59 protein-coding genes (1 of these 59 running past the window's edge) are annotated in these 57671 nt (G+C 40.3%); 35 read left to right on the forward strand and 24 right to left on the reverse strand.

The window, feature by feature from the left end; all coding sequences use genetic code 11:
- Positions 1–187 precede the first annotated feature (187 nt).
- The 5 genes from H5201_RS04395 to H5201_RS04415 all read left to right on the forward strand — a co-directional run bounded on the left by H5201_RS04395 (position 188) and on the right by H5201_RS04415 (position 4181).
- Complete coding sequence (locus H5201_RS04395; protein ID WP_182783785.1) at positions 188–709, forward strand: hypothetical protein; 522 nt, start codon at positions 188–190, stop codon at positions 707–709.
- Positions 710–1021: 312 nt separating this feature from the next.
- On the forward strand, positions 1022–1996 hold the full coding sequence (locus tag H5201_RS04400) for a transposase (protein ID WP_182783787.1): 975 nt from the start codon (positions 1022–1024) through the stop codon (positions 1994–1996).
- Between the two features lie 129 nt (positions 1997–2125).
- The gene (locus H5201_RS04405; protein WP_145237698.1) at positions 2126–2974 is read left to right on the forward strand and encodes a LytTR family DNA-binding domain-containing protein; all 849 of its coding nucleotides are present in this window, start codon (positions 2126–2128) and stop codon (positions 2972–2974) included.
- 120 nt (positions 2975–3094) lie between these two features.
- The gene (locus tag H5201_RS04410) at positions 3095–3922 is read left to right on the forward strand and encodes a CPBP family intramembrane glutamic endopeptidase (protein ID WP_182783789.1); all 828 of its coding nucleotides are present in this window, start codon (positions 3095–3097) and stop codon (positions 3920–3922) included.
- Positions 3923–3932: 10 nt separating this feature from the next.
- Positions 3933–4181 (forward strand): hypothetical protein, encoded by a 249-nt coding sequence (locus H5201_RS04415; RefSeq protein ID WP_145237690.1) that lies wholly within the window; start codon positions 3933–3935, stop codon positions 4179–4181.
- A 723-nt stretch (positions 4182–4904) separates the two neighbouring features.
- Here the strand turns inward: H5201_RS04415 and H5201_RS04420 are convergent.
- Positions 4905–5798 carry a LysR family transcriptional regulator gene (locus tag H5201_RS04420; protein WP_182783791.1) on the reverse strand — a complete coding sequence of 298 codons (894 nt, stop codon included), beginning with the start codon at positions 5796–5798 and terminating at the stop codon, positions 4905–4907.
- 148 nt (positions 5799–5946) lie between these two features.
- Here H5201_RS04420 and H5201_RS04425 point away from each other — a divergent pair, with 148 nt between their 5' ends.
- Positions 5947–6702, forward strand: coding sequence for an SDR family NAD(P)-dependent oxidoreductase (locus H5201_RS04425; protein ID WP_220497141.1), 756 nt, complete (start codon positions 5947–5949; stop codon positions 6700–6702).
- 263 nt (positions 6703–6965) lie between these two features.
- On the opposite strand, the gene H5201_RS04430 is transcribed toward H5201_RS04425, so the two are convergent.
- The 5 genes from H5201_RS04430 to H5201_RS04450 all read right to left on the reverse strand — a co-directional run bounded on the left by H5201_RS04430 (position 6966) and on the right by H5201_RS04450 (position 9750).
- Positions 6966–7532 carry a DUF2799 domain-containing protein gene (locus H5201_RS04430; RefSeq protein ID WP_149980925.1) on the reverse strand — a complete coding sequence of 189 codons (567 nt, stop codon included), beginning with the start codon at positions 7530–7532 and terminating at the stop codon, positions 6966–6968.
- Positions 7533–7678: 146 nt separating this feature from the next.
- Positions 7679–8059 carry a hypothetical protein gene (locus H5201_RS04435; protein WP_149980924.1) on the reverse strand — a complete coding sequence of 127 codons (381 nt, stop codon included), beginning with the start codon at positions 8057–8059 and terminating at the stop codon, positions 7679–7681.
- Positions 8056–8424 carry a hypothetical protein gene (locus H5201_RS04440; RefSeq protein ID WP_179959150.1) on the reverse strand — a complete coding sequence of 123 codons (369 nt, stop codon included), beginning with the start codon at positions 8422–8424 and terminating at the stop codon, positions 8056–8058. The genes H5201_RS04435 and H5201_RS04440 overlap by 4 nt, the downstream gene beginning before the upstream one ends.
- 132 nt (positions 8425–8556) lie before the next feature.
- Positions 8557–9447, reverse strand: a complete 891-nt coding sequence (locus H5201_RS04445; RefSeq protein WP_149980923.1) for a dienelactone hydrolase family protein — start codon at positions 9445–9447, stop codon at positions 8557–8559.
- Between the two features lie 84 nt (positions 9448–9531).
- Positions 9532–9750, reverse strand: coding sequence for a hypothetical protein (locus tag H5201_RS04450; RefSeq protein ID WP_145237669.1), 219 nt, complete (start codon positions 9748–9750; stop codon positions 9532–9534).
- 211 nt (positions 9751–9961) lie between these two features.
- Between H5201_RS04450 and H5201_RS04455 the strand changes: the two genes are divergently transcribed.
- The 4 genes from H5201_RS04455 (at position 9962) to H5201_RS04470 (ending at position 13115) form a co-directional block, all read left to right on the forward strand.
- Complete coding sequence (locus H5201_RS04455) at positions 9962–10825, forward strand: PA4780 family RIO1-like protein kinase (protein WP_145237666.1); 864 nt, start codon at positions 9962–9964, stop codon at positions 10823–10825.
- 118 nt (positions 10826–10943) lie between these two features.
- Positions 10944–11276, forward strand: coding sequence for a PBPRA1643 family SWIM/SEC-C metal-binding motif protein (locus H5201_RS04460; RefSeq protein ID WP_145237663.1), 333 nt, complete (start codon positions 10944–10946; stop codon positions 11274–11276).
- A 161-nt stretch (positions 11277–11437) separates the two neighbouring features.
- A complete protein-coding gene (locus H5201_RS23070; RefSeq protein WP_259399654.1) occupies positions 11438–12331 on the forward strand; it encodes a GGDEF domain-containing protein in 894 nt (297 codons plus the stop codon).
- 199 nt (positions 12332–12530) lie between these two features.
- Positions 12531–13115, forward strand: coding sequence for a YqaA family protein (locus H5201_RS04470; RefSeq protein WP_145237660.1), 585 nt, complete (start codon positions 12531–12533; stop codon positions 13113–13115).
- 44 nt (positions 13116–13159) lie between these two features.
- On the opposite strand, the gene H5201_RS04475 is transcribed toward H5201_RS04470, so the two are convergent.
- Entirely contained in the window at positions 13160–15136 is a 1977-nt protein-coding gene (locus H5201_RS04475) for a phytase (RefSeq protein ID WP_182783795.1), read from the reverse strand.
- A gap of 240 nt (positions 15137–15376) precedes the next feature.
- On the reverse strand, positions 15377–16543 hold the full coding sequence (locus tag H5201_RS04480; RefSeq protein ID WP_182783797.1) for a hypothetical protein: 1167 nt from the start codon (positions 16541–16543) through the stop codon (positions 15377–15379).
- 131 nt (positions 16544–16674) lie between these two features.
- Between H5201_RS04480 and H5201_RS04485 the strand changes: the two genes are divergently transcribed.
- Positions 16675–17139: a MarR family winged helix-turn-helix transcriptional regulator gene (locus tag H5201_RS04485; RefSeq protein ID WP_149980919.1), complete on the forward strand. Its 465-nt coding sequence runs from the start codon at positions 16675–16677 to the stop codon at positions 17137–17139.
- 87 nt (positions 17140–17226) lie between these two features.
- Positions 17227–17964: an RIO1 family regulatory kinase/ATPase gene (locus tag H5201_RS04490; protein WP_182761660.1), complete on the forward strand. Its 738-nt coding sequence runs from the start codon at positions 17227–17229 to the stop codon at positions 17962–17964.
- A gap of 44 nt (positions 17965–18008) precedes the next feature.
- Here H5201_RS04490 and H5201_RS04495 read toward each other — a convergent pair whose 3' ends face one another.
- The 3 genes from H5201_RS04495 to H5201_RS04505 all read right to left on the reverse strand — a co-directional run bounded on the left by H5201_RS04495 (position 18009) and on the right by H5201_RS04505 (position 21233).
- Complete coding sequence (locus H5201_RS04495) at positions 18009–19421, reverse strand: family 43 glycosylhydrolase (RefSeq protein ID WP_182716993.1); 1413 nt, start codon at positions 19419–19421, stop codon at positions 18009–18011.
- Positions 19422–19623: 202 nt separating this feature from the next.
- Entirely contained in the window at positions 19624–20091 is a 468-nt protein-coding gene (locus H5201_RS04500; protein WP_149980916.1) for a hypothetical protein, read from the reverse strand.
- The gene (locus H5201_RS04505) at positions 20091–21233 is read right to left on the reverse strand and encodes a PepSY domain-containing protein (protein WP_182716994.1); all 1143 of its coding nucleotides are present in this window, start codon (positions 21231–21233) and stop codon (positions 20091–20093) included. The genes H5201_RS04500 and H5201_RS04505 overlap by 1 nt, the downstream gene beginning before the upstream one ends.
- A gap of 101 nt (positions 21234–21334) precedes the next feature.
- Here H5201_RS04505 and H5201_RS04510 point away from each other — a divergent pair, with 101 nt between their 5' ends.
- Positions 21335–23497: a TonB-dependent siderophore receptor gene (locus H5201_RS04510; protein WP_182783799.1), complete on the forward strand. Its 2163-nt coding sequence runs from the start codon at positions 21335–21337 to the stop codon at positions 23495–23497.
- 63 nt (positions 23498–23560) lie between these two features.
- On the opposite strand, the gene H5201_RS04515 is transcribed toward H5201_RS04510, so the two are convergent.
- The 4 genes from H5201_RS04515 to H5201_RS04530 form a co-directional block, all read right to left on the reverse strand.
- A complete protein-coding gene (locus tag H5201_RS04515) occupies positions 23561–24397 on the reverse strand; it encodes a mechanosensitive ion channel family protein (RefSeq protein WP_182783801.1) in 837 nt (278 codons plus the stop codon).
- A gap of 35 nt (positions 24398–24432) precedes the next feature.
- Positions 24433–25140 (reverse strand): LrgB family protein, encoded by a 708-nt coding sequence (locus H5201_RS04520; protein WP_182731870.1) that lies wholly within the window; start codon positions 25138–25140, stop codon positions 24433–24435.
- The gene (locus H5201_RS04525; RefSeq protein ID WP_182716996.1) at positions 25133–25516 is read right to left on the reverse strand and encodes a CidA/LrgA family protein; all 384 of its coding nucleotides are present in this window, start codon (positions 25514–25516) and stop codon (positions 25133–25135) included. The genes H5201_RS04520 and H5201_RS04525 overlap by 8 nt, the downstream gene beginning before the upstream one ends.
- Before the next feature lie 97 nt (positions 25517–25613).
- On the reverse strand, positions 25614–26405 hold the full coding sequence (locus H5201_RS04530) for a crotonase/enoyl-CoA hydratase family protein (protein WP_182716997.1): 792 nt from the start codon (positions 26403–26405) through the stop codon (positions 25614–25616).
- A gap of 303 nt (positions 26406–26708) precedes the next feature.
- On the opposite strand from H5201_RS04530, the gene H5201_RS04535 reads away from it, so the two are divergent.
- The 5 genes from H5201_RS04535 (at position 26709) to H5201_RS04555 (ending at position 32770) form a co-directional block, all read left to right on the forward strand.
- Positions 26709–27875, forward strand: a complete 1167-nt coding sequence (locus H5201_RS04535) for an efflux RND transporter periplasmic adaptor subunit (RefSeq protein WP_182783803.1) — start codon at positions 26709–26711, stop codon at positions 27873–27875.
- A gap of 11 nt (positions 27876–27886) precedes the next feature.
- A complete protein-coding gene (locus H5201_RS04540) occupies positions 27887–31003 on the forward strand; it encodes an efflux RND transporter permease subunit (protein ID WP_182716999.1) in 3117 nt (1038 codons plus the stop codon).
- 107 nt (positions 31004–31110) lie between these two features.
- Entirely contained in the window at positions 31111–31431 is a 321-nt protein-coding gene (locus tag H5201_RS04545; protein ID WP_145237630.1) for an HI1450 family dsDNA-mimic protein, read from the forward strand.
- A 61-nt stretch (positions 31432–31492) separates the two neighbouring features.
- Positions 31493–32308: a DUF481 domain-containing protein gene (locus H5201_RS04550; protein WP_149980906.1), complete on the forward strand. Its 816-nt coding sequence runs from the start codon at positions 31493–31495 to the stop codon at positions 32306–32308.
- Positions 32309–32317: 9 nt separating this feature from the next.
- Complete coding sequence (locus H5201_RS04555; RefSeq protein ID WP_149980905.1) at positions 32318–32770, forward strand: hypothetical protein; 453 nt, start codon at positions 32318–32320, stop codon at positions 32768–32770.
- Positions 32771–32839: 69 nt separating this feature from the next.
- Here H5201_RS04555 and H5201_RS04560 read toward each other — a convergent pair whose 3' ends face one another.
- Together H5201_RS04560 and ygfZ are read right to left on the reverse strand one after the other, a co-directional pair.
- Positions 32840–33325 (reverse strand): peptidylprolyl isomerase, encoded by a 486-nt coding sequence (locus H5201_RS04560; RefSeq protein ID WP_182717001.1) that lies wholly within the window; start codon positions 33323–33325, stop codon positions 32840–32842.
- A gap of 12 nt (positions 33326–33337) precedes the next feature.
- Positions 33338–34249 (reverse strand): tRNA-modifying protein YgfZ, encoded by a 912-nt coding sequence (gene ygfZ, locus H5201_RS04565; protein ID WP_182783805.1) that lies wholly within the window; start codon positions 34247–34249, stop codon positions 33338–33340.
- Positions 34250–34379: 130 nt separating this feature from the next.
- Here ygfZ and H5201_RS04570 point away from each other — a divergent pair, with 130 nt between their 5' ends.
- Together H5201_RS04570 and H5201_RS04575 are read left to right on the forward strand one after the other, a co-directional pair.
- Positions 34380–34631 (forward strand): succinate dehydrogenase assembly factor 2, encoded by a 252-nt coding sequence (locus H5201_RS04570; protein WP_054205400.1) that lies wholly within the window; start codon positions 34380–34382, stop codon positions 34629–34631.
- 40 nt (positions 34632–34671) lie between these two features.
- A complete protein-coding gene (locus tag H5201_RS04575; protein WP_310736225.1) occupies positions 34672–35043 on the forward strand; it encodes a hypothetical protein in 372 nt (123 codons plus the stop codon).
- Here H5201_RS04575 and nadB read toward each other — a convergent pair.
- Positions 35003–36628, reverse strand: coding sequence for an L-aspartate oxidase (gene nadB, locus H5201_RS04580; protein ID WP_182717003.1), 1626 nt, complete (start codon positions 36626–36628; stop codon positions 35003–35005). The two genes, H5201_RS04575 and nadB, sit on opposite strands and share 41 nt — an antisense overlap.
- 263 nt (positions 36629–36891) lie before the next feature.
- On the opposite strand from nadB, the gene rpoE reads away from it, so the two are divergent.
- The 10 genes from rpoE (at position 36892) to pdxJ (ending at position 45444) form a co-directional block, all read left to right on the forward strand.
- On the forward strand, positions 36892–37473 hold the full coding sequence (gene rpoE, locus H5201_RS04585; RefSeq protein ID WP_064666393.1) for an RNA polymerase sigma factor RpoE: 582 nt from the start codon (positions 36892–36894) through the stop codon (positions 37471–37473).
- A 1-nt stretch (position 37474) separates the two neighbouring features.
- Positions 37475–38086: a sigma-E factor negative regulatory protein gene (locus tag H5201_RS04590; RefSeq protein ID WP_149980901.1), complete on the forward strand. Its 612-nt coding sequence runs from the start codon at positions 37475–37477 to the stop codon at positions 38084–38086.
- A 4-nt stretch (positions 38087–38090) separates the two neighbouring features.
- The gene (locus H5201_RS04595; RefSeq protein WP_149980900.1) at positions 38091–39047 is read left to right on the forward strand and encodes a MucB/RseB C-terminal domain-containing protein; all 957 of its coding nucleotides are present in this window, start codon (positions 38091–38093) and stop codon (positions 39045–39047) included.
- 12 nt (positions 39048–39059) lie between these two features.
- On the forward strand, positions 39060–39509 hold the full coding sequence (locus tag H5201_RS04600) for a SoxR reducing system RseC family protein (protein ID WP_149980899.1): 450 nt from the start codon (positions 39060–39062) through the stop codon (positions 39507–39509).
- A 69-nt stretch (positions 39510–39578) separates the two neighbouring features.
- The gene (gene lepA / locus H5201_RS04605) at positions 39579–41366 is read left to right on the forward strand and encodes a translation elongation factor 4 (RefSeq protein ID WP_182717004.1); all 1788 of its coding nucleotides are present in this window, start codon (positions 39579–39581) and stop codon (positions 41364–41366) included.
- 39 nt (positions 41367–41405) lie between these two features.
- Complete coding sequence (lepB, locus tag H5201_RS04610; RefSeq protein ID WP_149980897.1) at positions 41406–42341, forward strand: signal peptidase I; 936 nt, start codon at positions 41406–41408, stop codon at positions 42339–42341.
- A 2-nt stretch (positions 42342–42343) separates the two neighbouring features.
- A complete protein-coding gene (rnc, locus tag H5201_RS04615; protein WP_145237595.1) occupies positions 42344–43021 on the forward strand; it encodes a ribonuclease III in 678 nt (225 codons plus the stop codon).
- Positions 43011–43943, forward strand: coding sequence for a GTPase Era (gene era / locus H5201_RS04620; RefSeq protein WP_145237593.1), 933 nt, complete (start codon positions 43011–43013; stop codon positions 43941–43943). The genes rnc and era overlap by 11 nt, the downstream gene beginning before the upstream one ends.
- Positions 43944–43960: 17 nt before the next feature.
- Entirely contained in the window at positions 43961–44650 is a 690-nt protein-coding gene (gene recO / locus H5201_RS04625) for a DNA repair protein RecO (RefSeq protein ID WP_145237591.1), read from the forward strand.
- A 62-nt stretch (positions 44651–44712) separates the two neighbouring features.
- On the forward strand, positions 44713–45444 hold the full coding sequence (gene pdxJ / locus H5201_RS04630; protein WP_149980896.1) for a pyridoxine 5'-phosphate synthase: 732 nt from the start codon (positions 44713–44715) through the stop codon (positions 45442–45444).
- Between the two features lie 70 nt (positions 45445–45514).
- Here the strand turns inward: pdxJ and H5201_RS04635 are convergent, their stop codons facing one another.
- The 3 genes from H5201_RS04635 to H5201_RS04645 all read right to left on the reverse strand — a co-directional run bounded on the left by H5201_RS04635 (position 45515) and on the right by H5201_RS04645 (position 49155).
- Complete coding sequence (locus H5201_RS04635) at positions 45515–48478, reverse strand: TonB-dependent receptor domain-containing protein (RefSeq protein WP_182717006.1); 2964 nt, start codon at positions 48476–48478, stop codon at positions 45515–45517.
- A 257-nt stretch (positions 48479–48735) separates the two neighbouring features.
- Positions 48736–48927, reverse strand: coding sequence for a hypothetical protein (locus tag H5201_RS04640; RefSeq protein WP_149980895.1), 192 nt, complete (start codon positions 48925–48927; stop codon positions 48736–48738).
- Between the two features lie 54 nt (positions 48928–48981).
- Positions 48982–49155 carry a DUF1328 family protein gene (locus H5201_RS04645; protein ID WP_145237585.1) on the reverse strand — a complete coding sequence of 58 codons (174 nt, stop codon included), beginning with the start codon at positions 49153–49155 and terminating at the stop codon, positions 48982–48984.
- A gap of 518 nt (positions 49156–49673) precedes the next feature.
- On the opposite strand from H5201_RS04645, the gene H5201_RS04650 reads away from it, so the two are divergent.
- The 4 genes from H5201_RS04650 (at position 49674) to H5201_RS04665 (ending at position 53437) form a co-directional block, all read left to right on the forward strand.
- Positions 49674–49922 (forward strand): OadG family protein, encoded by a 249-nt coding sequence (locus H5201_RS04650; RefSeq protein ID WP_182717007.1) that lies wholly within the window; start codon positions 49674–49676, stop codon positions 49920–49922.
- A 10-nt stretch (positions 49923–49932) separates the two neighbouring features.
- Positions 49933–51717, forward strand: a complete 1785-nt coding sequence (gene oadA, locus H5201_RS04655) for a sodium-extruding oxaloacetate decarboxylase subunit alpha (RefSeq protein WP_182717008.1) — start codon at positions 49933–49935, stop codon at positions 51715–51717.
- 11 nt (positions 51718–51728) lie between these two features.
- Entirely contained in the window at positions 51729–52859 is a 1131-nt protein-coding gene (locus tag H5201_RS04660) for a sodium ion-translocating decarboxylase subunit beta (RefSeq protein ID WP_145237582.1), read from the forward strand.
- 401 nt (positions 52860–53260) lie between these two features.
- Positions 53261–53437 carry a hypothetical protein gene (locus H5201_RS04665; RefSeq protein WP_167542971.1) on the forward strand — a complete coding sequence of 59 codons (177 nt, stop codon included), beginning with the start codon at positions 53261–53263 and terminating at the stop codon, positions 53435–53437.
- 271 nt (positions 53438–53708) lie between these two features.
- Here the strand turns inward: H5201_RS04665 and H5201_RS04670 are convergent, their stop codons facing one another.
- Complete coding sequence (locus H5201_RS04670; RefSeq protein ID WP_182717009.1) at positions 53709–54203, reverse strand: tetratricopeptide repeat protein; 495 nt, start codon at positions 54201–54203, stop codon at positions 53709–53711.
- 208 nt (positions 54204–54411) lie between these two features.
- Positions 54412–55725: a peptidoglycan DD-metalloendopeptidase family protein gene (locus H5201_RS04675; protein WP_149980890.1), complete on the reverse strand. Its 1314-nt coding sequence runs from the start codon at positions 55723–55725 to the stop codon at positions 54412–54414.
- 150 nt (positions 55726–55875) lie between these two features.
- Between H5201_RS04675 and tyrS the strand changes: the two genes are divergently transcribed.
- Positions 55876–57075, forward strand: a complete 1200-nt coding sequence (gene tyrS, locus H5201_RS04680; RefSeq protein WP_145237578.1) for a tyrosine--tRNA ligase — start codon at positions 55876–55878, stop codon at positions 57073–57075.
- A gap of 62 nt (positions 57076–57137) precedes the next feature.
- Here the strand turns inward: tyrS and H5201_RS04685 are convergent, their stop codons facing one another.
- A protein-coding gene (locus H5201_RS04685; protein WP_182783807.1) for a cobalamin biosynthesis protein crosses the window boundary here: on the reverse strand, positions 57138–57671 show its 3' portion. The gene runs 414 nt beyond the window's last position; 534 of the gene's 948 nt are visible here — the last part of the coding sequence; its start codon lies off the right edge, out of view — the gene reads right to left on this strand; it ends in the stop codon at positions 57138–57140.

The raw sequence follows: 57671 nt of genomic DNA on the forward strand, positions 1-57671 counted from the left end.
GGTATCTTTCTTCTTGTGTCAGCTGTTTATATTTCATTAAAGCAATTTCCTTTGGCGAGAAAATGGCCGAATTATAACAGCTGGCCATCTAATCTGAGAAATTGCACTTATTATCCGAATTTAGGATCAATTAAAATAAATTTAAACGAGTTAATCTACAGGCTCGTTAGCCTTTATGAGAAAAATCATGAAATGGTCTCAACTAAAGAAACGGATTGAAGAAAATTTTGCTGAATCAGTCAGCGGCAGAATTGAAGTATTTACTACCGCTTACAGACGCCAGGACGAAATAGCCAGAAGCTGGGTTGTTATAGATGGGAAACAGAAAGTTAGCCTGACAGATGTTCATGCAATTTGGGAACATGGCGCTTATTTTCATGAGCTTACTCCTACAGATTGCCTAACTCACCCAGAGATAGATGATGCAAAGCGAACAGAGAACAATCTTCATGAAGTAGGTGAGTTCAGCAGTTATGACTTTAAAACAATGTGCTTTGAGTCATTAAGTATCTCTGCATATGATTGCATAAAAGCAAAACATCCTTTACTTAGGGTAATTGGCGTTCTTCATCGAAAATTGGGAGTCGCCAAAGCGAAAGAATTACAAAACGATCCTCACCCAATGGTCGCATATTTTGCTAAATTCCGTGTGCAGTCAGAGTTGGCTAACAAACAAAGGCAGCCGACGCGTACCGCGCAGCTGCTTTGAGCGTTATACGCAAACTATATGAAGTTTAGTGCTGACGATTACAACATTTTAAGTTACGTCCTTAAAAAGAACTTAATGTCTTAAAATAAAAGGGGTCAAATCTTGACTTCAGACATCAAAGGTCTAGATTTATAGTTTACTATTCATTGAGTGAATTACTATGTCTAGGCCGCTGCGAATAGAGTATGAAAATGCGTTTTATCATGTAATGAATCGAGGGAGAGGGCGCGAAAAAAAATAAAAGGGGTCAAATCTTGACTTCAGACATCAAAGGTCTAGATTTATAGTTTACTATTCATTGAGTGAATTACTATGTCTAGGCCGCTGCGAATAGAGTATGAAAATGCGTTTTATCATGTAATGAATCGAGGGAGAGGGCGCGAAAATATCTTTTTAAGTGATAACGACTTTAAGTATTTTTTACATTGCATTGAGCAAGCAAGTATTCGCTTTAATATTGAAGTGCATTCATATTGTTTAATGACCAATCATTACCACCTGCTAATCAAAACCCCTGATGCAAATTTAGGCCGAGCCATGAAGCATATTAATGGCCTTTACACCCAATACTTTAATAGAGTACATAACACCGATGGTGCGCTGTTTAGAGGGCGCTACAAAGCGGTGCTGGTGGATGCTGATAACTATTTATTGCATGTCAGTCGGTATATTCATCGTAACCCAATTGAAACGAAAATACCGTTGGTAGAAGAGCTTGCTAAGTATAAATGGTCTAGTTATCCAGCTTTCATTAAAAGGGGAGCGACGCCTAAATGGCTAGTGCGAGGCTTTATATTTTCGCTGCAAGGCAAAAAGCGTAAATATGCTGCTTATAAGCAATTTGTTGAATATGAAAACAATAAAGAAATAAGCGCTTTTTATAGTGCTAAAAAGTTATTGTCGGTTTTGGGTTGTGAGGACTTTATTGAAAACATAAAAGACTATATTGCTAAATCAGATAGCGAAAGAAAGCTTGTTAGTAAAAAACGCTCAGCAGATGATGTTATAGCTTACTTAGCTAAACACTTTAATGTTGAAGTTGATGAGATTATAACGGTTAAAAAGGGGCGAAAAGAGAAAAATTTACCACGCTGGTTTGCTATAAAATTATGCCAAGATTTAACGGGATTAAATTTGCAGGCATTAGCAGATGTTTTTAATGTTAAACACTATTCGGCGATATCAAAAACTGTCGGTAGATTAAATGCATTAATGATTGAAGATAAGAAGGTTGAATTGCAATTAGAAAAACTTCGAGATTGTTTGATGTCTGAAGTCAAGATTTGACCCCTTTTGGTTTTTTGGCATCTTTTAGATAAGGTCGAATGTCTGTAAATTGTTTATTTATCTAAACCTTAAAAGCATAGTAGAACTGTGGTATTTTAACGGTCGAAAATTTCAGAAGGTGTATAAATAGTGAAGTTGTGGCTTAAGGATGATTTGGACTCAAAAAAAACGCTTATTCAAAGAGCGATGCTATTTTCTGTGGTCACCTTAGTAATATTATTCTTGTTTCAACCTTTTGGCACGCACAGCGATACTATTTCCTATAAATATCTGCGTCTGTCTGGTTATGGTTTAGTGACTTTTTGTGCTTTATTGCTGGCTGGGTTCATAGAGATATTATTAAGCCGTAGACGGTTAAATAGCCACATTAGAAAAGGCCTTATTGCTACTTTGTATATTGGCTTTGTAGCGGTATTTAATCACAGTTATTTTGTGGTGGCCATATTAGGTGTTTGGCATTGGCAGAATCAATTGTTGTTTGTTTTTTATATTTTAGCCATTGGTTTGTTTCCGATTATTTTTATGTTTTTAGTTAATCGACATTCAGTTGCTATTACTCAGTCTCAGCCAATTGCCCTTGAGTCAAGCCAAGCGAAAAACGCTACGCTAACCTTAGAAAAACAAATAACCTTAAGAGGTGACAATAAAGATGACATTGTACAAGTCAGTTTGTCGCAGATTTTATTTATCAAATCTGCGGATAATTATTGTGAGCTTGGTATGCTCGAAGATGAAAATTGCAGTCGTAAGTTATTGCGCGGCTCGTTAACCAAATTGTTAAAACAGCTTCCAGCTGACGCTCAGGTGGTACGTTGTCATAGATCTTATGCAGTAAATCTTGGTTTAGTTAAGTTATGGCAAGGTAACGCCGGTGGTTTGCAATTGACTATGCAGGCTGGCGATTTGGTAGTGCCCGTCTCTAGAACCTATGTAGAAGCAACAAAAAAGGCCTTGTCATTCGCCCCTAAGGCTTGTTAATCACCGCAAATTTTTGTCACTAAACCCTAAATAATCAGCTTTAGCCCTAACTCATCGCCATGATGAATTGGGCTTGGCATGCTTAGCTCGAATTTTGAATTTCTTACTAAGCAGGTAACTATGAATCACACAATCAAATCACTAATATTATTAACCACCTTTATGTTCTGTCACTATTTTATGCGTGATTTTTGGGGCGAGAGTTGGAGCGAAGTATTACTTAACCTAGATCAACAAACTTATCTTTTACACACCTTGGCGAAATATCTATTTATCTACGGGCCACTTGTCTTAGTGGCGGTCTTATTATTTAAACAACACCCTTGGTATGACGTAATAGGTGTAAACGTGTCTGGCAGTCAGCACTACTTATTGGCAGCTGTAGCTTGTTGTTTGCCTATGACCTTAGGGTATGCATTCTTAAGTACCGAATTAGACCTCTCACTGCCTGGCATTATTACCGGCTCAGTATATGCTGGGTTGTTTGAAGAAATTATCTTTAGGGCAGCGTTATTTGGGGTGTTATTTCACTTTTGTCGTTGGGGATTTATTCCTGCCGCATTAATTAGCTCGGTTATTTTTGGTCTAGGGCATATTTACCAAGGGCATGATGTTATGTCTGTTGTTATGGCGCTAACCATCACAACTATCGCTGGAACATGGTTTGCGTGGTTATATTGTGAATGTGGATACCGCATTTGGTTTCCTATGTTTATGCATATTTTCATGAATGCAGCTTACGGTATATTTGGCATGTCAGGCGGCGCCGCTGGTGACCTAGAAGGCAACCTTTTCAAGGTCACTGCCATTATTCTAAGTATAATTTATGTGCATATACTGGTGCGTAAAGGGAAAACACGGGAAATAGCCTTTAAAACACTATGGCGCAACAATGGCGATGTTAATTCACAACCTCAATCAGAACTAACCACTCAAAACAGCTACTAGGAGAACCACTATGTTTGAATTATTTTTAGTTATGCTAGCCCTTACCTCACCGATTTTAATTATCATCTTTGTGCGTAATTATTTTAATTACAAATCTGAGGTCAATCAGAAGATATTAGCGCTGCAAAAAGACACAGATACCGAAGCGGTGAATAACATGCAGAAAAGGGTAGAGCAGCTGGCTAAAAGAGTGATAGTGCTTGAAAAAATAGTCACCGATAGCAAGTTTGAGTTGGGGCAGGAAATCAGCCAATTGTGATTGATGTAACAGACAACAATAAACGGCTCATGTTGAGCCGTTTTTTTGTTTAATAATTTAGTAACCTGGAGGAGCGCTATCTAACAAATAAACTTAGTTTCACGTTACAAAGTTTTATGGTCGGCTAATAGATAATGAGACATGCAAGATTTGCTTGCTGACAGTCGCAAAAACGGCAAGAGCGGCCGTACGTCATTCAGAACCATACGAGAACATTGTGCCAATGCCCGTCATTCGAAGTCACGTCAGTTAAACTGATTTTGCGATAAATTGTCAGTCTAGTTCGCATCTTAAAAGGGAAACTAACGCCCAAAACGGTCATAAACATTTATCACCTGACCGTTGAAAAAACAAACATAATGGACTTTGCCGCTAAGCTTGTAGTGTTTTTTAAAGCCAAAATCTTTAATTAAAAGCCAGAGGGGTCAAGCCAGTAAAAGCCAGAGGGGTCAAATCTTGACTTCACACATCAAGAATCATCAATGTCCGCTTCTACCACTTTGCCGATATTACGGCTGTGAGCGATAACCCTCAAGATTTCAAAAATGCTGTTTATATTTCATAGTGCCCTTAACTGGGAAGCAGAGAATTATATTGAGAGTGTGACTACTTAAAAGGTTTAGTTATTAAAATATTTTCAAATAAACTTTTTTGGAACATGTATAAGGCGTTTTTCACAATAGGTGTTTTTCAATAACGTGACCCAAAGCGCTGTGACTTTTATTATCTTGCTAGGGTGATTGATTGCAGCCAATCCATAAAGACAGTTAGGCGTTTAGTTGGTTGTCTACGTGAAGAATAGAGCAAAGACACCGGCATTGGCTCGGCTTCAAATTGAGGTAGGACAGAAATGAGCTGGCCTTTCTTGATGAGGTTTTCTGCACCAATCGCGGGGAGTTGGGCAATGCCAAGCCCTGCTAAGCAAGCATCTAAATAAGCATCTGTGCCATTAACCGCTAGGCTACTTGGCATGGATTGTTGTTTTACCTTGTCGCCTTCCATGTATTCAAATTGGGCATCGAGATTACCAAGCGTATGAGAATATTCGATCAGTTTATGATTGGCTAATTCTGCAAGACTCTGTGGAATACCATATTTTTCAACATAGCTTGGCGACACACAGTTTACGCTTCGGTACAGCGTTAATGGGCGAGCGATAAGGCTGCTATCGTCAAGATTACCCACTCGAATGACGCAATCAATGCTTTCTTTAATTATATCAACTCGATAATCTGCGCTGCTGATCTTTAGGCGTATGTTGGGGTATTTTTCGAGGAAGTAGGATAAATGCGGAATGACAACCGTAGTGGCAAAACGACTAGGCATGTCGACTCTGAGTACCCCGCGAACATCATCAGAGTTACGTTGGAACTGGCTTGCCAAAGCGTCTAACTCGGCGAGCAGTACTTGGCACTGTGGTAAGTAAGTCTCGCCGTCTTGAGTTAAGGTGACGCTGCGCGTGCTGCGATGAAAAAGCCGCGTGCCTAATTCACTTTCAAGCCCTTGAATAGCACTTGATACGCTTGACTTTGGCAGGCCAAGTGCGTCTGCTGCCTTGGTAAAGCTGCCAAATTGAGCAACCAATACAAAGCGCTGCATGGCTTCAAATTTGTCCACATCTTCTACCTTTGTTTGTTTTATCCGAACAATGTTATCACTTTTGTCATGTATATCGAACACAATAAATTATCTACTCTGTTCTACGTGGTCAGAGCCGCTATGGTTTAAGGTTTTAAAATTGTTACAGAATAGATTGGAGAGAGTGATGAATAAATTAGCAATTATTACTGGTGCTAGCCGAGGGTTAGGAAGAAACAGTGCTTTAGCGTTAGCTGACAAAGGCATAGACGTTATTTTTACTTATCACAATAATGTTCAACCGGCACAAAATGTGATTGAAGAGATTAAACAAAAAGGTCGAAAAGCCTTTGCTCTTCAATTGGATTCGCGCGATTTTGATGCCATTCCTGAATTTGTTAGTCAGGTTAAGGGGTTGTTGAGCAATGAATTTGCACGAAGCGATTTCGATTATTTGTTAAATAACGCTGGCACAGGTTTGCGTGCAAGTGTGGAAGAAACCACTTATGAAGAGTTAGAAAATATGCTGGCAATCCATGTAAAGGGACCTTTCTTTTTAACCCAAGCATTATTGCCACATATTAAAGACGGCGGTCATATTCTTAATATTTCATCTGGCTTGGCACGGTTTAGTATGCCAGGTTCAAGTGCCTACGCGATGGCCAAAGGTGCAGTCGAAGTCATGACGCGTTATATGGCAAAAGAGTTCGCAAACCGACAAATTCGCGTAAATACCTTGGCACCTGGCGCCATCGCGACAGACTTTGGCGGTGGTAATGTGCGTGACAACCAACAAGTGAACCAAATGGTGGCATCTGTTACCGCCTTGGGTCGGGTTGGGGAGGCTGACGATATTGGTAAAGCCGTTGCCATGTTACTGAGTGAAGACAGCAGCTGGATTACCGGACAGCGTATTGAAGCGTCTGGCGGTATGTTTCTTTAATTTTCAGCTAATCTTGGTGCTCTGCCGCATTATTTTTTATAAGGATTCAAAGCCCTCTTCGTGAGGGCTTTCATCACTACTATGAAGCTCTTAATATATTGTCAGAATTAGTTAAACTCGAGCAGTGTTTACTGGCTCAGACTTGCTTTGACAGTTCAAGTTAAGACTTATTCACATAAATTACAGTGGTTTTTTTAACCTGAATTTTGCTTTCGCTTTTTGCATTAACCCTGCCCTATTATTACAGGCTGGGCAGAAGGTAATTAAGGAAAGGTAATTTCAAATGTTGAGGCTTTATTCAATAGTGGTAATAAGGATTTTTCGCGTCTTAAGTCCTTTAACTCACGTTCTAATTGGCGTTGCTGTGTATTTAACTCTTTACGCTGCGTTTGCGTGATGTTATTGCTGTTTAATTGCTGATTAGTTTCAGAGAGTTGTTGTTTTAGCTCGGTTAGACGGTTATCAATTTCTATACGACGTTGTTGAATTTGATAACGGTCGTTACCTTCTTCCCACGCTTTTCGAAATGCACGGCTGTTACATACACCGTTATACGAGACTCCACGCATAGCAAGAGTAAAGCCGTTTTCAGGTTGACAATACACCGCTAAACCACGTTCGTAGCTACTTTTGAATTGTGCTATATTTGGGGTAATATTGTAATCGTTACACGCCGCGATCTTTGTTATGCCATCGGCATAATCACCACCGTTTACGCCGTGCTCATAACCTAAACTTTGCCAATTAGCGACTTTACACTCATCTTGACTTAACGTTGTGCAGCCATTAAGTAGTGCTATACAACTTAATATAAATAAACGATTTGGCATAACTATCCTGTTATTTCGCTCTGTATCAATACGGTATAATACGTTTCATCGTTATTAAAAATCTACAATTTAAGCTGATTTGTAGACTATTTTAAGTAAAAAATTATGTGTTTTATTTAGTTTAATTGCCACAAAGCGCATCTCAACTAGTGGCGTTTTTTACTGCGAGGAGCGCCTAGTACAATCGCTATTTGGCAGACACATATCGACAAAAATCCACTTATGCCCAAAGCTCCGCCAAAATTACTAAGGTAAGGCACTAAATTATCAAACAAAATCGAAAAAATAACACTGGCAGAAAACAGCGTGTAAATACCAAAGCGTTTTGGTGCGCTCATGCCTATAAATGTTCCACCAAAAAAAATGCTGCTATATAGCTCTGCGTTGAACTCGGTGGTAAGTAAAATAAGGTAAGCGATAATAGCTAAAATTGCTGACGCTCTAATCGCATCTAGACGGTTATGCTTAGCTAAATAAAAGGTCAAAAACGCGCCAAGTAAAGCAAGTGTTACCGATGATAAACTCATGCCGCAAGCCCTTTAGCTAATACAAACAAAGCAACACTAATAAAGGCAATACTTCCTAATTTACCACCAAAGCCAGTAAACACTTTAGTCGTCAGTACGTATAAAATAGCCCCAATCAATGAAATAATTGCTAATTCCCAATAGGTATTAATCAACCCCTGAGAGCACATTCCAGCAAAACTACCAGCATAAACAGCTGCGTAAGGATGATTTGCATACTGTTTTGGAAAAGGAATAAAGCTGCCAATAAGTCCGGTTAGGCAAGATGCAATAACCGCAGGCACTGCAAATTGCGTATGAAGGGTAAAACAAGCAACACATCCACTAAAAAAAGCGATGTATTTTAGGAGAAAAAATTTAGTCATAGAGTCGGTGATTTTTCTTAACTGAAGTACTTAATTCTGAATGAAGTTAGTGCTAGCTTATTATGCTTGGCACTAACCATTATGCAATTAATCAAGGTGCAATTAAACTAGATGCAATTAAACAAGATATAATTAAACAAGGTGTTGCTCAAAAAATGCTAAAGTTCGTTGCCATGCAAGTTCTGCATTCGGTTTATCGTAACGGCCCGTTGAGTCATTATGAAAACCGTGATTGGCATCTTTATACATATACATTTTGTAATCTACATTGAGACTTTTTAAATCGCGCTCATAGTCAGGCCATGTTGCATTTACGCGCTCATCAAGCTCGGCTAATTGGATCATTAACGGGGCTTTAATATTTTTGCGCAGAGCTTCGCTGGCGGGCGTGCCGTAAAATGGTACTCCAGCGCTTAATAATGATGAATCAACCGCAGCGAGGTAATTGACAATATAACCGCCAAAACAAAATCCAACGGCACCAAGTTTACCATTACTGAGTGGGTGTGATTTTAAATAGTGGGCTGCGGCAACAAAATCATTTTGAATTTTCTCTTTATCCATTGAGCTTTGCATGGCTCGCCCTTCGTCATCATTACCCGGATAACCACCTAGCGGAAATAGCGCATCGGGTGCAAAAGCGACAAAACCCGCTTTGGCTAAACGACGGGCCACATCTTTTACATAAGGGTTTAAGCCTCGGTTTTCATGCACCACTAAGACTACCGGGCGCTTGCCCTTTAATTGCGTTGGCACTACTAAATAACCTTGTCCTTTGCTATGACCATTGGGAGAATCAAAACTTTGATAAGTTGCTTTAATTGATTCATCATTAAACGAAACTTGTTCGGCTAAGGCATAATTTGGTAATAACGCTGACGTGAGCACTGTCATTGAATAACCAAGGGCGACTAAGCCACCAAGTTTTTTCATAAACGTGCGTCTATCCATTTTGCCATGAGCGTATTCATCGTACCAATCAAAGGCTTCTTGAGGAATGTGATCTGAATGTGGGTTATTCATTGCAGTGCCTATATGTTATTGATTTAAGATTTAATAACATAGCTGAGAGAACTCAAAATGTATATTGCTGTATGCTTAATATACTTAGCTAACTTCTTCACCGGCATGTTTTGCGGCTAATTCATCAAGTTCTGCGCAAGTGTAATCAAACCCCGCGCCATCGAATTGATAATTTACTTTAACGTCAAAACCACCATTAAGAAGTTTTGTTTTTACTCGGGCGACAGGCCAATGCTTTAATTCGTTTAAAAAACGATTAGCGATTTGACCAGATTGGAAGCGATAGCGTATTTCTGAATTCATATAAAGTAAGTATAATTTGGGCTGTTAACTTCGCAGTTTGTGGATTTAGCCGATTTAGTCAAGTTTTTTGTTCTTTAACATGCTTGATAAGGTCAATTGTGCGCTTATTAGCATTGGTTTTCGTCTGCTTTTGCTTTAACGTAAGGGTCTGTCAGATAAAATAGTTTGCGAGAAGATTACAAGGTATGCCTAAGTACGGTATAAGAGTGTCATGAAAACGCCAAAACAGATTTTACCGTTAATAGAAGACGGTATCGTTGATGAAGTCATCAGCCAATTAATGAGTGGAAAAGAAGCCTCGGTTTATGTGGTTCGCTGTGGCGAGCATATTCGCTGTGCGAAAGTGTACAAAGATGTACAACACCGAAGTTTTAAACAAGCAGTAAAATACCAAGAAGGACGTAAAGTAAGGAATAGCCGCCGCGGTCGTGCGATGGAAAAAGGCTCTAAGTTTGGTCGTAAAGAACAAGAAAACGTGTGGCAAAATGCGGAAGTAGATGCGCTTTTCACGCTTTCTCGGGTTGGCGTAAAAGTACCACAACCTCATGGTTGTTACGATGGTGTACTGATCATGGATTTAGTCACCGATAATGATGGTGATGTTGCGCCGCGTTTAAATGATGTGAGTTTAACTGCTGAGCAGGCAATTGAAGATCACGCTACTATGGTTCATTACATTCGCTTAATGCTATGTGCGGGTATTGTGCATGGTGATTTGTCTGAATTTAATGTGTTAGTAGATAGCTACGGTCCGGTGGTGATTGATTTACCGCAGGCAGTAAATGCGGCGGCGAATAACAATGCGCAAGAAATGTTTTTACGTGATGTACGCAATATGCGCTTGTATTACGGGCAGTACGCACCAGAAATACTCGATACGCGTTTTGGTGAAGAAATGTGGGCTTTGTATCAAGCGGGTGAATTAACAGCAGAAACTGTTCTTTACGGTGAGGTTGCAGATAACCATGCTGAGGCTGATGTTGATTCAGTGCTTGATGAAATCAAAGCTGCATTTGAACAAATGCAAGAAAACCAAGAGCGAATAAAAGCAGCACAAGCACCTGAAGACGACTAAAGTTTATTAGCTTCATTATCGATTTTAAAGATGCGCGCTAACAGTATTAAATTCTGTTAGACTGCGCAGCCTTTAGCTACTCGCGGTGAGTTGCTTTAAATGACAGTTAGGAACGCAGGTGTCAAAATTTTTCTATCGTGGTAAGCCCGATATTATGGGTAAAAATAATCAAGGTACTTATCAGCCTAAACCGAAAGTAAAACCTGGTAGCGAAGAAAATCCGCTCGTTTTACAGGTGCAAAGCGCTGCACGTGAGCTTGAAATAAACGCTATTTTGATAGCTAATGATTTATTTGCAGATATTCGTGTTGATAGTACGCTTGCTGAAGATATTACTCCTTTAGATATTGTGCTTAATAAACCTGTTACTCAAGTTTTTGAAAAAACACCACAACGTAATGATCCATGTTCGTGTGGCAGTAATAAAAAATACAAAAAATGCTGTGGTTAAAATACCTTGTTCAGGTGTGTAAACTCAGGTTGGTGCTGGTGTTAGGAACTTAAAAAATCAGCTCCAGTGATATAAAACGGCAGTTGTATTTAAAAGCTATATATTCATTAGCTTGTGATAGCGTTATTTAATATAGCGCTCACTTAATCAGCGAAACGTGTATGGAATACAGTGATAATAAACTTCAACAACAAACGGCAAAAAACACCTTACAACCCGTGTTTTCAGCTGTATTTGTAGTTACTCTGTTTTTAATAGTTACCTCGTATATTTATTTCTATCCTGAATTAGATAACAGTATTTTTTTTAATGGTGTACTTACCGACGCAATTAACCTATTAATTGTGGTGGCTATTTTTATCATTGTCCAAAGGGCCAACTTATCAGTTTTTGCTTATGTTAATTTAAGCATCGGTTTATTATTGTGGTCAGCGGGTTTAACCTTTGATCTACTTGATGAAATGCTAACCCAACCTTTGTTTATTGGTATTTATGTTGAGGATGTTTTACGTACTGTAGGCATGTTGTTTACTTGTTATGGTTTAAAGTTAACTATAGGCGATTTAACAAGTGCGCAGCAGCAGTTATCAAAAGAGCTGATCACTGATTACTTAACCCAAATAGCGAACCGCCAATTTTTTTATCAATATATGCAAAAAAATCAATCAGCCCCGTATACAATTTTGCTTATTGATATCGATTTTTTTAAAGTGATTAATGATCAGTTTGGTCACGATAGGGGGGATCAAGTACTGATCGAATTATCATCTTTATATGCCAAAGCTTTACCTAATAATAGTGTTTTTGCACGTTTAGGTGGTGAAGAGTTTGCAATATACCTGCCCGGCGATGACCGACCAAAAGCCTGCGATTTAAGTGAGCAATTACTATCACTTGCACATACCATTGAACTTGCTGCTAATCGAACAGTAAGTGTAAGTATTGGTGTGTCATTTAAGGCCCCAGAAGAAGCGTTTAATGAGGTAGTTAAACGTGCTGATCAAGCCTTGTACAAAGCGAAAAATAGTGGCCGTAGCCAATATTACATTGCTTAATCCCTAAGCGATTGATTACAGTAAAATTTACAATTTTAATTGGGGGTTTTTACACTATCAGTTAAATTTATTTGCCTGTTCCTGTTAATATTTATTAAAAAATGCTTATAAAACAATGCACTTATTTATTATGCAAGGCTGGTATTGAGCTTGCAATATGCTTATAAATATAACTTATAAGCACTACCAAGGTGATACTATGGCTGTTATGCAGCGCTTAAAGCAAAAAACACGACAATTTATTGATTCAAAGCATATGTTAACCAGCATAACGGCGGCTTCATTTTTAGAGTCAACAATAGTTCCTATTCCTCTTGAAGCAGTATTGGTGCCGTTGATGCAAGCGCGGCGTGAAAAGCTTTGGCTAATCGCCTTAATGGCGACTTTAGGCTGTATTATTGGGGCTTTGTTTGGTTACGCGCTTGGCTATTACTTGTTTGATGCGGTTGGCGATTGGGTGATCAATACCTTTTCAAATCCAGAGCAGTTTGAACACGTAGAACAGCAAATGCAGCAGCAAGGTTTTTGGTTTGTAATAATGTTGGGGATAGTGCCAATCCCTTTTCAAATAGCTATGCTCGCAGCGGGTGCGACCAAATATTCATTAATAATGTTTTTAATTGCAACGACTATTGCTCGTTCAATTCGGTATTTTGGTCTGGCGCTGGTGGTGTATTATGCTGGCAATCAAGCAGAGCGAATTATTACAAAACATAAAACCAAAGCAATGCTTGGTTTGACTGTGTTGGTGTTAGTTATTTGGTGGTTAACAACGGTAATATAGCCGCCAAGTGACGGCTATATTTGTTTAGTTTACTTTACTTTACTTTACTTAGCGTCGCCATAGATAAGTGAATGTACTTGGCGCCAATCCACCAGTTTAAAATTTTGTGGCTGCTGTGGCATACGATTGTAGCCATCTTGCACTATTAATACGCCAAGAGGGTAGCCAGGCAGCGGTTTGGCTGTAACGGTTAAGCCATCGGTTTCTGACACGCCATCAATACCGTTATTTAAGTTTGCAAGAATATTAAACTTACTGACAAACTCAAGGGTAGGGTGTTTTTCACCTTTATTTATGCGATACACGACATAACTATCGTCACCTTGGCTAGATACCACTAATAAGCGCTCGTCTTTACCATGATAAATCTCCATACCTTCTACATCATCAACTAGCATTTCATTCACGGATTGCAATAAAATAGGCGCTTGCTGTGAATCAGGCTCTGCTTGGATAAACCAAATACCAGCGTCTTCCTCACCGGCAAAAAGTTCGCCGTTTTTATCATCACTACTACAACCTTCTGGCTGGCTAGGTAGAGTAAATTCGCGCACCAGTTTGCCCGAGACTTGTTGCTGTTGGCTGGTTATTTTATATTGCTGATATAACCCTGATTTATCATTCACAAATACATAGTCACCAGATTTCGATGAATACATGCATAAGCCATAAATCTCACTCAAATTGGTAGCCACGCTACCTAAGTGGTGTACGCTGTTTTGTATGTCGACAGTGAACAAACTAATGCTATTTTCACTGCGGTTACTGGCTGCAATTAGCGTGTGAGTTGGGTTGTTGATATTACTACTTTGACGAACGTCAACATTGTTAACTCTACCTACGTCAAGGTTTTGAATTTGCTCTCCAGCTAAGTTATAGATCATCAGTCCGCGACGTTTATCGGTGCCTATGATCAAGCTTTTAGCGGCGTCGGTTGGATGCGCCCAGATGGCTGGATCGTCTGCGGCATCACCAAATGCTGCAACTGGTGTCGTTTGCACGTTTGCATACACATGTGCTGTTTTTGCCGTGGTGGTGTTGGTTTTTGTCGTACTGGTGATTGGGTCTAAAATTAACTGGCTGCTGCGGTACGCGCCACTTTCATCGTCATACATAATGGCTTGAGCAGTAGTGGCGTTATTATCAATTACCACAGAACCAATACTGAGATCTCCAGAGACACGCCACTTTTGTTGTATACCTTGCTCTGGATTATATCGGTATAGGGTGTTATTGCTGCTGCTAGTAAACCAGAGGCTGCCATCAGTGCTGGTGGTTAATGCGCCAATACCGCTGGCCAGTTCACCAAAGGGAGCAACCATGGTAAGGGGTTGTTTACTCGCTGAAGATTCTGCATTGGCGTTCATTTGCCAAATGCCAAGTTCTTCTTCACTGATAAATAATTGTTGGCTTACATCATTAACCGCACAACCCGCAGCTTCATTTACACCGGCAAATTCTCGGACCGCAATGTTAGTGGTTTGCTCTGTGGCAAAGTTATAAATTAAGGTTTCGCGCATTAAGCCGCGAACATCAGCAACAAAAGCAGAAATACTCCCGGTATTGTGATTGTTAAATAGGCAGACCGCTTCAGGTTTTGCTTGTGGTGCAACAATCGGTGCGTGCTCCGTTAGTTGCCAGTTGCCGTTACTTTGAGTTAGGGTGAAAACGGCAACCAGATCACGTTCATTATCAATACTGGTCACTAAAAAGCGATTATCGCCAATAGTACGCACTGACAGAGTTTCAAAGTTACCCGCGTTAAGTACTTCGCTATGTTGTTTATTTTGCTCTACTACAATTAAGCCTTGGCTTTCACTGGCTAGTAACCATGCATCATCAAAAAGCCAAGCAGCTTGCGATCCTTGAGCATTATTTTGTTGCCAAAATGGTGTGCTGTTAAGCTTTAGTGTAGTTTGGCTTGGTTGAGTGGAATTAACATCTTGGCTGCTGCAAGCGCCTAATGTTGCTGTGAGTGTTAATATGCTCAGTGCATAAGCAAGTGGTTTAAGTGTTGGCACGAGTAAAGTCCTAAGTTAGCCATGTATGCGATGCAAGCTAAATAACTTTTATGACAAAACCGTGACAAAAGAAAGACTTCTGCAGTGAGAGTAAAGCTATTTAGGTTTCCTTTCATTCAATGCTTTTTATTTTATCCATCTGTTTTTATTGGTTTTAATTTTTAACTTTTAGTTTTTAAATGGCGCATTAGAGCATCGCTTTCATGCTGAGCTGATGTGACCCTAAGCATGATATAGCGGTTATTTTTCTGTGATGGTGGTGTGTATTTCTGTTTTCATTTGCGCTAATGCTTGTAGCACGGAACGTTGCCAAATAGCTTTAAATGCCTTACTAAATAAATATAAGAATAGCAAAGGCATGATAAATAATTTGATGATTAGTAACGACACTAAGTTTAAAAATTCAATAAATAAGCCCTCTAAAGAATTAGCCATATCGGTAATGCCAGTGGTAACGGTATCAACGACTTTGCTAATTAAATTGCCAGAATTACCTGCTAGTTGGTCGTTATAATCATGCAGCTGTTGTTGCAGCTGAGCTTTCTGTTGATATAACGCGGCGAACTGATTGTTGATAGATGCTTGTTGTTGCTTTAACTCGCGCTGTTTTTGCAGTAATGGTTTAGCCTCGGGAAGTTCTGTTAAGGTGAGTTTTTCGGCTAAACTGCGGGTCGTTTGAATGGCGTCAATTTGCTTATTTAAATGCTCAAGCTGCTGTTGGTTTTCTGTAATAATTACTTTTAATTGTTGTTGCTGAACGGCAATAAGTTCGAGTTCATCGAGGGTTGTTTGCTTGCCACTGTTAATTTTTGCGCTCAGTTGTGCTGATAATGTGGAGGTTGCATTAGCCTGTACGCTAAGTGTGTCAACGGTCTTTTCAACATATTGATTTTGATAATTAATTTCTTCATCTAGAAAGGCTTGGCTGGCAAGCCCAGTTGCAAGTACTACAAATGGAATTAAAAACCGCACTAAAATCAGGCTGGCTAGTAACTTTCCTTTAAGCTGTTTTAAATACCCAAAATAATCACAGACTAAATAACTAATGACGCTGGCGGTAAACAAGGCGCTAAAAAATACCCCTGATGAAATAGTAAATAAAATCCGCTGGATAAACAGTGAGCCTAATGATATGCGCATCGCATCGGCAATGTATTCGGCTAAATCGTTCACCGGATCAAGCAATTGCGCAGGCGCTATGCTGGCTATACCAATACCAACTTCAGCCGACTGTAATAAAGAAATAATGCCGTTAACACTGCGCGCAGAAGCATAAACTAATGATGACTGCACTAAGGTTTGGTCAAGAAAATCCATGACATAGCTGTTAAATTGCTCTGACCAGCAAAGTAGTAGCAGTATAAGTATGGCAATATACTTGATAACATCTCGTTGTTTACTTTGCATGTATTCCTCAATAACATTAGTTAGCTTGTTTGACGCTACACTAATTAGGTGTCACTACGCAATTATGTTTGATTGAATTATTATAGCTATTAATGGTCAATGAGTGACCTTCACGCAGTTTTTGAGAATTTATGAAAGAGTCCGCTTCACTTGTACAATGTTGTATTGATGATCTTGATCCCGTTCAAGATCTGGGTCGGTTAGTTGCTTATTTACGGTCAAATTTAGTAACTCATCTAGATGCTGGCCTTACGCCAATGGATTTAACTTCGGCGCAATATATTGTTGTGGTGCTATTAGCTCGAGGCAAAGTGCATACTTTGGCAGAGCTATGTGAGCATATGGTTTATGATCGTGGCGCGATGAGCCGTTTGTTGTCTCGTTTAGAAGAAAAAGGCTTAGTTGCAAAACAACAATCCGCAGAAGATCGCCGCTCTACGCTATTATGCCTTACTGAAAAAGGCCAACAGCTTTACCCTGAAATACTCCCTATTGTGAATAATATTTACCGCACAGCACTAATCGACTTTTCTGATGATGAAAAAAAACTGTTGGCAAAGCTGTTATTTAGAGCAATTCATAATTTGAAATCGTAAATCTAGCTAAGGGTTATATTGCTGTGAGTGCAGAGATTTGATAATATAGTTGCCTAGGCATTTATATTTAACAAATCGCAGGGTGTTATGATCGAAGCTACTTTATTAATGCAGTTACAGCAGCAATTTCCAGAACATCAGTTTGCAGCCGAAAATTTAAATGTTGTTCATACTGGACGTTTTGCAAATGCTATTGTCTATCGTTATACCGATCAGCAACTCGATTTAGTAATTAAAGATTTTCAACATAGCCCTTGGTGGGTGAGAAAAACCTTTGCGCCTTTGTCGGTGAATCAAGAGTATAAAGGGTTGGCTCGTTTAGCAGGCATAACTGGAGTGAGTGGGCGATTTTTACGATTATCGCCGATTGCTGTTGCCTATGACTATATTACAGGCACACCACTTAAACAGTTAGTACAACAAAAACAAGTGCTACCCGTTAGTTTTTTTAAAGATTTTGAACGACTGGTTGCATTAATGCATCGCCGAGGGGTTGTACATTTAGATTTGCGCAATTTGGGTAATGTGCTTTGTAGTGATGATGGTAAACCGTATATCATCGATTTTCAGTCGACGATACGATACGCTCGATTTCCTCGTTGGTTACAGCAATTTATGCGTGGTGCAGATATGTCGGGTGTTTATAAAGCATGGGCAAAGCTTGCTGATCAACCTCTGCCAGATGCCAAAGCTGATTATTTAAGTAATTTTAATCATGTTAGAAAGCGTTGGATTTTTAGAGGTTACCCGATCCAACGTGCATATATGTGGGGATGTGGAATAGCTACGCAAATTGCCGCTGCCATCATGGAGCGTTTTTTATAAAGCGCGTTATTACACGCTTTATAAATGTTACTAAGTTGGCTGATTTAAAATTTAGGCCAACCATTTGAGTCCCAATTTAGTGTGCTGATCAATAGTTTTGGCACACCGTTGTCACCTTTATCATAAGCATGGCGAACCATTACATCGGTATTAAGAATATCTTGGCCGCCAGGTCCGGCCCACTGGCTGTTACCAGCATCTAAAATACTGCCACCACCAGAGAGCATATTGTTGCCATTCTTGTCTAAGTAAGGACCACGAATATCCGTTGCACGCCCATATGCGATACGATAGGTGCTATCGGTTCCTGCGCAACATTTACCAACAGATACAAATAGGTAGTAGTATCCTTGGCGATAGATGATCGTTGGTGCTTCAATGCCACCTGAGCGGCTAGCAAGGGAATAGAGCTCACCAAATGGTTTCATCGTTATTGGGTTGATCCGCATTAACTTGATACCTGAATTCCACGAACCGAATGTTAACCATGGCGCACCATCTTTGGCGACGACTAAATCTGGGTCAATCGCATTGTAGTTATTGCTGTTGGTGGTGTTTATCACTAAACCATCATCACGCCAATTACCGGCAGAGACACTACTTGCTGAGGCTAAACCAATTGCCGAAACACGCGAGCCAAAGGTTGATATTGCATAATAAAGCGAGCTACGCCCATTGTAGCTTTTAAGTTCAGGCGCCCAAACATCAATGCCATCGTGTTCAGGCACATAGTTAGACCACCAATTTAAGCCATTAGGAAAAATCGCTGCCGCATCATTCCATGCTACGCCATCATTTGACCACTTTCCAGCGATGCCAGGCCCAGTTTGAAATATCCACCACGTACCATTTTCGTAACTGATGGTTGGATCGTGAGTGACTAAACTACCGGTTAATGGCCAATGATCCGTTGCGCCATTGGTAGTTGAAGGATCAAAGGGAGCGGATTCTACGTTGGCGAGTTTATTGAGCTGCCAAAGCTGTGCATCACTGCCATTGTATGCCCATTGGCTGATATTAGCCCCGTCATTGCCGTCAAAGTCATACAGGTCGAGTGCTTTTTGGCTATTGGCATTGATAAAGCTCACATAGCCGTTGCCTTCGTTATTAATTTGCCAATGCTGGGTTGCGCCAGCGCTATAGTCATATTGCACTACGTTTGCGCCATCATTAGTTGACCACTCAAAGACCTCCATTGCTTTACCGCTGTTAAGGTTTATTACAGAGTAGTTATTATTTTCAACCTGAGTAATGAGCCAGCGTTGGGTATCGTGATTGGTATTAGCCCATTGGCTAATATTCGCGCCATCAGCTGTTGATGCATTGGCAACTTCGACAAATTTGGCGCTATATTTTGATTTTATGGTATAGACGCCATTATCGATAGCGAATGCATTATTAAAAAATGGATTGGCGGCTAAACTAAGCCAGCAAAGTAGTTGTGTGGAAAATTTCATTTTATCTCCAAAGTACAGTGTGTGTATGATCCGATAGCTAAAGCAAATTTAGCATTCGACGAGCAGCTCAACGGTGTAACCTTTAAAAGGTTAATTATAATACTTTATTATATTATTACTTTTGTAAAGATAAATGGTGATTTAAGTTAAATAAAAGTTGGGTCTGGGTGGGCGTGGGAGCATGTTTTGCTCCCCATTGTTGTTAGTTAATAAACTGGCTTGGAATTTCCCAGCTTTGAACTAGCAATTCACCTTGCCACGTTTGGAGTGTGATCCATGCCTTATCTTTGCTGGTTATTAATTTTGGTGCAATAGCGTGCACATGTTGACCATGACGCGTGCCATGTAAAATACCTTCATCGGCTTTTGATAACTGACTAAGTGGTAATGGGGTGGGGCCAATATTCATGTAACCTTGGCGTACATCTGCTATTTTTCCTTTATTAAACATTACCATAAAATCTTTAACGTATTCACCATGGTGGCTATAGGGGGGTGCCATATTAAGTGGCATGGGTGCAAGGGTAAACTCTCCCATTGTTTGCTCGCCCCATGAGTCAGGAAATATGAGAATCATTGATTGATATAAAAACCAAAATGGTAAAATTAAAATACTAGCATGTAGTAGATACTTATAGCGTTGCCACCAAGTACTTTTAAGTCGCGCCATTATTGTGCCTCCTGAATATAGTCAGTTGTTAGCAGCTGCGCCTTTGTTGTCTTAGCTAACTTACTACGCCACATCATAAAGCCTGTAATAGACATACCGCTTAAGATCACGCCAAAAATAAACCAAACTAGCTTGGTCCAGATCCCGCCAATTGTGCCGTAATGCAAAGGGTCTGCAATATGAGAAATAGTTTGTAGAGCGTTCATTGATTCGGGGCTTTTAGTCTGTGCTAATTCGCCTGTCCAAGGATTTATCGTCGTTGAGAACGCATAGTCATCATAGAAAATAGTGTTGTTCGAGCCGCTGATACTGTACATGCCTCGGCTATGTTCTGGGAACATGATGTAATGAGGTTCAAAGTCAGTAAACTGCTGCTTAGTGAGCTGTAGAGCCTGACTTAGACTGATGGCCGGTACCGTTTTAGAAGTGGGCAAATCAGCTACGCTAACCAGCGGCGGATGCTCTTCAATATCAATTTCGTTATGCCACATAATTGCTTGAGTTAAATACCAAAACCCCGTTAAGCTCATAATGAGTAAAAACCACATAGACCAGACGCCAGCTAAGCTATGTAAATCTTTTAATAAGGTTTTTTTACCTTGATTGAAGCGCAATTTAGGCTGAGTAAAAGCACGCCAGAAATTTTTATAAATAATCAGCCCGGTGGCTAATGCGCCAAACATGACTATTGCCATTGCAGATACAAGATAATAACCGACGCTATAACCAGATTGCCATGGAAACAACAGCCAACCATGTAACGCGCGCATAAAACCAATAAAGGTGATGCCTTGATTAACTGCTTGTATTTGCCCTGTGTATTGATTTACGTAGGCAATTGCTTGGGGTTTATTGTGATCTGTAAATATAATAGCGTTTACTAAATACGGTTCATACACCAATACTGATGTGATATCAGCAGTTGGATGTTGTTGTTCTACTGCTGCTATTAATTCATCGATTGGTTTTGCAGGCAAATTGTTAGGATTACTTGCTCGAGCTGCAGGGTTGGTTAACCAGGTAAGCTCATGACTCACTACAGAGAGAGTGCCTGTAATACAAATAAAACAGAATAAAACCCATACAGGCAATGAGAACCAGCCATGTAATTGAAACCAAAATCGCTTGCTTACTTTAGCCATAGTGAAACCTATTGTTAATGATATTTGTTATCATTCATATTGCATTTCAATAATTGTACTATTAAACTGCCTGCAATTTCAATTTGTCCTAAGGAATACTAATGCAGTTAAGTGGAATAAATACACCGTTAAGTATTTTATCTTTGACTCTTCTTTCACTGTTAAATCCCTCAAATGCTGTTGCCGAACAGCAAGCTGTGAGTGAAGATCACGATTTAGAAGTTATTACGGTAAAAAGTCAACGAGGTTTGATTTCATACATGAGTGCATCTGGTGCAAAATCAGACGTGCCAATCATTGAAACTCCGTTATCTGTTTCTGTTTTAACGCAAGAGCGAATTGAAGACCTAGGCGCATTAACTATTCAAGATGCAATTGGTTATGTGTCTGGTTTATATAACGGTCCATACGGTGTTGATACCCGTGGCGATTGGTCGGTTATTCGTGGTGTGTCGCCCGTACAATACTTAGATGGCTTAAAATCGTTGTATGGTAGTTATAATAATGTTCGTACTAACCCTTATGGATTGTCGCAAATTGAAATACTAAAAGGGCCGAGCTCAGTGCTATATGGGCAAGGTTCAATTGGTGGAATTGTTAACTTAGTCTGTAAAAAACCAGAAGCTGAAACATCAGGGCAGCTTTGGGGGCAAGTTGGTAACTATTCGCGTAAACAAGTTGCGGGAGATATTACTGGTGCTTTAAATGATGATGCGTCATTACAAGGGCGAGTAATTGGTTTATGGCGAGAGAGTGATACGCAAACCGATTATGTGCCAGATAACAGTATTGTGTTTTCTCCATCATTAACCTGGTATGCCACTGATGATACAAAAATAACGCTATTAACTAATTGGCAAAAGAATGAATCAGGCACGAGTACCTCGTTCTTACCTCACTCAGGCACTATTTTAGAAAACGAAAACGGCAAAATTCCATCAAACCGTTTTGTTTCTGAGCCGGGTTTTGATCGTTATGATACTGAGCAAGCGTCAATCACTGCGATTTTAGAGCAAAATATTAATGCTGATTGGCAGTTTAAACTTGCTGCGCGTTACACCGATAGTCATGCTGATTATCATACGATTTATGGTTGGCCACCTAAATTTTTAGAAGATGGGCGCAGCGTCAAGCGAGTGTCTTATCTTAGCTCCGCTGATTCGCGGGCTATTGCCAGTGATGCCCAGTTTCATGGCAATATAATAACCGGTAATATTGAGCACACAATAGTGATGGGGCTTGATTATCAAAATGCTTATACCGATAACGACTCTGTTTCTGGACTCGCTGGCACGCTAGACTTATTTAACCCGAAATATGGCCAAGTCGCTAATTTACCAACGGTAGATGATATCGTTGATTATGACTCGTCAAAGGTTTATCAAACTGGCTTATATATTCAAGACAGTATGAAAATTGCTGATAAGTGGATAGTCTCAACAGCATTACGTCGCGATAAAGCAACAACAAACCCTGAAAACGGCAAAAGTGAGTCACAGTATGCGACCACCGGTCGTTTAGGCTTGATGTATTTATTTGACTCAGGGGTTTCACCGTATGCAAGTTATAGTGAATCATTTGAACCATTAATAGGTCAAGATGCTTACGGTAAAGCATTCGAACCAAAAACGGGTGAGCAAGTTGAAGCGGGTTTAAAATATCAACCAGCAGGTACAGAGCATCTACTTACGGCCGCCGTATATCATATTGTAGAGCAAAATCGCACCACCAGCTTACCAGCTGAACAGGTGGGTAATACAAATCTTATTGACCCTAATGGACAAGTTCAGCAAGGTGAGGTAACTGTTAAAGGTATTGAATTAGAAGCACAGCTAGCGTGGGATACAGTCGATGTTTACGCATCTTATGCATACACTGACGGCTATGTTAGTCAAAGTAATACTCTTGGTGAAGATGGTGCAAAGTTAAGTGCCTTGCCAGATCAGCAAGCATCTATTTGGAGTACTTGGCGACCTGAGTCATTGAACGGCTTTAAAATGGGTTTTGGAGCACGATACGTTGGTGAAACATCAGATGGAAGTGCCTATGTTGAAATGAATAATATAGTTTTAAATGATCCTATTAAAACGGATAACTATACTTTATTTGACGCTATGATTGGTTATGATTTTGATGACTATAGTTTTAGTTTACAAGCGCAAAATTTAACGGATAAAACAGTGATTACATCATGTTTAGCGCGTGGAGATTGCTTCTATGGTCAACGCAGAACTGTAACTGCGAATGTGCGCTATAAGTTTTAATGAAGTTAAGATGTAGTATAAATAAAGGGAGCAATTAGCTCCCTTGTTTGCAGTATTGCTAGCTTAGCTATCAATACTTTGTTGGTTAATTGTGACAATTCGTTGTGGGAATGGAATTTCAATATCCGCACCTTGAATCGCACTATATACGCCACCGTTTACGGCCAGCTTGGTTTCAATTATTTTCGTCGTCGGCACCCAGTAGCGGTAACTAATTGTTACTCCACTTTCAGCAAACCGTTCAATGCCAACTTGTGATAGCGGTTCACTTGCGACTAACTCATGGTCTTTCAATACGTTTTCTATAAGCTCTATAGCATGCTCAGCACTGGCATTATAGGCAATATCAATTTCACCTTTTACTAATGAATAATTAAACGAGTTATGCAGTATTTCGCCAACGATGTGTTTGTTAGGAATAGTAATTTCGACTTTTTCTTCGTTGATCAAAATGGTGTAACCTAGCTCAATGGTTTTTACTTGACCGCTGACATTTTTAACTTCAATCGTGTCACCAACAATAAAGGGGCGGGTGGCAATAATAGCCAAGCCTGCGCCATAATTTGATAACATCCCTTGCAATGCTAAACCAGCACCAAGAGAAGCGGCACCAATTGCAGCAACAAAAGGTGTGACACTTATGCCAATTTTACCCAGCGCAATAATAATGAACATAACGATAAACAATACTTTCACTACATTACTGACAAAATTAGTGAGAGTAATATCAATATTATTACGCGCCATTAAAGCGGCAATCATCTTAGATATTTTTTGTGCCACCCACAAACCAAAAATCAAGATCAACAATGCGCCAACTAATTGCATGCTGTACTTAACGAGGTACTCACTGATCATGGTGTAGTATTTTTCAACTTGTTGGATTTCTGTACTGATCATCTATTATCCATAAATAAAGTGGTTAAACTATTTCATCATAGCAGAGCTTGACTCAAAAAAGGATAAAGTAATGGTACGATTAAAGCGGTAAGTAATGCGCTCAGTGCCATTGCCACTGAAGCAAATGCACCAATACGTGGATGCTCAACAAGTGCGGCGGCGGTGCCTATTGCATGAAATGCAGTACCAATCGCAACGCCTTGTGCCTGATGGTTATAAATGCCCACCTGACGAAGAATAAGTAGCGCGAACAAAGCACCTAATAAGCCGATAAAAATCACCATCGCAGCTGCCAGCGAAGCAATGCCTCCGAGTGAATCAGTGACTAATAGAGTAATAGGAGTAGTGACCGATAAGGCGGCAACAGAAGCTGCTAATTGTGCAGGCACATTAAATGCAGCACTGAGTAAGGTTGCAACCACAGTGGCATTGATTATGCCCAAACTACAGCAGCCAACAATCAGCAGGAGATTTCTTCGTATATGCACAAATTGTTGATATAGCGGTAATGCTAGCGCAACAATGGCAGGCTCCAGTAAATAGCTTAATAGCTGGCTATGGCTAGCAAATTGCGAATAAGGCAGTGAAAAACTCACTAGTAATATGGCTATAAGCGTAATAGTGATAAAAACGGGATTAGTCAGCGCTTTTAATAAAGGATTGTTAATGGTTGTATTGAGCTTCCTTAACCCTAAAAACAGCGTGATAATTACAGGAATACTTAACCACCATAGATCAATCATGTTCAATCCTGCCTTTAAATACACTGATCACTGCTGCGATAAGCAGTAAGCTGGTCAATGGCACCAAAATGAAAACTGCACTGAGAAATTGCCATTGCAGGGCGATGATTTCAAGGTGTTCGATAAAACCAACCCCAGCAGGGATGAAAAAAAGCGGCATGACATTTAATAATGGCTTAGCACAGGGAGTTAAGTGATGCTCTTTAACTACGTTTGTTAAAAGTAACGTAAGTAGCATTAGCATCGCTAATAGGGGGGCTGGAAAGCTACCTTGCAGCCAGTGCATGATTATTTTTGCTATCGCCAAGCAACCCAAAATCAAACAGCTGCTGAGTAAATAAGGAAAGATTTTTTTAAGCACAGTTCGGGGATCCATTGATTATTTACTCACTACAGGTCGTATTATACTTCAGCATATTTGCTTGTTGAAAACTATGCGACTTATTGCTTAGCGTTGATATTAAGTGAATTTGTTACCAACGTTTACTATTTTGATACTCGATGTTGTCGGCGCCTTTGGCTTTTGCAATGGCCTTTTTTGTATTGCTGTTAATAAGCAGACGAATTTGGCTAATGGTTTCTTTTGCTAAAATTTGTCTTCTTGGAGTGTTAAAACTTTGTTGGGTAACGCGTTTGATTGCCGCTAAAGTATCCGGTGAGCGAGCTAATAAGGTATTGATCATTGCTAAACAGCGTTGCTTTGGATCCGCATTTACTTCGGTTATTAACCCTAATTGCAGCGCTTTATCAGCACTAATAGGATCTGCATGACTGGCAAGCCACATGGCATCGTCACGTTTTAGTAAGCTAGGTAGTACAACATTTGCACCCATATCAGGGCATAGTCCCCAGCGCGCTTCCATAATGGCTAATTTAGCATCTGGGTGCACAATCCGATAATCAGCCCCAAGAGCTATTTGCAGGCCACCACCAAAGCAATTACCTTGGACAACTGCGAATACCGGCACACTTAGTGATTGCCAACCCAGCACAACTTGCTGCGCTAAATTACAGTTACCCGGTAACCATTTAAATAGCAACTTGGCAATATTTATGGGACTTTTCATAACGGCAGCAACATCCAGTCCAGCACAAAAATGCTCACCATCACCTTGAATAACGACAGCGCGGATAGTCGGGTCTTTTTTAATTTTTTTAATGATACTTGTCAGCTGTTTGAACATGACAAAATTCAACGCATTTTGTTTATCTTTTCGGGATAATGTAACGAAGGCGATAGCCTGCTGTGTTTCAAAATTAATCATGTCAACTCCTCTGACCTGTTTCAGTTTAGCTTACGAGCTAATTGAATTGATGTAAAGCGTGGCTTTCTTGTTTGAAAAGCAAGCTATTTTATAGCCTGTTATTGTGAACCTCTGATACAAATGATTACAAAGTGGTCTATATTTTTAATCGGGTGGCTTGTTATATGATCGACCCATAATAGCCTCTGAACGTAACTTGGCGTTTAAACACAATTTAAAATAAACATATAAAGGTAGTGCGCGCAGCTACTAAGGAGATAAACCATGCTAAAAAGGTTCACGCCTAGCATTTTAGGAACTTACATGTCATTAGCGATCAAAGGGGTTGTTGGTACAACATTAATCGCTTTTTTAGCTGGTTGCTCAGATGATAATGCTACCAAACAAGTCGCTCCGCCTCCTGCGGTTTCAGTATTTAATGTTGTTACCCAAGAGGTGGGGAATTATCGAGAGTTTGTTGCTCGCACGGAAGCTCATCAGGAAGTGAAAATTCGCGCTCGTGTTGAGGGTGAATTAATAGAACGTCATTTTGATGAAGGCTCATTTGTTGAAAAAGGACAGTTATTACTAAGAATCGATCCAAGTGAATATCAATCTTCTGTTGCTGAAATTGAAGCGGACTTAAAAAGTAAGCTTGCTGGCGAAGATGGCGCATCTCGCGATTTAAAACGCGGTAAAGAAGTTGCTGCACAAGGGTTTATCTCACAATCTGATTTAGATAAATTAACCACTAAGTATGAGCAAGCTGCTGCGGCTGTTATCTCAGCAAGGGCAAGCCTTGAAAAAGCAAAATTAAATTTAAGTTACACCGAAATTAAAGCGCCGTTTGCAGGGCGTATTGGTAAGGTTAATTACGATGTAGGCAATATTGTTAGTCCTTCCTCAAATGAATTGGCGGAATTGACCGATGTGGATCCAATTTATGTTAACTTCCAGGTCGAAGAAGGTGATTACATTAGTTATCGTCAAAAACATCAAGACAGTGCTAATAACCCTCAAAATGTACCAATCGATTTATCCCTGCGTTTGCCAAATAACTCGGACTTGGGGGCTAAAGGGCAGTTAGATTTTGCCGATACGAAAATTGATCGCAGTACTGGCACAGTTGAATTAAGAGCGACATTTGCCAATCCACAAAACATTATAATGCCAGGCTTGTTTGTCACCTTAATTGTTGAAAGTAAAGATAAGCAATTACAAGCACTTATTCCTCAAGCAGCAGTACAAGAAAATCAACAAGGTAAATTTGTACTCGTGGTGGGTGAAGATAACAAAGTTGCTACGCGCATTGTGCAACTAGGACGGCGCATTAATGCGATGTGGGTCGTTCAATCGGGCCTTGAAGAAGGTGAGCAAGTGATTGTTGAAGGTTTACAAAAAGTACGTCAAGGGGTCGAAGTTAAACCAATTGAAAAAAAGGTCGATCACACCACCGGTACAATTTCTAGTCAATCAGACGCTGCAAACTAAAGGAAACGCACATGATAAGTAAAACGTTTATCGCGCGGCCTAAATTTGCCCTAGTCATTTCGATAGTGATTACGCTAGCGGGTTTGATTTCCATGGGTTTGCTGCCAGTTAATATGTATCCCGAGATTACTCCACCGCAAATACAGATCACCGCAGTTTACCCAGGTGCCAGTGCGCAAATAGTGGAAGAGTCTGTGGTCAGACCCATTGAAGAGCAAGTTAATGGTGTAAAAGATATGATGTATATCGAGTCCAGCTCCAGCAATAACGGCACTGCTACGATAACTGCATACTTTAAGGTGGGCACGGATACTGATATTGCTCAAGTCAATGTACAAAACCGTGTCGCGTTAGCTGAGCCGGGGTTACCCAGCGAAGTAACACGCCAAGGTGTATCGGTTAAGAAAAAATCCAGTTCAATGTTATTGGGTATTAACTTGTATTCTAGCCAAGCAAACATTGATGCTATTTTTTTAAGTAACTATGCAACAAATTACTTAACGGAACCGCTGGGACGAATTAAAGGCGTGGCATCGGCTGAGGTTATGGGTGAGAAAACCTATTCAATGCGATTGTGGTTACGTCCAGATAAAATGGCGGCGTTAGGGCTGACAGTAGGCGAAGTTAGAGCAGCATTACAAGAGCAGAATACCATAGTGGCAGCTGGTAAATTAGGTGCTGCACCGAGTTTACCAAGTCAGCAGTTTGAATATTCAATTCAAGCTAAAGGGCGTTTAAAAACTCCAGAAGAGTTTGGCCAAACAATTATTCGTGCTAATCAAGATGGTAACTTTGTACGTTTAACTGATATTGCCCGCATCGAACTTGGCTCAGCTGATTACAGTATTAACGCTAAGTTAAATCAGCAAGATACCGCTTTTATAGTTATTTACCAATTAACCGATGCCAATGCAACGCAAGTGGCAAGTGATGTTAAAGCCACCATGGCAGAGCTTGCTAAGCAATTACCAGATGGTGTTGAATACTCAATACCATACGATACGACAGAGTTTATCAATCGCTCAATCGAAGAAGTGATTGTTACATTATTTCAAGCTGTTGGCCTGGTTGTTTTAGTGGTGTTTTTGTTTTTACAAAATTGGCGCGCGACACTTATTCCAACTATTGCCATTCCAGTATCGTTGGTGGGCACGTTTGCTTTTATGATGGCTATGGGTTACTCAATTAACTTAATTACCTTATTTGGTTTAGTGCTGGCGATTGGTATTGTGGTAGATGATGCAATTATTGTAATTGAGAATGTTGAGCGGATCCTCAAAGAAGAAAAGTTGCCGATTAAGGAGGCGGTCACTAAAGCGATGGAGCAAGTAACCGGGCCTATTATTGCGACCACTTTGGTGTTATTAGCCGTATTTGTGCCTGTAGGCTTTATGCCTGGTATTACCGGGGAGCTTTATAAGCAGTTTTCTGTAACGATTTCGTTTGCGGTATTAATTTCATCGGTTAACGCATTAACCCTAAGTCCAGCTTTATGTGCGCTATTGTTAACAGAAAAGTCAATGAAACCGATAAAATGGCTGGCGCCAGTCGAGCAAGGCATTGTTAAATCAACTTCCATCTATTCTAAAATCATCCACTTTGTTTTAAAACGCTCGGCACGAGTGGGTATTTTTGCCTTAGTTATTTTTGTGGTGGCAGGCTGGCTGGCTAAAAGCGTTCCAACAGGATTTGTGCCAGCCGAAGATCAAGGTTTTGTGTTTGTAGATGTGCAATTACCAGATGCGGCGGCTTCTGGTCGCACTGCTGATGTGATGCATAAAATAGGTGACATTATTAAACAAGAACCTGCAGCAACTGATTTTATTGCTGTATCCGGTTTTTCTTTGATTGGCGGGGCGGGCTCAAATAATGCTTTAGGTATTGTTATTTTAAAAGACTGGGAAGAACGCACTAGTGCTGAACTAGGCTTAAAGTCAGTGATTGGTCGTTTGATGGGGAAAATGTGGGCCATGCCAGATGCGCAGATAATGGTATTTAACCCGCCGCCAATTCCTGGTTTAGGTAATAGCGCTGGTTTTGAGTTTCGCCTACAAGACAGTGAAGGTCGGGATCCGACTGAATTGGCGCAAGTACTTAATGGTCTGGTATATGAAGCGAACCAACATCCAAGCTTGAGTAATGTGTACAGTACTTTTAGAGCAAATGTACCGCAGTACTTTTTAGAGATAGATCGCAATAAAGCAAAGGCTCAAGGGGTTGCATTAAGTGACATATTCTTAACGCTCCAAGCCCAGCTCGGCTCATTATATATTAACGATTTCAATCAGTTTAGTCGTACTTATAAAGTAATCATGCAAGCTGAGAGTGAGTTCCGTAAAAATCCTTCCGACTTACAGCATTATTTTGTGCGTAATAATGAAGGCGACATGGTGCCATTAACGACACTTGCTAAACTTGAACCAATTCTTGGGCCAACAACCCTTAAGCACTTTAATTTATATCGTAGTGCGAGTATCAGTGGTCAAGCAGCTGCGGGGTTCTCAAGTGGTGATGCAATAGCTGCCATGGAAGAGCTAGCTAAGCAGTTACCTAATGGCTATGTATTTGAATGGGCAGGGCAATCTAAACAAGAAATTGAAGCTGGCAATATGGCACCGTTGCTATTTGCTTTGGCCGTTATCTTTGTTTACTTGTTCTTGGTTGCACAATATGAAAGTTGGACGATCCCTTTTTCAGTTATAGCCGCAATTCCCCTGGCGATGTTTGGCGCAATGTTAGCGTTATACGTACTGGGTATGGAAAATAATATTTATGCACAAGTGGGGTTAGTACTGCTTATAGGTATGTCGACCAAAACTGCAATCTTGATTGTAGAGTTTGCGATGGAAGAACGGCTTGCCGGCAAGAGTATTTTTGATGCGGCTCTTAGTGCAGCCAAAATGAGGTTTCGTGCGGTATTAATGACTGCTCTTTCATTTGTATTAGGTGTATTACCGTTAGTATTTGCAACTGGCGCGGGTGCTGGAAGCCGCGTATCGCTTGGTGTCACTGTGCTAGCCGGCATGTTAGCCGCGACTATATTGGGTACTTTGCTGGTGCCATTATTTTATAGTTTGGTGCAGTCAATGCGCGAAAAAGTAAAGGGCACAGCGACAACGCAAACGTAAAATAAGCCCTGTATAAAAAAAGTCAGGGAAACCTGGCTTTTTTTTGTCAAAAATTTGCTGAGGTTTGATACTATATCTGGCATTAGCATCATGAAAGGTTTATGGCAATGACAGGACCCCGTTTATACAGTGAAGAAGAAGTAACGCATCAAGCTTACGATATCTTTTTAGAGTTAGCCCCAGATAACCTTAGTGAGCAAGATGTTGATGATTTTAACCAGCATCGTGAAGAGCTTGGCTTTATTGAAGAAGGTGAGCCTGATGACCAATGGCAAGATTTTGTCGCATTAGAAATAGAGCCAGAATTATTTATTCAGGTGTTAGTGGGACTTGAATTCGATAATCAAGATATTTTATTTGCTAAAATTTTGATTAGCCGTGATAAAGACGCGCCGTTTTGTCATATATTATGGAAAGATAGCGAATAATCTCGATGCAGTATCTTAGTGAAAACAGCCTTGTTTTAAATATCAACACAGTGAGCGAACAGTGATTAGGTTACTGCTGTTGTTGGGCTGTCTGCTTAGCTTTAGAGTCTGGGCGGTTGATCCTTTTGAAGACTTTCATGAGTATGGTCAGCTCTCAGATGAAGAGATCCATAAAATCCATCAAGGCGAACTATTATACGGCGATACTGAATTTGGATTTATTGTTAGTCGCGGTAATACTAATTCGACCAGTTTTAAGTTCAAAGGTAACTTATATCAAGATCTTGAGAATTGGCGTAATCAATTCAAAATAGATAGTTTATATAAACGTGATCGTAACGACACCACTGGCAATGATGAAGTCTCGGCAAACCGTATATTTTTCTCTGCGCAGGGCAACTATAAAGTTGGGGTAAAAAATGCCTCATTCTTTATGTATGGTGATTATGAAGAAGATGAATTCAGTGGTCTTGAGTTTAAAAGCACACTTGCGGCAGGTTATGGTAACCGTTTGTATCAAGGGGTAAAAAACCAAGTTGATTTTGATATAGGGCCTGGTTTATACCGCTCGGTGGCGCAAGATGATGCTGAGCTTGAAGATGAGCAAGACAAAACCAAAACCGGCTATTTATTACGTTTAGCACTGCAGTGGGAGCGTACGGTCTCGACTCGAACACGTTTCAATCAAGATTTAAGTATTGAGCAATCATTGTCAGGATTAAACTCACGATTAAAGTCAGAAACATCATTGATCAGCCAACTAATGGGCGCTGTATCATTAAAGTTTACTTATTTATATCGTTATAATTCTAAGCCGGAAGACGATAAGTTAAAGTTTGATTCAGAACTAAGTGCGACATTAGTTTATAGTTTTTAAGAGAGTATTATGTATCAACATAAGCAATTTGCATTGTTCATTTTTGTTATTCTAAGTTGGATTGCCAGCTTTGTTGGTTTAGCTTGGTATTTAATTGGTGCTGATATGCCGTTAATGGTATTTGCAGCGATTTTAGTGCTGGTGGGTTTTTTGTTCCATGGTTTAACCATTAAAGTTGACGACAGCCAAATTAGCTGGGGTTTTGGTCCTGGTGTGTTTGGTGATAAGTTACAGTTAGTGGATATTATTGAAGCTAAAGCAGTAGAAAATTCTTTTCGTCATGGTATTGGCTTACGTATTACCCATGATGGTTGGGTATACACAGTGTCAGGATTTAGCGCGGTACAGCTAACTTTAAAAGATGGTAGCCAATATCGCTTGGGAACTAACGACCAAGATGGTTTACTGGCAGCGTTGGCGGGTAAGATAAGTGAGCCAGTAGCAGAGCCTACACCCGTTTGATTAAATTATAGATATAAAAAAAGCGCAGTAGCGCTTTTTTTATTGTCGGTTTAGTTCACTAAGTCGATATTAGTGATCGTGACCACAGCCGCCATCACCATGAACATGGCCATGCTCTAGCTCGTCTGCTGTTGCATCACGCACTTCAAGTATTTCTACATCAAAGTTTAAAGTGATGCCAGCGAGTGGATTATTACCATCAACAATTACATCGTCTTCTTGAATATCAATGATCATTACAGATTGATCGCCGTCATCTGTTGAGGCACGAAATTGCATACCAACTTCAATTTCCATACCTTCAAACATCGACTTAGGTACTGCTTGCATCAGATCATCATGGCGTTCGCCATAACCTTGCTCTGGTGGCACAGTAACGCTGAGTGTGTCGCCCGCTTTTTTACCTTGCAGGGCATCTTCTAGGCCTTGAATTAAGTAACCGGTACCAACGATAAAGATCAGTGGCTCACCATCAAATGAGTTATCGATAGAGTTTTTGTCATTATCCATAACTGAATAATGCATTTTTACCACTTTATTTGTTGCAACGATCATAGTCACTCCTATTTATTCGTCTTCGAGAGAGTAGGGTAGAGGAAGGATTGATAGCTCTACCGTTGGGGCATGTTTTGCACGCAGTAACTGACTAGGTTCACTGTCGTTTGGCAACACAACAAGGCCAAATAAGGTTTTACTTTGTTGATTGTAGGCTTGGCTTATTAATTTGCCAGCACGACGCCAGTTTTCACCCATTTGGGTTTCAAGCTCTGGTTCAGCTAATTCTCCATCGCTGTGCCCTGATACGATATACATAGCGCGTTTATTTTTACCAAGGTATTTCATGCGGGCAACGGTTTCTTGGCCTGTGTAACAGCCTTTACGAAAGCTTACTCCACCGATAGCTTGCAGGTTAACCATTTGTGGTACGTATTCACCGAGTGCCGCTTCATTGAGCTCAGGCTCACCCGCTAAAATACTATGTTGGTGCCACAGCGCGTCGTTTTCAAGGGCGATAACCTCATCAGGCAGTGAAAATTCATCATTAACCATCAGTAAAATGCGGTTTTTTGCTAATTTTAGTGCTTTACCATGACTAAAATCGCAAGCGCTATCTTGTTCATTAAAATGAATGTTCAACGCATTTAAGGTTGCAGCTAGATCATCACCGATTAAACCAATTAACTTGCTGGTAGCAGCTTGTATTTCAACTTTTGAAAACACCGCATACTTTTTTAATTCAGTTAAAGATTGAGCGGTTTCAACCGCTGATGCTGCTAAATAGTAACTATCTTGATAAGCAAAGAGCTTGGCTACACTCCATAATTTACCTTTGGCATTACAGTGCCCAGCCCATAAGAAGTTGGTTTGGTTGAGCTTATTAATATCTTGGGTAATTTGGCCATGAAGGTAGGCGAGTTTATCAACACCGCTAATGCGGATCAGCTGATGTGATAAAGGGCATGCGTGTACTGTTGACATAAAAACCTGCGTTACAAGAAATGTAGGCGCGTATAATACCGTAGTTAGCGCTGCTGGTATAGATGCATAAATAGCTGTTTATTCAGGTGCAATTTGTTAAACTGCTAAGCAACTTAGTACGAGGTAAAAAATGACTGAAATTCACAATAAAGCGCGTATCCGCTGGGCTTGTCGCCGCGGCATGTTAGAACTAGATGTGTTATTTATGCCATTTGTAGATGAGGCATTTGATTCGTTATCTGTACAGCAGCAAGCTGTTCTTCAACGTTTGCTAGAAGCGGATGATCCCGATCTATTTGCGTGGTTTATGGGCCATCAAGAATGTAAAGATCCTGAGCTTAAACAGATGGTACAACTGATTTTAGACCGAGTTCGTGTATAGGTTTAGGGTTACTAATAATGTTCCAGACCACAGACCTTTTGTGGTCTACTTTAGCTTGTTCGCAGTGTGTTATAGCTTATTTTTAACTAGCGTATTAGCGCAATTTATTTGTGTCGCCAGTAGTACTATTTTTGGCTATGTAAGTTGGCACTGGTATAAAAAATCCCATCCTCAGCAAGGCGTTTTTATATTAGATTCTACGCAATGTCGTTTTGAAAATAATACGCTAAAAATAAATGGCCATATCAGCAACAAAAGCCGTGTTTATCAAAGCAGTGTTTGGTTATATATTAATGGCTTTGCAAGCTCCCACTGGCTGATTATTAATGCCAGCGGGGTTGATGAACTGAGTTTTGTGCGCTTGAAACGTCTTACTTTGGCTGCTCGTCATGAGCAAGCGGAGTTAAAATAGTGGGCGTTGGATTATCATTTAACTGCGGGTAGTCAATGGTATAATGCAAGCCTCTGCTTTCTTTTCGCTCCATTGCACTGCGAATTATAAGCTCTGCTACTTGCACTAAATTACGCAGTTCAAGCAAGTTATTCGAAACGCGGAAGTTTGCATAATAATCACGAATTTCTTGCTGTAGTAATTCAACTCGGTGTAACGCACGTTCTAGGCGTTTAGTTGAACGCACAATGCCAACATAGTCCCACATAAATAGTCTTAGTTCATGCCAATTATGGGTGATCACCACTTCTTCATCTGAGTTAGTTACGCGGCTTTCATCCCACATCGGCAGCACTTTTAATGCTGGACTATGTTGTATTTTTGCTAAAATATCTTTTGCTGCGGCGTGAGCAAATACAATGCACTCTAGTAATGAATTACTGGCCATGCGATTAGCGCCATGTAGCCCCGTATAAGCGACTTCGCCTACCGCATATAAGTTATCTAGATCGGTCTTGCCGTTAAAGTCAGTCATGACTCCACCACAGGTATAATGTGCCGCAGGAACCACTGGAATTGGATCTTTAGTGATATCGAGCCCGACACTTAAGCATTTTGCATAAATGGTCGGGAAATGCTCAATAATAAAGTCTTTATCTTTATGGCTAATATCTAAATACACACAGTTAGCACCTAAGCGCTTCATCTCAAAATCGATAGCGCGGGCAACAATATCGCGTGGTGCGAGCTCTTCACGCTCGTCAAAGTCTTTCATGAATCGTGTGCCGTCAGGGCGCTTTAAATAAGCACCTTCACCGCGCATCGCTTCGGTGATCAGAAAGTTTTGTAGCTCTGGGTGATATAAACTGGTCGGGTGGAATTGGTTAAATTCCATATTGGCTACTCTACAACCTGCCCGCCAAGCCATGGCGATACCATCACCACTGGATACATCAGGGTTGGATGTGTAAAGGTATACTTTACTGGCACCACCGGTTGCTAAGGCTACAAACTTAGCTGAAATTGTTTCGACTTTCTTTGCCGCTCGGTTCCACATATATACGCCATGAATATGTTTACCGTTTTGGCCTAGTTTTTTATCACCAATTAAATCTATCGCGTTGTATTGTTCTAATAAGGTAATTTCTGGGTGCGCTTGTACTTGGCTTATTAGCGTTGTTTGCACTGCTCGGCCGGTGGCATCTGCAGCGTGTAAAATTCGGCGATGGCTATGGCCGCCTTCACGGGTTAAATGAAAGCGCTCTTTGCCTTTGCTATCAAACTCCATATCAAAAGGCACGCCTTGCTCGATTAGCCATTGCAAGCAGTCATGGGCATTACTTGCGGTGTATTGCACGGCGGTTTTGTCACATAAACCACCACCGGCATCTAAGGTATCTTGTACGTGAGATTCAATGCTGTCATTCTTTTTATCAAACACGGCAGCAATGCCGCCTTGTGCATAAAGTGTGGAACCTTCCGTCAATTCACCTTTGCTGATCACGGTAACTTTACAGTGATTAGCTAAAGATAATGCTAATGAGAGGCCAGCTGCGCCGCTGCCAATAATAGCGACATCCGTGATATGGTGTTTATTTTGGTTCATGTCCGTGGTCTTTGCGGTTACAATGCCCAGATACTAATGTATAAACAGTAATGAGCAAATAATAATATTATGATAGGCGTATATGTATCATATTTGGCGCGACACTATTAGTGATTTTCAACTTTCGCCAATATATTTATATGCTATTTTATAAAAAAATAATATTAAACAGAACTTTTCATTCATGCAGCAGTCAGAGTATTTGTAAACAATGGCAGGATATGAATGACAAGCAATAATCAGACAGAGGAGTACCGGCTCGAATGAGCGAGCAGGATTTGGATTTAGCGCTAGTAAAAAGGGTCCAGCAGGGCGATAAAAATGCCTTCAATCTTTTAGTAAAGAAGTATCAGAACAAAATAGCCGGTTTGATTTCACGTTATGTATCAAATCAAGGCGATATTGCTGATGTTGCTCAAGAAGCTTTTATTAAAGCATACCGCGCACTTCCAAACTTTAGAGGGGACAGTGCCTTTTATACTTGGTTATACCGTATCGCCGTTAATTGTGCTAAAAATTACTTAGTGGCTCAGGGCCGCAAACCGCCAGCAAATGATATAGATGCTGACGATGCAGAGTTTTATGATGGTGCTGATGCAATGCGTTCAAACGCATCCCCTGAGAACTTGTTATTAAGCGAAGAAGTTCGCGCAGTGATTTTTAACACCATTGATAGTTTGCCTGAAGATCTTAAAACCGCGATCACTCTACGAGAAATCGAAGGGATGAGCTATGAAGAAATAGCCGTGGTGATGGATTGCCCAGTCGGGACGGTGCGTTCGCGTATTTTCCGTGCCCGTGAAGCAATAGATAACAAATTAAACCCATTAATAGGCGAGTCTTAATATGACAAAAGCACACGTTAACAAGTTGGATAATCAGCATTTATCCGCATTACTTGACGGCGAACAATCATTAACTGATGAGGTTATTGCCCAGCAAGATGCGGCAACCTTAGGACGTTATGCGCTAATAGGTGACGTAATGCGTGCTGAGTCAGAAGATGCGTTCGTCTTTGATATAAGCGATAGTGTTGCGCAAGCGCTGGAAAGTGAGCCAGTTTATGCTGATTTCACACAACCAGCGGCACAGCCAACACCATTGGCTGCAACGGGCACCGATAATGTAGTGGCATTTAACTGGCGCAAACCAGTTGCACAACTTGCAATTGCAGCAAGTGTCGCCATGTTTGCAATTGTTGGTGTACAAACATTGCCACAAGGTGAAAACTCACCTAGCAATGAAATTCCGATGTTACAAACAACACCAGTAACAGGAATGGCATCACCAGTTAGCTATTCGTCAGAACCCGCTTTACAAAATGCAGAGCAAGGTTTGCGTGAGTTACAGCAACAGCGTATTGGCGCGTTAGTATTAGAACATCAACGCCAAGCACGAGTTGCATATTCATTAGAAAAAGCTCACACTGAGGCGCAAGCCGAAGAGGAAAAAAACTAATTAAATGAAAGTAATTACTTTTATTTTGTCGTTGGTATTAATGGCTCCAGCTTTTGCTGACGACGAAAACCCCGCAAAAGAGCTACTGCTCAAAATGGCTGACGCCGTTCATAATCGTAACTTTGACGCATCATTTGTGGTCGTGAAAGGAAAGTCAATGGAACCATATCGTTGGTTGCATGCAAAACAAGGTAATACAGAACTCGAACATTTGAGCTTACTCAATGGCGCAGGCCTTGAGATGGTTCGTATCGATGACCAAGTTACTTATTTTGAGCCACAGTCTGAGCCTTATTCAATAGATACTGATTCTATAGCAGGCCCAATCCCAGAAGTGTTGTTTAAAGATGTTGAGCGCTTAAGTCAGCATTACGATTTTGTACTCGGTGGTAAAGGCCGTATTGCAGGGCGTGCTGCGCAGCTTGTGCGCATCGAATCAAAAGACGAGTATAAGTTTAATTATTGGCTGTGGCTTGATGCAGAGTCATCACTATTACTAAAATCTGCTTATGTTAATCATGCCGGTGAGATGTTAGAACAACTACAGTTAACCCATATTAGTGTAACCGAAGAGCCCGCTGCGTTATTACTTGAAATGCTTAATCGTAAATTTCCAACGCCACTACCGGCAGCGGCAATTACCAAAAATGAAGCAAATACAGGAAGTAATAATTGGCAAATAGGTTGGTTACCGGAGGGGTTTAGTTTACTAAAATCAGACCGTCATAAGCTTGATTTGAACAATGAACTGACGGATTATTATTTATACTCAGATGGTTTTGTCGAAATTTCAGTGTTCGTACAAAGACCATTACCAGGTCGCAGACCAAGCGGTGCATTGTCATCCGGTGCCACGACAGTATATGTGCATAATAGCGGTAGTTTTGATGTGTCAGTGGTGGGGAATATTCCAGCAATGACTGCAAAAGCAATTGCTGAATCGGTTGCAAGACCCTTGTAATATAAGCTGATAATGATAGAACAAACTCTTACAGTGGTGTCGATTCAAGGCGCCACTGCGCATTTAGAAGCCCAACAAAAGCAAGCCTGTGAAGGGTGTAATGGCCGTTGTGGTTCACAAATTTTTAGTAAGCTATTTGGCACTGCTAAAAAAACCTTCCCCTATCGATTTGAAATTCCAGTTGTGGTTGGGCAAAAAGTAACCCTAGCACTGGATGATAGCCACATGGTAAAGCATGCTTTTGCAGTGTATATGTTGCCTTTGGTGTTAAGTCTGGTATTTGCGTTAGTGGCTGCTGAGGTTTTTTCTGTGCCTGAATGGTTGCAAATCATTGCCGCTATAGCTGGTGGTTTTACTGGCTTTGGCATCGCTAAAAGCCGAGTGAAAAGCCTAAAGCATGATGTTAAAGTAATAAAAATTCACCCTATTAGCCTTCCTTTAACTCAAATAGATGGTGATTGAAGCCAATTAAATGTAAAATTACGGCTTTATACACTCAGTCCATTAAAATAGAAGTTTAGAATCCAGTTTATGAAGCATATCCGTAATTTTTCGATCATCGCCCATATTGACCACGGTAAATCGACCCTTTCAGATCGTTTGATCCAAGTTTGTGGTGGTTTAACAGACCGCGAAATGCAAAAGCAAGTATTGGATTCAATGGATATTGAGCGCGAGCGTGGTATCACCATTAAAGCGCAAAGTGTAACTCTAAATTATAAAGCCAACGATGGTGAGACTTACCAACTTAACTTTATCGACACCCCTGGACACGTTGACTTTACTTATGAAGTATCGCGTTCACTAGCAGCGTGTGAAGGTGCATTATTAGTTGTTGATGCCGGTCAAGGTGTTGAAGCGCAAACTCTAGCGAATTGTTACACCGCCATCGAAATGAATTTAGAAGTAATTCCGGTATTAAATAAAATCGATTTACCACAAGCTGATCCACTTCGTGTAGCCGAAGAAATTGAAGATATTATTGGTATCGATGCCCTAGATGCCGTGCAATGTAGCGCTAAAACAGGTGTGGGTATTGCCGAAGTTCTTGAAATGATTGTTAAGGACGTACCGCCACCAGAGGGTGATAAAGACAAGCCGCTACAGGCGCTTATCATCGACTCATGGTTTGACCCGTATCAAGGTGTAGTATCGCTGGTGCGTATTAAGCACGGTGAATTAAGAACGGGCGACAAGATAAAAATTATGTCGAACGAGCATATACACACTGCAGATCAGGTTGGTGTTTTTACACCAAAGCAAACCAACACCGGTATTTTAAGAACTGGTGAAGTAGGTTTTGTTATTGCGGGTATTAAAGAAATACATGGTGCGCCAGTAGGTGACACTATTACCCATCAAAAAAATGCAGCACCTGAGCGCTTACCGGGCTTTCAAAAAATTAAACCACAAGTTTATGCCGGTATGTTTCCAATTGCCTCGGATGAGTATGAATCATTCCGTGATGCGCTTAATAAACTAAGCTTAAATGATGCGTCGTTATTCTTCGAACCAGAAAATTCAACAGCACTTGGCTTTGGCTTTCGCTGTGGCTTCTTGGGCATGTTGCACATGGAAATCATTCAAGAGCGTTTAGAGCGTGAATACGATATTGACTTAATTACCACCGCACCAACGGTAATTTACGAAGTTGTAACTAAGGAAGGTACGATTCAGATTGATAACCCATCTGATTTACCTGCTGTAAATGATATTTTAGAAATTCGTGAGCCCGTTGTTGAAGCTAATATTCTTGTACCACAAGAGTATTTAGGCAGTGTTATTACGCTTTGTATTGAAAAGCGTGGTATGCAAACCAAGATGAACTATCACGGTAAACAAGTCGCAGTTACTTATGAACTGCCAATGGCTGAAGTGGTGATGGACTTTTTCGATAAGTTAAAGTCAACCAGTCGTGGCTTTGCCTCGCTTGATTATAACTTTAAGCACTTTCAAACATCAGACATGGTACGTGTTGATATTTTGATCAATGGTGAGCGTGTTGATGCACTTGCGATTATTGTTCACAGAGACAGTGCGCAATCGCGTGGTCGTCAACTAGCTGATGCATTGAAAGAGCTTATTCCTCGTCAAATGTTTGATATTGCGATTCAAGCGGCAATAGGTGCACACGTTATTGCCCGTACCACTGTTAAACAGTTACGTAAAAACGTAATCGCGAAGTGTTATGGTGGCGACGTGAGTCGTAAGAAAAAGCTACTTCAAAAGCAAAAAGATGGTAAAAAACGTATGAAGCAACTAGGTAATGTTGAAGTGCCTCAAGAAGCATTTTTAGCTATTCTTAAAGTTGGTAAGTAAGTTTTTTAACCAAATTACGTAAGATAAAGGATTTAATGCATGGCAGGTTATTTTTCAATATTTTTAGTGTTGTTAACTTTAGGCTCAGGCTTAATTTGGTTAATTGACCATTTTATGTTTGCACCAAAAAGGCAGCAACGCTTAGCTCTTGCGCAAAGTTCTGCTGGCGGCGAGCTAGATGAAGAAACTGCAGCACTAATTGCGCCAGAACCGACGATTACTGAAACGGCAAAATCAATTTTTCCGATGATTGCGGCTATTACGATTTTTAGGTCGTTTATATTCGAGCCGTTTCAAATACCATCAGGTTCAATGATGCCGACACTATTAGTTGGCGATTTTATCTTAGTACAGAAATATTCGTATGGCGTGAAAGACCCTGTTTGGCGTACTCAATTAGTTGATGTGGCAGAGCCAGAACGTGGTGATATTGTGGTATTTAAATACCCATTAGATGAAAGTATCGATTATATTAAACGTGCGATTGGTTTACCGGGTGATAAAATCGTTTACCGTGATAAGCGTTTATACATTCAGCCAAATTGCGAACAAGGACAAACACAACAAGGTGACTTATTGTGTAATGAATTTAATAAAATTGACATGGAGATCATTAATCGCGATGAATTTAAGCAAGGCTCTATGGATTTAGTTCGGTTAGATGAAAATTTGACTACGCTAAAACATAATATTTTAATTAACCCTGAAGCGCTGGAAATGAAAGGGCGTTACTATCAACAACCGGGTACACGTTCTGATGAATGGGTAGTGCCGGCTGATCATTATTTTATGATGGGTGATAACCGCGATAACAGCCAAGATAGTCGCGTATGGGGCTTTGTGCCAAAAGAAAACTTGGTGGGTAAAGCTGTCTTTATATGGATGAGTTTTGAATTTGAGAATGGCCCAGATGACATTTTACCAGGCTGGGTTCCAACTGGTGTTCGTTTTGAACGCCTAGGTAATATTCAGTAACAATGAAAAAAAATGTAACAGAGTTATATAGCAAAATAGGGTATACCTTTATTGATCAAGTATTGCTTGAGCAGGCGATGACCCATCGCAGCCATAAAGGACAACACAATGAACGCTTAGAGTTTTTGGGCGATTCCATTTTAAGCTTTGTCATTGCCAATGCTTTATATAGTAAGTTCCCCAAAGCGCGTGAAGGCGATCTTAGCCGCATGCGTTCAACGCTTGTGCGTGGACAAACCTTAGCTGAATTTGGTTTAGAGTTTGGCCTAGGTGATTACTTACGCTTAGGGCCGGGTGAGCTTAAAAGTGGTGGTTTTAGACGTGAATCAACTTTAGCTGATGCGGTTGAAGCAATTATTGGTGCGGTATTTTTAGATGCTGGCATTGATGTTTGTGGAGACTTGATTTTAGCGTGGTATGAATCTCGCCTTGATGCCATTTCGCCAGGTTTAAACCAAAAAGATCCTAAAACATTGCTACAAGAATACTTACAAGCCCGCAAATTACCTTTGCCAGGCTATACTGTAGTTGATACTAAAGGTCAGGCACACAATCAAACGTTCACGGTTGAATGTATTGTTGAAGGTATGGATAGCATCATCTCAGTTGGCAGTTCTCGTCGTAAAGCTGAACAAAAAGCCGCTGAAAAAGCGTTGAAGATACTTAAAAATGAATCTTGATACATTGATCCAACCGCACACGCGTGATTTAGATACTTTTTGTGGCATGGTCGCTATTGTTGGCCGCCCAAACGTTGGTAAATCTACCTTGCTTAATGAAATTATTGAGCAAAAAGTAAGTATTACCTCGCGTAAACCGCAAACCACACGCCACCGTATTATGGGTATTCATACTGTAGGTAAGCACCAAGCCGTGTATGTTGATACACCAGGCCTGCATGTTGAAGAAAAGCGTGCTATTAACCGTTTAATGAACCGTGCTGCTTCAAGTTCATTAGGTGATGTTGAGCTAGTTATTTTTGTTGTTGAAGGTACTCATTGGAATGCTGACGATGAAATGGTGCTTAACAAAGTAAAGCAAAATGGCAAACCGGTATTACTTGTGATGAACAAAATTGATCAAGTAAAAGACCGTGACCTTGTGCTACCGCATATGAAGTGGTTAGGCGAAAAGTTTGATTTTGTTGGCATTATGCCAGTATCTGCGACTCAAGGTAAAAATATCAACCTGATCAAAGATGAAGTAACTAAGCGTTTACCACCGTGTGAATTTTACTTCCCTGAAGATTACGTAACAGATCGTTCTATGCGCTTTATGGCAGCCGAAGTGATCCGTGAAAAGTTGATGCGCTTTATGGGTGAGGAGCTTCCTTACTCAGTTACCGTTGAAATTGAGCAATTTAAATGGCAAGAAAATGGCATTTGGCATATCAATGGCTTGATTTTAGTTGAGCGTGAAACGCAAAAACGTATGGTTATTGGTAATAAAGGCGAAAAGCTTAAAGTGATTGGCCGCGAAGCCCGTAAAGATCTCGAAGAAATGCTTGATAATAAAGTGTTTTTAGAACTTTGGGTGAAGGTTAAATCAGGTTGGGCTGACGACGAGAGAGCACTTCGCAGTTTAGGCTATGGTGAAGATTAATAGCCTAAGCGATATTTATGGATAGCGACTTCTACACGGCATATTTATTACACCGACGTCCTTTTAGTGACTCACAAGTAATGCTTGATATGTTAGTAGAAGGCGTTGGCCAGTTGCGCATGCTGGCGCGAATTAGCGGTCGCCAAGCAACAAAATACAAAGCTCAGTTACAACCCTTCCAAGCCTTACTGGTAAATTATACCGGTAAACACGACCTGAAATATATCCAACGATTTGAACTACATGGCACGCAATCCACACTAGTTGGGGATCAGCTTTATTGTGGGTTTTACCTCAATGAACTAACCAACCGCATTGTACCAATTAATGAACCGATTGATCATGCCTATCAATTGTATAAAACTCACCTACAACAGCTTAACCAGCACCCTAATTTACAAGCTGTATTACGTTCTTATGAATTTCAACTATTAGAATTATTAGGCTATGGCGTTGACTTTAGTTTTGATGCCGCAGGCGATCCAATTTCGGCAGAGCAAACGTATAGTTACTTTGCTGAATACGGCTTTGTTGCCCAAGAAAATCAAGGCAGTGGCTTTTCTGGCGCGCAGTTAAATGCAATTGCAGCTCATGACTTTAGTGCGCCGGATGTGTTATATATGGCAAAACAATTAAGTCGTCATTTAATGAAGCCTTTATTAGGCAAAAAACCATTAAAAAGTCGCGAGCTGTTTATATCCAAATAGTTTGGGTATTCACCAACAATCTTAATACGGTATTTTTAACCGTTATTTTTACAGGTAAAAAAATGAAAGATATTCTTTTGGGTATAAACGTTGATCATATTGCTACCTTACGCCAAGCTCGGGGTACAAATTACCCAGATCCAGCACATGCTGCGAGTGTTGCTGAGCATGCTGGCGCTGATGGGATCACTATTCATTTACGTGAAGACCGTCGTCACATTCAAGATCGTGACGTGTATGTGATGGCTAAAACAATCCAAACACGAATGAACCTTGAAATAGCGGTTACAGATGAAATGATTGATATTGCTTTAGATGTTAAGCCAGCTTATGTTTGCTTAGTACCAGAAAAACGCGAAGAGTTGACCACCGAAGGCGGTTTAGACGTTGTTGGTAATCTAGATAAGATTAAAGCCGCGACAGCAAAATTAACTGACGCCGGTATTAAAGTATCATTATTTATCGATGCAGACAAAGCACAACTAGATGCAGCTAAAGCCTGTAATGCCCCTTATGTTGAAATTCATACTGGCGCTTATGCGGATGCGCAAACTGATACCGAGATACAAAAACAACTTGAGCATATTCATCAAGGCGTAAAGTATGCAGCAAGTTTGGGTTTGATAGTAAACGCCGGCCACGGTCTTCATTATCATAACGTGAAACCGATTGCTGCTATGAAAGAAATTTACGAATTAAACATTGGTCACGCAATTATAGCGCGCGCAGCCATTGATGGATTAGATAAAGCAGTACGTGACATGAAGCGACTAATGCTAGAAGCGAGAGCATAGCCATTGTAATAAATTATAAACATGCACCGCATAAAGTGCGGTGCATGTTAATGCAACTGAAAGGATTTATTTAAAATTGGACTTTAATGCCCATTTTAAATTTGCGGCCAAGTACATCATAGTTACTTGGGAATGTATTACCTGAGTTAGAGCTGGTATCGCCAGCTTCACCACCAACGACAGGTGGTTCTTTTTCAAAAATATTATCTATACCGAAATTAACTACAATGTTTTCTGTTGCGTAATAACTAGCAAATAAATCAAAGTAGTCGTAGCTGTCAATGCTTCTAAAATCTTCAAAAACATTCGGGGCTTCAATCGGCTCTACTTCAACGCCATCTATATGACGCCATTGTAATGACATTGTTAAATCTTCCCATACCCAGCTAGTACGTTGCACCCAACGAAGCTCTGATACAGGGTCACAACTGGTACTGAAGTAACCTTTACAATCGATTATTCTAGCTGTGTCTGAGCTTTGTGACTCCTGTGTTAGATATTTATTGATATTACCTGAAAATTGCAATTCGCCCATTTCGTCCATTAGTACAGCAAAGTTAAAACCAAGTTCGATACCTTCAGCACGTTGGCTTTTCAAGTTAGTGGTGAACTGTTCTATACCAGCTCCAGCAATTGTTAAATCACCACCAATTCTATTTATTTTTGCACACTCATTGGTATCGCCAAGTACATAACAAGCATCAAGAATTTCTTGAGCAGAAAAGTTGCCAATAATATTACTAATATCAATATCATAGTAATCTAATGTGATTGTAAAGTTTTCAAGCGCATCAAACTCAGGCGTCCACACAATACCTGCTGTAAATGTGTCTGCTTCTTCGGCCCCCGGAGGATTCAGAGGATCACTACCGCTAATAACTTGTACTTGCCCTGAAATAACATTTTGCACATTACCAACTTGCGCTTCAGTCATTCCAGTTGATATACAAAGCTGTTTTAATGTTTCATCAATATTACCTGCATTAGCTACTGAACACGGGTCACTTTGAGCATTATCTAATCCTGTGACTACAGGGGATGCAATCTCACCAACATTAGGTGCACGAGTAGCTTGTTGTTGCATGACGCGGACTAAAATATCGCTGACTGGACGCCAATTAAAGCCTAACTTCCAGGTTTCATTGCTACCAACTGTATCATAATCAGCCCAACGAAAACCAAACTCAACATCAAGCGTTTCAGCACCTGGTAACCCATCTAATACCGGCAAGTAGCCTTCCATAAATAACTCATCAACGGAGAAACCGCCAGAGATTGGAAGTTGATTACCGCCAGCACCACCTTGGCAGCTTGCTGGAGCAAGCTTTAAACATTCGTCAGGCTCAAATAAGCCTTTTTCTTTACGCTTTTCATAGCCAAAACTCATTGCCAGTGGTGCGCCAGCGCCCGGAATTTCAATAAAGTCGAATGAGCCATTTACACTAGCAGTGAAAACTTCTTGGCTGTATTTTTGTTGTTGCAATGCAATTGCTTGTGCATAACCTGCCATTTCTTCGGTGATTGAACCAAAACCACCAAATAAGTTGATAGGAACACAACTAGAATCACCATTTTTACAAGTAACGCCATCTGTAGTATCAAGCGCGTTTTGAATGTTAGTTAAGTTGGTGTAACCACCACGAACAGTTGTTCGGTTAGATTCACCATATTGATAGCTTGCATCATATTGCCAATCATCTAAAAAGTAACCTGTAACCCCAGTCACCATTTGAAATTGAGTGCTGTCAAATCGTTCTGTTCGAGCGCCAAGCTCTAATGTACGTCTTCTAAGTTGAACTGACAGGTAGTCAGCTTCATCAACAATACCATTGCCATTTATGTCTTGCCAATTAGATGTATCTAAACTTCCTTCACCTAAAGCAGCCGTAGCGCCATCGATCATAAATTGCCTTGCTTGATCGCCTATTAATGGATTGGCTAATGGTAAATTGAACACAGATCCAAAAGTACCAGAAGGAGCTACTTGGGTATCAACACTGGTATTAGTAAAGTTCACAGATGAATAAACTTGGTGATCATCTGTCAGGTAGTAATTACCAATAGCTGTTGCTGAATAGCGTTCAGATGGTGTTTGATAGAAGTTGTATGGGTTGAAGTTGAATACACTACACTCAGTAGCGGCTAATGTGCCATCATTTCTGAATTGGCCACTACCATTACCGCCAGCACCAACAATTGTAAATCGAGTAGGAAAAGCGGTGGTAGATCCACCACTTTCGACGGAGTTTGGACCACTACATGCATCAGGAGCTGGGATTGGCGGCTCGCCATTTAAGAATTGTTCATAGTTAGCACCCGTTTTAGTTTCAATTCCTAGCAGGCCTAATGGTCTATCACCTAATAAAATTTGATCTCGTTGTGTCCAACCTAGCGATAACACTACATTACCTTTGTCATCTTCAAGATTAGAACCCAGAGTAATACTGAAGCTGTCTTTATCACCGTCACCATCGCCAGTTTCTGAATGTTTGGCGTCAAAAACCACCCCTTGGAAATCATCTTTTAGCACTATGTTGACAGCGCCCGCTATTGCATCAGAACCATAAACGGCAGATGCTCCACCGGTAACAATATCAATTCGTTCAATTAATGCACTGGGGATGGTTGAACTATCTACGGCACCATTATAGTTATATGGGATCATACGACGGCCATTCATTAATACTAATGAGCGTTGAGCACCAAGACCGCGTAAGTTTATTGTAGCTGCACCGCCAGAACCATTATTAACGTTACTACCATCACCAGGTACTGTTGCTGGTAAGTTTCTTAATATTTGTTCAACTTCAGGTTCTTGTTGAAAACCAAGTTCTTTTTCTCCAATGGAAATGATAGGACTAGCGGAAACAGCTCCTGGTTGGCGAATACGGCTACCTGTAACAGAAATAACTTCGACGTCTTTGTCGACTTCAGTTTCTTGTGCTGTGGAAAGTGGTGAATAGATGAGTGCGGTTGAGACAACCCCTGCACTAAGTGCATATTTCACTGCAGATGAAATTCTACTTTTTAACATTGTAATCTCCCAAATATTTATAATAATTAGGCTAAATACAACAGGAAGCACATTGCAGATGCTTCCTCTTAGCTTTTTAAAGATAGTCATTAAGTTGGGACATACAAATAATTTAAAGCGTCAAAATATAAAATTTTGAAAAGTTTGAAATGTAAAACGAATGAAATACGGCAGGGTAGATAAAAAGATTGTTTTTAAACAGTAGCTTAAATAAAAAAGCGGCTTCGGAAGCCGCTTTTTAATCTTGAATATATTTATTAACAGTTAGTCTCTTTAGCGTTAACGCCTTCTTTTACTTCTTCACAGGCGTCTTCTACTTTGTTTTGTACGTCGGTAACAGCTTCATCGATGCGCTCACCGGCCTCTTCTGCATGATTGTCTTCACAACCCATGATAAAAAAACTAGCGAATAAAGCGATCACAGCGGTTTTAATAGTTGTCGATTTCATAATGTAATTCCTTGTAAAAATAATAAATGTGTTGTTATTTAAAATAAATTGTTATCACTTAGGGACATTGCCGCGCAATGCACCTGAAACGAGTGAAATAACTAACAATACAATAAAGATAAAAAAGATAATCTTAGCAATTCCTGCTGCGGCACCTGCGATACCACCAAAACCTAACACTGCAGCAATAAGTGCAATAACTAGAAATGTAATTGTCCAGCGTAACATTGTCGTCTCCTTGGTTTGTAAATTTGTTCAGAGTAAATAATGCTAGTTACATGCCATGTATTTAAATCCTTTATTATCAATGTTATAGGGGTTTATTTCATTTCTCTTCATAAATTAGGTGGGAATTATTTACAGCTTTATCTGTAACTTATACTCGACGCTCTAAAAATCAATATTTAAGTCGTTTTTTGGTAAGACCAATTTCATTTTTGAGCCATTTTGTATTTAATCAAGCGGTTGTTCAGTCGTTCAGTCGGTAGGTTTTCCAGCTGCGGATAAGCTTTTACTTATAAGTTATAGCTATATTCAGTATTTTTATCATCTATATCCTATGAAATTATAGCAAAATGTAGAGTGTTAACTTTGCTGAGCATATGTTAGCTTTGTATTAATTGGTTTTACCAATTTACAAAGTGTTGGACTTGGTCTTTTTCTTTGTTATGATTGTTGCATAATTATTTAAATAAAGTGATTTTTTACCTAGCGGGGCTGGGTGGAAATAATCAGGGGGGAGCAGGATGGATATAGGTCAGTTACTTGCTACAGCAGCAAACTTAATGATCACCGGGATGGTGGGCGTTTTCGTTTTTCTTTCGTTGTTGATTTCAGCAATTACCATTATGTCTAAATTAGCGAGTCGTTTTGAACAGCCGGTTGCAACAACGCCAACGCGTACACCGTCAATCAAAGCATCAGGTGTATCAAGTGAACACATCGCTGCGATAAGTGCAGCCATAGCTCAATACAAAAATAAACAAAAACTATAAGGAGTGACTTGTGGCTAAATTAAAATTAACAGAATTAGTACTTAGGGACGCGCATCAATCATTATTAGCAACGCGTATGCGTTTGGATGACATGCTACCGATTGCACAAAAATTAGATGATGCAGGTTATTGGTCGATCGAATCATGGGGTGGGGCTACTTTTGATTCATGCATTCGTTATTTGGGTGAAGATCCTTGGGAGCGTATTCGTGCTCTTAAAAAAGCTATGCCAAATACTAAACAGCAAATGTTATTACGTGGTCAAAACCTTTTAGGCTATCGTCATTATGCCGATGATGTTGTTGAAAAATTTGTAGAGCGAGCGCACAAAAATGGTGTTGATGTGTTTCGTATTTTTGATGCGATGAACGATGTTCGTAATCTTGAAACGGCTATTAAAGCTGCAATTAAAGTTGGCGCACATGCACAAGGTACAATTTCGTACACAGTAAGCCCGGTTCATACACTTGATATGTGGTTAACGCTTGCCAAGCAGCTTGAAGAGTTAGGCTGTCATTCAATTTGTATTAAAGACATGGCCGGTTTGCTTAAACCATACGATGCAGAAGAGTTAATCAAAGCGTTAAAAGAAACAGTCTCTATCCCAATTGCAATGCAGTGTCATGCCACAACAGGTTTAAGTACTGCTACTTACCAAAAAGCGATTGATGCTGGTATTGATATGCTTGATACCGCAATTTCATCAATGAGTATGACTTACGGGCACAGCGCAACTGAAACGATTGTATCGATTGTTGAAGGTACTGAACGTGATACTGAGCTGGATTTAAATCAACTCGAAGAGATTGCTGCTTATTTCCGTGATGTTCGTAAAAAATATGCCGCGTTTGAAGGCAGCTTAAAAGGTGTTGATGGCCGTATTTTATTAGCGCAAGTGCCTGGTGGCATGTTAACTAATATGGAAAACCAGCTTAAAGAGCAAGGTGCTGCGGATAAATTGAATGAAGTATTACTTGAGATCCCACGTGTACGTGAAGACTTAGGTTATTTACCGTTAGTTACACCAACATCACAAATTGTTGGTACACAAGCAGTATTAAACGTATTGACGGGCGAGCGTTATAAAACTATCACCAAAGAAACTGCCGGAGTGCTAAAAGGTGAGTATGGCGTAACTCCTGCGCCGATGAATAAAGAGTTACAAGAGCGCGTACTTAATGGCGCAGAAGTCATTACTTGCCGCCCAGCTGATTTATTGCAACCAGAACTAGAAATACTCCAAGCTGAGCTATTAAAAGAAGCACAAGAGCAAGGTTTAAGCTTAGCGGATGAGCAGATTGATGACGTGTTAACGTATGCATTATTCCCACAAATTGGGTTGAAATTCATTAAGAATCGTAATAACCCAGATGCATTCGAAGCTGTGCCAAGTGCTGAATCTGCTAATAAAGAACAACCAGTTAGCAATAAAAAAAGTAACAGCAACACAGTAAAAGCAGAGCAGTACAGCGTAAAAGTAGATGGTAAAGTTTATGATGTAGTGGTTGCACAAGGCGGTGAGCTTAAAGAAGTAACACTTAAAGATAGTGAGCATATTCCACAATCGGCGTCAGTTGCTTCCGGCGAAACACTTAACGCTCCACTTGCTGGTAACATCTTTAAAATCAAGGTGAAAGCGGGTCAAACGGTAAATGAAGGCGATGTAGTGATCATCATGGAAGCGATGAAAATGGAAACTGAAATTCGTGCAACCCACACCGGTACTATTGCTGAAATTCTTGTTGCTGAAGGTGATTCAGTGGCAACGGGTGACGCTATGATAGCACTAGCTTAGGAGCTCAGAGGATGGAAGCATTATTAAACCTCTGGCAAGCAACAGGTATTGCTAATTTTACATTTCCTGCGCTTATTATGATCGCAGTAGGGTGTTTATTGTTGTATCTGGCAATTGCGCGCAACTTTGAGCCGTTATTATTATTACCAATTGGCTTTGGGGCAATATTAACAAATATCCCCGTAGCGGGCTTATCAGACCCCGGTGGTTTGCTGTATTACGTTTATCATATTGGGATTGATACCGGTGTATTCCCATTATTAATATTTATGGGTGTTGGTGCACTCACTGATTTTAGTGCCTTGATAGCTAATCCTCGTATGTTATTGCTAGGTGCTGCAGCTCAGTTTGGTATTTTTGCAACCTTGTTTGGCGCAATTTTACTAAACTATGTACCAGGTTTTGAGTTTTCTTTACAAGATGCGTCAGCAATTGCGATTATAGGTGGTGCAGATGGCCCGACGGCAATCTTCTTAGCCTCAAAACTTGCTCCTGATTTATTGGGTGCTATCGCCGTAGCTGCATACTCATATATGGCGTTGGTGCCAATTATTCAGCCGCCAATTATGCGGGCTTTAACCACACCAGAAGAACGTAAAATTCAAATGCCACAGTTACGCACCGTATCAAAAAAGGAAAAAATTATTTTTCCGTTAATGGTATTGAGTTTAACGATTTTGTTTTTACCAGCAGCAACGCCACTGGTAGGCATGTTCTGTTTAGGAAACTTGATGCGAGAGTCTGGTGTGGTTGACCGTTTAAGTAATAGTGCACAAAACGAGATCATAAATATCACCACTATTTTCCTTGGTTTAGCTGTAGGCTCTAAGCTTGCTGCAGATAAGTTTTTAACCGTAGAAACAATTGGTATTTTGGTACTCGGCGCCTTGGCTTTTGCAATTGGTACAGCTTCAGGTGTATTTATGGCAAAAGGTATGAACAAGTTCTCTAAATCACCAATCAATCCACTCATCGGCGCGGCTGGTGTATCAGCTGTGCCAATGGCTGCACGCGTAGTTAATAAAGTGGGTCTGGAGAATAATCCGCATAATTTCTTATTAATGCATGCAATGGGACCAAATGTTGCGGGAGTACTGGGTAGTGCTGTGGCTGCAGGTATCTTGTTAGCTCTGGTAGGTTAAACAAATCTTAAACCATACCCAGCGAGCTGAGTATGGTGAGGTAACTTTTACTTCCAACCGACTGGCGCAGTATTTACTGCGCTTTTTTTTTGCGCTTAGGGTCTGTTGACCTTTCATGGTTAAAATTTGTTCAAACTAGGGGCGATTTAATCACGGCGCGAGATTTGTAACCTAGTGGGCTAAGTAAAAATCGAGCAACAAAGAGTTAATCGCCCCTAGGCAGAACCCTTCGGGCAGCGCGTGTTTGGCATTTATGCCGAGTTATCTCCTATTTATGGGGAATAACCACACTACATAGGCTCTGCCTTGCCTAAAAACCAAACGCGCAGCTGCAAATTTAACCTCGAAAGATAAACAGACCCTAGGTATACTCGATAGATATTTTATTAAATAGGAATGGTATGAATATCTTCGTGATTTTAATTTCACTGTTTGTTGCATTAATCATTCTTGTGCCACTACTTGAAAAGTATCAGTCTAAAATGGGCCTAGATGGTGCGACTAAATACGCCAAATACATTTGGCCATTAGTGATGATTTCATTGGTTGTGCAATTGATTTATGTGTTGGTGAGGTAGAGCGTAGCTGCCAGTTTTAAGGTCTAGGAGCGGTAAGCTTTAAGTTGTAAGTGATAAGCTCGTGTTTAAATGGACTGTGTAGGTTGGGTTGAGCACCGCGAAACACAACGAAAAAATTGTAACGGTAGATATCAATCTTTGAATATTTATCTATGCTCGTTACTCTGCGATCCCACAACAGTCACGCAGCTTTGGGTTTCCCGTGAAGGCCACATGGTCTGAACGATGTTTAAACGCTTTGTATGGATAATAAACCCATCTTGTTAAGTTATTAGTGCCCCATTGGATCAAAGTAAGCCTCCCAGGTTAGAGCACAAGCTTGTTTTGATTTTGCTTTTTTCATGTAGAACATTGCATTTTCGTCAGTTGAACAATTCATAAGCGCTACACCTAAATTGTAAAATGCATGTTTGTTATTACTGCCTTGATCTATTGCTTTTTTAAAATATTCAGCCGCTTCTTGATGTTTGCCCATATCACATAGAACAGTTCCATAGTTTATGAGAGTTAGCTCATCATCAGTATGGTTATGTAAGACTTGCTCAAGAATGCTTTTTGCCTCATCAAAGTTTTGATGCCACTTGGAGTTATCTTTCCAAGTTTCATCTATTAATGATTTGGCTTTTTTGTTTATATCTTCAATGCTCATTCTGAAACGTAACAATCTATTTGTCCCATTTTGGTGGTTTTTTAGCACACCAAAACGGCGGTCACTAATGTTATCGGAGAAAATTGCGATATTAATAATCGCATGGCTAAATTTCAATCAATAAAATATTCAATTTTCGCTCATAGCCGTTTATCAGGTGACGTTTGCTTAACTTTCAAAACTATAAAAGTAGATATGAGGCAGCACATGCAAGTTCTATTGCAACATTAATTTGCGAATACAACCGGAGCGCATCACATCAAACAGTTCAACAAAAAGCCGTTGCTATTTACATAACAACGGCTTATATTTTTCGCTGACCGCTTTACTTAAGCGCTAACTGTAGCTCTCGGTTGCGCTCTAGCTGCGCTAAGAAGTTATCTGCGATTGGTTTAAACTTAGCAAGCTCGTCGCGAGGCAGTGGCTCTGACTTCGGTAACTTAACCGTTTTAGGGTTACGGTGAACGCCGTTAACCAAAAACTCGTAGTGTAAGTGTGCGCCTGTTACACGACCGGTGGAGCCGACAGTACCAATTTTTTGACCTTGCTTAACTTTTTGACCAGTTTTAACTAGTTTCTTGTTAAGGTGTAGGTATTTAGTGACGTACTGTGTGCCGTGACTAATAAATATATAGTTACCATTATACTTACTGTAACCGGCTTTAATTACTTTACCATTACCCGACGCAACTACTGGCGTTCCGGTACGAGCTGCGTAGTCAATGCCACGGTGTGCTCTTACTTGTCCTGTTACAGGGTGTAAGCGACGCGGATTAAAGCTTGAGCTTATATATTTAAAGTTAACCGGTGCACGTAAAAATGCTTTTTTCATACTACGCCCTTCAGGCGTGTAAAAAGTACCATCGCTGTGACGAATAGCCGCGTAACGTTGACCTTGGTTAATAAACTCAGCAGCAATAATTTTACCTGTGCCAATAAACTCGCCATCAACATAATGCGATTCATAGATTAAACCAAATTGATCGCCTTTACGGATATCATTGGCAAAATCCACATCCCAACCGAATATGTCAGCAAAGTTCATTATTTGCCGTTCACTTAAACCAGCAGCAATACCTGAGGTCCAAAAGCTGTTGGTAATTTCTCCGCCTGTTGATTTAGTTAATGTTTCAATTTCTTTACTATCAATAGACGTATCGTAGTTACCTTCTTCATTTAATGTAACGAATAGGGTATCTGTTTTTGAAATCACATAACGTAACTGTGCCAAAGAACCATCTTCGGCGGTAGCAAAGCTTAATGTTTCACCAGGGTGAATTTTACTAAGTTTACGTGTTTCTGCATTGGTATTAAGCAGTTTATGAACGGTTTGCGCTGAAAAGCCGGCGCGTTTGAAAATAAGTGCTAAATTGTCACCGTTCTTTACTTCAAAATCGACTAGATTGTATTCTGGGAATTTTGCTGCATCTTCTTGCGAATTTAATTCAGTTAATTTTTCGTTATCATCAACTTTAATTTGTAATTCGTAGCGCTTGCCAATTTCTAGCGCATCAGCGCTATTGTCTTTAGAGGCGGTGGCTTTTTCTGAAGGAATGAGTGTTAAAGCAGCAATAGCAGAAACCAAGCCTAGAATAAGCAATTTGTGTTTTTTTGGGAGAGTGTGCACAACGCGAACCATAACGTGCCTTTTCCTGCTGTCAAGATAATTAATCACTAATATTGCAGGATATACTTAATAAAGCGTTAATACCAGTGTTTTGTAGATTTAAACTGGCGCGGATTTACGCTAGAATCACCAGATTGACTGAATTTTTTGGAGTAATACATAGTGGACTTACAAACCGCTCTAGCAGAGATAAAACGCGGTGCTGAAGAAATATTAATTGAAGACGAGTTAGTCGAAAAGCTAAAGTCTGGTAAAAAGCTAAAGATCAAAGCTGGTTTTGATCCAACAGCACCTGACTTACACTTAGGTCACACTGTGCTAATTAATAAAATGAAAACCTTCCAAGACTTAGGTCATGAAGTGATTTTCTTAATTGGTGATTTCACCGGTATGATTGGTGACCCAACGGGTAAAAATGTAACTCGTAAGCCACTAACCCGTGAAGATGTATTGGCAAATGCTGAAACATATAAAGAACAAGTATTTAAAATTCTGGATCCGGCTAAAACCACGGTTGCTTTTAATTCAACTTGGATGGAGAATTTAGGCGCTGCAGGGATGATCAAGCTAGCAGCACGTCAAACTGTTGCTCGTATGCTAGAACGTGATGATTTTAAAAAGCGTTATGCTGGCGGACAATCAATTGCGATTCATGAGTTTTTGTATCCATTAGTGCAAGGTTGGGATTCAGTGGCACTTGAAGCTGATGTTGAGCTCGGTGGTACTGATCAACGCTTTAATCTATTAATGGGTCGTGAGCTACAAAAAGACGAAGGGCAAAAACCACAAACCGTATTAATGATGCCTTTACTTGAGGGCACCGACGGTGTGCAAAAAATGTCTAAGTCATTAGGTAACTACATTGGTATTACTGATGCCCCTAACGATATGTTTGGTAAAATCATGTCTATTAGTGATGAGCTGATGTGGCGTTATTATGATTTGCTAAGTAGCTTATCAATTGACGAAATTGCTGCGCTCAAAGAAAAGGTTGCACAAGGTACTAATCCGCGTGATATTAAAATCGATTTAGCAAAAGAAATGATTGCTCGTTTTCACAGCGATGCAGCAGCTGTTGGTGCGCATGAAGATTTTATTAAACGTTTTCAAAAAAATGCGTTACCGGATGATATCCCAGATATGACAGTAACGATTGATGAAGATACCGTATTTATTACTAATTTGCTTAAAGAAGCAGGCTTAGTTGCGAGTACATCAGAAGCTATGCGAATGATCAAACAAGGCGCAGTTAAAATCAATGGCGAAGAAAAGGTCACTGATACTAAGCTTGAAATTGCAAAAGGCAGCACAGCTATTTATCAAGTTGGCAAACGTAAGTTTGCAAATATTACCTGTGCTTAATAGGTAAAGAATGAAAATTCAGTTTAAAAACCAGCTTCGGCTGGTTTTTTACTCTTTGTGATCTACAACATTGTTTTAATGATTTCGATGCCAAATATAACCAGTAACCAAAAGCCACGCGCTTGATTTAGCCGATTGATCAATACCGCAATATCATCAGCCTGTGGTAAACGCTCAGTACCAATACGCATTTTATCAAATCGAGTATCTTGGTATATGGCAGGGCCACCGAGTTGCACACCAACAGAGGCCGAACAACAACTTAATAACCAGCCACTATTTGTTTGATAAAAATGCCGTCCATAATGCTTAATATAATGAACGCTCAATTTACTGGCTTTACTTGCTGCAACAGTCAGCGCCAATATCCGGGTAGGTAACCACTCAAGAATATATAATAGCCAACTGAGTGATTTTAAAAATGGGCTATTAGGCAAAATATCTTTGCGCCAAGCTTGGTGGATCAAAGTCAGTAGGCGATAAGCCAGTGCAGCCATAGGGCCAAATAGTAGATAAAAGAAAATAACGCTAAAGTAATGACGAGCCACTCTTAAGATCAGCGTTTCCATAATGGCTTTGCAAAGACCAGGGCCTGA

The sequence above is a fragment of the Pseudoalteromonas sp. SG43-6 genome, from assembly GCF_014164365.1.
GTDB classification, from domain to species: Bacteria; Pseudomonadota; Gammaproteobacteria; order Enterobacterales; family Alteromonadaceae; genus Pseudoalteromonas; species Pseudoalteromonas rhizosphaerae.

What these genes read in the sequence shown, in the direction of transcription:
- ygfZ (WP_182783805.1), bottom strand. Translation starts at nt 34,249, where the DNA reads ATGTCAACAGTACACGCATGCCCTTTATCACATCAGCTGATCCGCATT.
- H5201_RS04640 (WP_149980895.1), bottom strand. Translation starts at nt 48,927, where the DNA reads ATGAAATCGACAACTATTAAAACCGCTGTGATCGCTTTATTCGCTAGT.
- H5201_RS04525 (WP_182716996.1), bottom strand. Translation starts at nt 25,516, where the DNA reads ATGGATCCCCGAACTGTGCTTAAAAAAATCTTTCCTTATTTACTCAGC.
- H5201_RS04660 (WP_145237582.1), top strand. Translation starts at nt 51,729, where the DNA reads ATGGAAGCATTATTAAACCTCTGGCAAGCAACAGGTATTGCTAATTTT.
- H5201_RS04645 (WP_145237585.1), bottom strand. Translation starts at nt 49,155, where the DNA reads ATGTTACGCTGGACAATTACATTTCTAGTTATTGCACTTATTGCTGCA.
- H5201_RS04395 (WP_182783785.1), top strand. Translation starts at nt 188, where the DNA reads ATGAAATGGTCTCAACTAAAGAAACGGATTGAAGAAAATTTTGCTGAA.
- H5201_RS04675 (WP_149980890.1), bottom strand. Translation starts at nt 55,725, where the DNA reads ATGGTTCGCGTTGTGCACACTCTCCCAAAAAAACACAAATTGCTTATT.
- H5201_RS04415 (WP_145237690.1), top strand. Translation starts at nt 3,933, where the DNA reads ATGTTTGAATTATTTTTAGTTATGCTAGCCCTTACCTCACCGATTTTA.
- H5201_RS04635 (WP_182717006.1), bottom strand. Translation starts at nt 48,478, where the DNA reads ATGTTAAAAAGTAGAATTTCATCTGCAGTGAAATATGCACTTAGTGCA.
- H5201_RS04570 (WP_054205400.1), top strand. Translation starts at nt 34,380, where the DNA reads ATGACTGAAATTCACAATAAAGCGCGTATCCGCTGGGCTTGTCGCCGC.
- H5201_RS04425 (WP_220497141.1), top strand. Translation starts at nt 5,947, where the DNA reads ATGAATAAATTAGCAATTATTACTGGTGCTAGCCGAGGGTTAGGAAGA.
- H5201_RS04435 (WP_149980924.1), bottom strand. Translation starts at nt 8,059, where the DNA reads ATGAGTTTATCATCGGTAACACTTGCTTTACTTGGCGCGTTTTTGACC.
- H5201_RS04480 (WP_182783797.1), bottom strand. Translation starts at nt 16,543, where the DNA reads ATGCAAAGTAAACAACGAGATGTTATCAAGTATATTGCCATACTTATA.
- H5201_RS04600 (WP_149980899.1), top strand. Translation starts at nt 39,060, where the DNA reads ATGATAGAACAAACTCTTACAGTGGTGTCGATTCAAGGCGCCACTGCG.
- H5201_RS04470 (WP_145237660.1), top strand. Translation starts at nt 12,531, where the DNA reads ATGGCTGTTATGCAGCGCTTAAAGCAAAAAACACGACAATTTATTGAT.
- rpoE (WP_064666393.1), top strand. Translation starts at nt 36,892, where the DNA reads ATGAGCGAGCAGGATTTGGATTTAGCGCTAGTAAAAAGGGTCCAGCAG.
- H5201_RS04500 (WP_149980916.1), bottom strand. Translation starts at nt 20,091, where the DNA reads ATGGCGCGACTTAAAAGTACTTGGTGGCAACGCTATAAGTATCTACTA.
- H5201_RS04490 (WP_182761660.1), top strand. Translation starts at nt 17,227, where the DNA reads ATGATCGAAGCTACTTTATTAATGCAGTTACAGCAGCAATTTCCAGAA.
- H5201_RS04430 (WP_149980925.1), bottom strand. Translation starts at nt 7,532, where the DNA reads ATGCCAAATCGTTTATTTATATTAAGTTGTATAGCACTACTTAATGGC.
- H5201_RS04540 (WP_182716999.1), top strand. Translation starts at nt 27,887, where the DNA reads ATGATAAGTAAAACGTTTATCGCGCGGCCTAAATTTGCCCTAGTCATT.
- H5201_RS04410 (WP_182783789.1), top strand. Translation starts at nt 3,095, where the DNA reads ATGAATCACACAATCAAATCACTAATATTATTAACCACCTTTATGTTC.
- H5201_RS04455 (WP_145237666.1), top strand. Translation starts at nt 9,962, where the DNA reads ATGAAAACGCCAAAACAGATTTTACCGTTAATAGAAGACGGTATCGTT.
- H5201_RS04445 (WP_149980923.1), bottom strand. Translation starts at nt 9,447, where the DNA reads ATGAATAACCCACATTCAGATCACATTCCTCAAGAAGCCTTTGATTGG.
- era (WP_145237593.1), top strand. Translation starts at nt 43,011, where the DNA reads ATGAATCTTGATACATTGATCCAACCGCACACGCGTGATTTAGATACT.
- H5201_RS04450 (WP_145237669.1), bottom strand. Translation starts at nt 9,750, where the DNA reads ATGAATTCAGAAATACGCTATCGCTTCCAATCTGGTCAAATCGCTAAT.
- H5201_RS04590 (WP_149980901.1), top strand. Translation starts at nt 37,475, where the DNA reads ATGACAAAAGCACACGTTAACAAGTTGGATAATCAGCATTTATCCGCA.
- lepA (WP_182717004.1), top strand. Translation starts at nt 39,579, where the DNA reads ATGAAGCATATCCGTAATTTTTCGATCATCGCCCATATTGACCACGGT.
- H5201_RS04520 (WP_182731870.1), bottom strand. Translation starts at nt 25,140, where the DNA reads ATGATTGATCTATGGTGGTTAAGTATTCCTGTAATTATCACGCTGTTT.
- H5201_RS04495 (WP_182716993.1), bottom strand. Translation starts at nt 19,421, where the DNA reads ATGAAATTTTCCACACAACTACTTTGCTGGCTTAGTTTAGCCGCCAAT.
- H5201_RS04560 (WP_182717001.1), bottom strand. Translation starts at nt 33,325, where the DNA reads ATGATCGTTGCAACAAATAAAGTGGTAAAAATGCATTATTCAGTTATG.
- H5201_RS04440 (WP_179959150.1), bottom strand. Translation starts at nt 8,424, where the DNA reads ATGACTAAATTTTTTCTCCTAAAATACATCGCTTTTTTTAGTGGATGT.
- H5201_RS04505 (WP_182716994.1), bottom strand. Translation starts at nt 21,233, where the DNA reads ATGGCTAAAGTAAGCAAGCGATTTTGGTTTCAATTACATGGCTGGTTC.
- H5201_RS04515 (WP_182783801.1), bottom strand. Translation starts at nt 24,397, where the DNA reads ATGATCAGTACAGAAATCCAACAAGTTGAAAAATACTACACCATGATC.
- H5201_RS04665 (WP_167542971.1), top strand. Translation starts at nt 53,261, where the DNA reads ATGAATATCTTCGTGATTTTAATTTCACTGTTTGTTGCATTAATCATT.
- H5201_RS04535 (WP_182783803.1), top strand. Translation starts at nt 26,709, where the DNA reads ATGTCATTAGCGATCAAAGGGGTTGTTGGTACAACATTAATCGCTTTT.
- H5201_RS23070 (WP_259399654.1), top strand. Translation starts at nt 11,438, where the DNA reads ATGGAATACAGTGATAATAAACTTCAACAACAAACGGCAAAAAACACC.
- recO (WP_145237591.1), top strand. Translation starts at nt 43,961, where the DNA reads ATGGATAGCGACTTCTACACGGCATATTTATTACACCGACGTCCTTTT.
- pdxJ (WP_149980896.1), top strand. Translation starts at nt 44,713, where the DNA reads ATGAAAGATATTCTTTTGGGTATAAACGTTGATCATATTGCTACCTTA.
- H5201_RS04595 (WP_149980900.1), top strand. Translation starts at nt 38,091, where the DNA reads ATGAAAGTAATTACTTTTATTTTGTCGTTGGTATTAATGGCTCCAGCT.
- H5201_RS04650 (WP_182717007.1), top strand. Translation starts at nt 49,674, where the DNA reads ATGGATATAGGTCAGTTACTTGCTACAGCAGCAAACTTAATGATCACC.
- rnc (WP_145237595.1), top strand. Translation starts at nt 42,344, where the DNA reads ATGAAAAAAAATGTAACAGAGTTATATAGCAAAATAGGGTATACCTTT.
- H5201_RS04485 (WP_149980919.1), top strand. Translation starts at nt 16,675, where the DNA reads ATGAAAGAGTCCGCTTCACTTGTACAATGTTGTATTGATGATCTTGAT.
- H5201_RS04400 (WP_182783787.1), top strand. Translation starts at nt 1,022, where the DNA reads ATGTCTAGGCCGCTGCGAATAGAGTATGAAAATGCGTTTTATCATGTA.
- nadB (WP_182717003.1), bottom strand. Translation starts at nt 36,628, where the DNA reads ATGAACCAAAATAAACACCATATCACGGATGTCGCTATTATTGGCAGC.
- H5201_RS04545 (WP_145237630.1), top strand. Translation starts at nt 31,111, where the DNA reads ATGACAGGACCCCGTTTATACAGTGAAGAAGAAGTAACGCATCAAGCT.
- H5201_RS04510 (WP_182783799.1), top strand. Translation starts at nt 21,335, where the DNA reads ATGCAGTTAAGTGGAATAAATACACCGTTAAGTATTTTATCTTTGACT.
- lepB (WP_149980897.1), top strand. Translation starts at nt 41,406, where the DNA reads ATGGCAGGTTATTTTTCAATATTTTTAGTGTTGTTAACTTTAGGCTCA.
- H5201_RS04555 (WP_149980905.1), top strand. Translation starts at nt 32,318, where the DNA reads ATGTATCAACATAAGCAATTTGCATTGTTCATTTTTGTTATTCTAAGT.
- H5201_RS04530 (WP_182716997.1), bottom strand. Translation starts at nt 26,405, where the DNA reads ATGATTAATTTTGAAACACAGCAGGCTATCGCCTTCGTTACATTATCC.